The organism is Pseudomonas sp. KBN12P06040, assembly GCF_037574965.1.
In the GTDB taxonomy this organism is placed as follows: domain Bacteria; phylum Pseudomonadota; class Gammaproteobacteria; order Pseudomonadales; family Pseudomonadaceae; genus Pseudomonas; species Pseudomonas aeruginosa.
The window spans coordinates 5,341,116-5,396,893 of record NZ_JBBELS010000001.1; the positions used below are offsets into that span (position 1 = coordinate 5,341,116).

At 66.3% G+C, this 55,778-nt stretch carries 50 protein-coding genes and 1 riboswitch (2 of these 51 cut by a window edge); of the genes, 18 read left to right on the forward strand and 32 right to left on the reverse strand.

The features are described 5' to 3' along the window. Positions 1–772, reverse strand: partial view of a multidrug efflux RND transporter periplasmic adaptor subunit MexC gene (gene mexC / locus VQ067_RS25250; protein WP_317951630.1) — the 5' portion only. It extends 392 nt beyond the left edge of the window; the window shows 772 of its 1,164 coding nt (coding positions 1–772); it begins with the start codon at positions 770–772; its stop codon lies off the left edge, out of view. Between the two features lie 160 nt (positions 773–932). On the opposite strand from mexC, the gene nfxB reads away from it, so the two are divergent. The 3 genes from nfxB (at position 933) to glyA (ending at position 7,363) form a co-directional block, all read left to right on the forward strand. Continuing rightward, positions 933–1,496, forward strand: coding sequence for an efflux pump transcriptional repressor NfxB (gene nfxB, locus VQ067_RS25255; RefSeq protein ID WP_003094842.1), 564 nt, complete (start codon positions 933–935; stop codon positions 1,494–1,496). 243 nt (positions 1,497–1,739) lie between these two features. After that, positions 1,740–5,987 (forward strand): cyclic di-GMP receptor MorA, encoded by a 4,248-nt coding sequence (gene morA, locus VQ067_RS25260; protein WP_003134992.1) that lies wholly within the window; start codon positions 1,740–1,742, stop codon positions 5,985–5,987. 122 nt (positions 5,988–6,109) lie between these two features. After that, entirely contained in the window at positions 6,110–7,363 is a 1,254-nt protein-coding gene (gene glyA / locus VQ067_RS25265) for a serine hydroxymethyltransferase (protein WP_003094846.1), read from the forward strand. 77 nt (positions 7,364–7,440) lie between these two features. Here the strand turns inward: glyA and VQ067_RS25270 are convergent, their stop codons facing one another. The 5 genes from VQ067_RS25270 to VQ067_RS25290 form a co-directional block, all read right to left on the reverse strand. Then, positions 7,441–7,821: a hypothetical protein gene (locus VQ067_RS25270; protein WP_003135006.1), complete on the reverse strand. Its 381-nt coding sequence runs from the start codon at positions 7,819–7,821 to the stop codon at positions 7,441–7,443. Between the two features lie 22 nt (positions 7,822–7,843). Further along, positions 7,844–8,848 (reverse strand): GTPase, encoded by a 1,005-nt coding sequence (gene yjiA, locus VQ067_RS25275; RefSeq protein ID WP_003094852.1) that lies wholly within the window; start codon positions 8,846–8,848, stop codon positions 7,844–7,846. Positions 8,849–8,907: 59 nt separating this feature from the next. Next, positions 8,908–9,111: a YbdD/YjiX family protein gene (locus tag VQ067_RS25280; protein ID WP_003094856.1), complete on the reverse strand. Its 204-nt coding sequence runs from the start codon at positions 9,109–9,111 to the stop codon at positions 8,908–8,910. Between the two features lie 48 nt (positions 9,112–9,159). Next, positions 9,160–11,226: a carbon starvation CstA family protein gene (locus VQ067_RS25285; RefSeq protein WP_003094859.1), complete on the reverse strand. Its 2,067-nt coding sequence runs from the start codon at positions 11,224–11,226 to the stop codon at positions 9,160–9,162. Positions 11,227–11,563: 337 nt separating this feature from the next. After that, on the reverse strand, positions 11,564–12,070 hold the full coding sequence (locus VQ067_RS25290) for a DUF3015 domain-containing protein (RefSeq protein WP_003094862.1): 507 nt from the start codon (positions 12,068–12,070) through the stop codon (positions 11,564–11,566). A 202-nt stretch (positions 12,071–12,272) separates the two neighbouring features. Between VQ067_RS25290 and mapZ the strand changes: the two genes are divergently transcribed. Beyond that, a complete protein-coding gene (gene mapZ / locus VQ067_RS25295; protein ID WP_003094864.1) occupies positions 12,273–12,650 on the forward strand; it encodes a cyclic di-GMP-binding protein MapZ in 378 nt (125 codons plus the stop codon). Between the two features lie 6 nt (positions 12,651–12,656). Here mapZ and radA read toward each other — a convergent pair whose 3' ends face one another. After that, entirely contained in the window at positions 12,657–14,018 is a 1,362-nt protein-coding gene (radA, locus tag VQ067_RS25300; protein WP_003094867.1) for a DNA repair protein RadA, read from the reverse strand. A 109-nt stretch (positions 14,019–14,127) separates the two neighbouring features. Here radA and VQ067_RS25305 point away from each other — a divergent pair, with 109 nt between their 5' ends. Continuing rightward, the gene (locus tag VQ067_RS25305; RefSeq protein ID WP_003094870.1) at positions 14,128–14,562 is read left to right on the forward strand and encodes a CopD family protein; all 435 of its coding nucleotides are present in this window, start codon (positions 14,128–14,130) and stop codon (positions 14,560–14,562) included. A 61-nt stretch (positions 14,563–14,623) separates the two neighbouring features. Here VQ067_RS25305 and VQ067_RS25310 read toward each other — a convergent pair whose 3' ends face one another. The 4 genes from VQ067_RS25310 to VQ067_RS25325 form a co-directional block, all read right to left on the reverse strand. Then, positions 14,624–14,878 (reverse strand): YdcH family protein, encoded by a 255-nt coding sequence (locus VQ067_RS25310; protein WP_003094873.1) that lies wholly within the window; start codon positions 14,876–14,878, stop codon positions 14,624–14,626. Between the two features lie 74 nt (positions 14,879–14,952). Further along, positions 14,953–15,504, reverse strand: a complete 552-nt coding sequence (locus VQ067_RS25315) for an ankyrin repeat domain-containing protein (RefSeq protein ID WP_074241081.1) — start codon at positions 15,502–15,504, stop codon at positions 14,953–14,955. Between the two features lie 53 nt (positions 15,505–15,557). Next, the gene (katB, locus tag VQ067_RS25320; protein WP_003094881.1) at positions 15,558–17,099 is read right to left on the reverse strand and encodes a catalase KatB; all 1,542 of its coding nucleotides are present in this window, start codon (positions 17,097–17,099) and stop codon (positions 15,558–15,560) included. A gap of 106 nt (positions 17,100–17,205) precedes the next feature. Continuing rightward, positions 17,206–17,583: a hypothetical protein gene (locus VQ067_RS25325; RefSeq protein ID WP_169311244.1), complete on the reverse strand. Its 378-nt coding sequence runs from the start codon at positions 17,581–17,583 to the stop codon at positions 17,206–17,208. Between the two features lie 42 nt (positions 17,584–17,625). Between VQ067_RS25325 and mscL the strand changes: the two genes are divergently transcribed. Beyond that, complete coding sequence (mscL, locus tag VQ067_RS25330; RefSeq protein WP_003104883.1) at positions 17,626–18,039, forward strand: large-conductance mechanosensitive channel protein MscL; 414 nt, start codon at positions 17,626–17,628, stop codon at positions 18,037–18,039. 104 nt (positions 18,040–18,143) lie between these two features. Here mscL and VQ067_RS25335 read toward each other — a convergent pair whose 3' ends face one another. Next, positions 18,144–18,920 carry a ferredoxin--NADP reductase gene (locus tag VQ067_RS25335; protein ID WP_003110878.1) on the reverse strand — a complete coding sequence of 259 codons (777 nt, stop codon included), beginning with the start codon at positions 18,918–18,920 and terminating at the stop codon, positions 18,144–18,146. 106 nt (positions 18,921–19,026) lie between these two features. Continuing rightward, positions 19,027–20,025 carry a DctP family TRAP transporter solute-binding subunit gene (locus tag VQ067_RS25340; RefSeq protein WP_003094894.1) on the reverse strand — a complete coding sequence of 333 codons (999 nt, stop codon included), beginning with the start codon at positions 20,023–20,025 and terminating at the stop codon, positions 19,027–19,029. Positions 20,026–20,352: 327 nt separating this feature from the next. On the opposite strand from VQ067_RS25340, the gene VQ067_RS25345 reads away from it, so the two are divergent. Further along, positions 20,353–21,477, forward strand: coding sequence for a methyltransferase (locus VQ067_RS25345; protein ID WP_033991135.1), 1,125 nt, complete (start codon positions 20,353–20,355; stop codon positions 21,475–21,477). Here the strand turns inward: VQ067_RS25345 and VQ067_RS25350 are convergent, their stop codons facing one another. From VQ067_RS25350 to VQ067_RS25370, 5 genes are read right to left on the reverse strand one after another with little or no spacing between them, the layout of a single operon-like run. Further along, the gene (locus tag VQ067_RS25350; RefSeq protein ID WP_019485824.1) at positions 21,478–22,053 is read right to left on the reverse strand and encodes a nucleotidyltransferase family protein; all 576 of its coding nucleotides are present in this window, start codon (positions 22,051–22,053) and stop codon (positions 21,478–21,480) included. Beyond that, positions 22,053–23,024 (reverse strand): XdhC family protein, encoded by a 972-nt coding sequence (locus VQ067_RS25355; RefSeq protein ID WP_033991136.1) that lies wholly within the window; start codon positions 23,022–23,024, stop codon positions 22,053–22,055. The genes VQ067_RS25350 and VQ067_RS25355 overlap by 1 nt, the downstream gene beginning before the upstream one ends. Positions 23,025–23,027: 3 nt before the next feature. Further along, on the reverse strand, positions 23,028–24,275 hold the full coding sequence (locus VQ067_RS25360) for a cytochrome c (protein ID WP_003141588.1): 1,248 nt from the start codon (positions 24,273–24,275) through the stop codon (positions 23,028–23,030). Positions 24,276–24,277: 2 nt separating this feature from the next. Then, entirely contained in the window at positions 24,278–24,817 is a 540-nt protein-coding gene (locus VQ067_RS25365) for a (2Fe-2S)-binding protein (RefSeq protein WP_003094903.1), read from the reverse strand. After that, entirely contained in the window at positions 24,810–27,641 is a 2,832-nt protein-coding gene (locus VQ067_RS25370) for a xanthine dehydrogenase family protein molybdopterin-binding subunit (protein WP_003135031.1), read from the reverse strand. The genes VQ067_RS25365 and VQ067_RS25370 overlap by 8 nt, the downstream gene beginning before the upstream one ends. 310 nt (positions 27,642–27,951) lie before the next feature. On the opposite strand from VQ067_RS25370, the gene VQ067_RS25375 reads away from it, so the two are divergent. Further along, entirely contained in the window at positions 27,952–29,163 is a 1,212-nt protein-coding gene (locus tag VQ067_RS25375) for an MFS transporter (RefSeq protein ID WP_003110884.1), read from the forward strand. Between the two features lie 159 nt (positions 29,164–29,322). Here the strand turns inward: VQ067_RS25375 and VQ067_RS25380 are convergent, their stop codons facing one another. From VQ067_RS25380 to VQ067_RS25390, 3 genes are all read right to left on the reverse strand, one after another. Further along, positions 29,323–29,712: a hypothetical protein gene (locus VQ067_RS25380; protein ID WP_003106768.1), complete on the reverse strand. Its 390-nt coding sequence runs from the start codon at positions 29,710–29,712 to the stop codon at positions 29,323–29,325. A 302-nt stretch (positions 29,713–30,014) separates the two neighbouring features. Then, positions 30,015–31,721, reverse strand: a complete 1,707-nt coding sequence (gene cdrB / locus VQ067_RS25385; protein WP_031686589.1) for a two-partner secretion system transporter CdrB — start codon at positions 31,719–31,721, stop codon at positions 30,015–30,017. A gap of 62 nt (positions 31,722–31,783) precedes the next feature. Next, positions 31,784–36,796, reverse strand: a complete 5,013-nt coding sequence (locus VQ067_RS25390) for an MBG domain-containing protein (protein WP_317951633.1) — start codon at positions 36,794–36,796, stop codon at positions 31,784–31,786. A 320-nt stretch (positions 36,797–37,116) separates the two neighbouring features. On the opposite strand from VQ067_RS25390, the gene VQ067_RS25395 reads away from it, so the two are divergent. The 5 genes from VQ067_RS25395 (at position 37,117) to VQ067_RS25415 (ending at position 42,245) form a co-directional block, all read left to right on the forward strand. Continuing rightward, positions 37,117–38,088 (forward strand): 2-hydroxyacid dehydrogenase, encoded by a 972-nt coding sequence (locus VQ067_RS25395; protein WP_031686592.1) that lies wholly within the window; start codon positions 37,117–37,119, stop codon positions 38,086–38,088. Between the two features lie 109 nt (positions 38,089–38,197). Next, positions 38,198–39,196, forward strand: coding sequence for a class I SAM-dependent methyltransferase (locus tag VQ067_RS25400; protein WP_023092950.1), 999 nt, complete (start codon positions 38,198–38,200; stop codon positions 39,194–39,196). 94 nt (positions 39,197–39,290) lie between these two features. Further along, positions 39,291–40,754 (forward strand): amino acid permease, encoded by a 1,464-nt coding sequence (locus VQ067_RS25405; protein WP_003094922.1) that lies wholly within the window; start codon positions 39,291–39,293, stop codon positions 40,752–40,754. Positions 40,755–40,892: 138 nt separating this feature from the next. Continuing rightward, a riboswitch (yybP-ykoY riboswitch) is annotated at positions 40,893–41,017 on the forward strand. An 89-nt stretch (positions 41,018–41,106) separates the two neighbouring features. Further along, entirely contained in the window at positions 41,107–41,685 is a 579-nt protein-coding gene (locus VQ067_RS25410) for a TMEM165/GDT1 family protein (protein ID WP_003094926.1), read from the forward strand. A 116-nt stretch (positions 41,686–41,801) separates the two neighbouring features. After that, entirely contained in the window at positions 41,802–42,245 is a 444-nt protein-coding gene (locus VQ067_RS25415) for a nuclear transport factor 2 family protein (protein ID WP_003094928.1), read from the forward strand. 9 nt (positions 42,246–42,254) lie between these two features. On the opposite strand, the gene VQ067_RS25420 is transcribed toward VQ067_RS25415, so the two are convergent. Together VQ067_RS25420 and VQ067_RS25425 are read right to left on the reverse strand one after the other, a co-directional pair. Then, positions 42,255–43,280, reverse strand: coding sequence for an NAD-dependent epimerase/dehydratase family protein (locus tag VQ067_RS25420; RefSeq protein ID WP_003121034.1), 1,026 nt, complete (start codon positions 43,278–43,280; stop codon positions 42,255–42,257). 143 nt (positions 43,281–43,423) lie between these two features. After that, positions 43,424–44,245 carry a M48 family metallopeptidase gene (locus VQ067_RS25425; RefSeq protein ID WP_003094932.1) on the reverse strand — a complete coding sequence of 274 codons (822 nt, stop codon included), beginning with the start codon at positions 44,243–44,245 and terminating at the stop codon, positions 43,424–43,426. Positions 44,246–44,407: 162 nt separating this feature from the next. Between VQ067_RS25425 and VQ067_RS25430 the strand changes: the two genes are divergently transcribed. Next, the gene (locus VQ067_RS25430) at positions 44,408–46,546 is read left to right on the forward strand and encodes a methyl-accepting chemotaxis protein (protein WP_003094935.1); all 2,139 of its coding nucleotides are present in this window, start codon (positions 44,408–44,410) and stop codon (positions 46,544–46,546) included. A 2-nt stretch (positions 46,547–46,548) separates the two neighbouring features. Here the strand turns inward: VQ067_RS25430 and VQ067_RS25435 are convergent, their stop codons facing one another. Then, entirely contained in the window at positions 46,549–47,163 is a 615-nt protein-coding gene (locus tag VQ067_RS25435) for an SOS response-associated peptidase (RefSeq protein ID WP_003141612.1), read from the reverse strand. Between the two features lie 425 nt (positions 47,164–47,588). On the opposite strand from VQ067_RS25435, the gene VQ067_RS25440 reads away from it, so the two are divergent. Further along, positions 47,589–48,293 (forward strand): MgtC/SapB family protein, encoded by a 705-nt coding sequence (locus VQ067_RS25440; RefSeq protein ID WP_003094941.1) that lies wholly within the window; start codon positions 47,589–47,591, stop codon positions 48,291–48,293. A 12-nt stretch (positions 48,294–48,305) separates the two neighbouring features. Here the strand turns inward: VQ067_RS25440 and VQ067_RS25445 are convergent, their stop codons facing one another. Together VQ067_RS25445 and VQ067_RS25450 are read right to left on the reverse strand one after the other, a co-directional pair. Then, entirely contained in the window at positions 48,306–48,569 is a 264-nt protein-coding gene (locus VQ067_RS25445) for a putative signal transducing protein (protein WP_003094943.1), read from the reverse strand. After that, on the reverse strand, positions 48,569–48,751 hold the full coding sequence (locus tag VQ067_RS25450) for a CPXCG motif-containing cysteine-rich protein (protein WP_003094945.1): 183 nt from the start codon (positions 48,749–48,751) through the stop codon (positions 48,569–48,571). The genes VQ067_RS25445 and VQ067_RS25450 overlap by 1 nt, the downstream gene beginning before the upstream one ends. 97 nt (positions 48,752–48,848) lie before the next feature. Between VQ067_RS25450 and VQ067_RS25455 the strand changes: the two genes are divergently transcribed. Continuing rightward, positions 48,849–50,009, forward strand: a complete 1,161-nt coding sequence (locus tag VQ067_RS25455; RefSeq protein ID WP_003094947.1) for a 1-acyl-sn-glycerol-3-phosphate acyltransferase — start codon at positions 48,849–48,851, stop codon at positions 50,007–50,009. Between the two features lie 99 nt (positions 50,010–50,108). Here the strand turns inward: VQ067_RS25455 and VQ067_RS25460 are convergent, their stop codons facing one another. Beyond that, complete coding sequence (locus tag VQ067_RS25460) at positions 50,109–50,387, reverse strand: hypothetical protein (RefSeq protein ID WP_023098106.1); 279 nt, start codon at positions 50,385–50,387, stop codon at positions 50,109–50,111. Between the two features lie 283 nt (positions 50,388–50,670). Between VQ067_RS25460 and VQ067_RS25465 the strand changes: the two genes are divergently transcribed. After that, positions 50,671–50,877 carry a hypothetical protein gene (locus VQ067_RS25465; RefSeq protein WP_003094951.1) on the forward strand — a complete coding sequence of 69 codons (207 nt, stop codon included), beginning with the start codon at positions 50,671–50,673 and terminating at the stop codon, positions 50,875–50,877. A 57-nt stretch (positions 50,878–50,934) separates the two neighbouring features. Here VQ067_RS25465 and VQ067_RS25470 read toward each other — a convergent pair whose 3' ends face one another. Beyond that, positions 50,935–51,522: a YajG family lipoprotein gene (locus VQ067_RS25470; RefSeq protein WP_003094953.1), complete on the reverse strand. Its 588-nt coding sequence runs from the start codon at positions 51,520–51,522 to the stop codon at positions 50,935–50,937. A gap of 841 nt (positions 51,523–52,363) precedes the next feature. Here VQ067_RS25470 and mqo point away from each other — a divergent pair. After that, positions 52,364–53,887: a malate dehydrogenase (quinone) gene (mqo, locus tag VQ067_RS25475; RefSeq protein WP_003099345.1), complete on the forward strand. Its 1,524-nt coding sequence runs from the start codon at positions 52,364–52,366 to the stop codon at positions 53,885–53,887. A gap of 49 nt (positions 53,888–53,936) precedes the next feature. On the opposite strand, the gene VQ067_RS25480 is transcribed toward mqo, so the two are convergent. The 4 genes from VQ067_RS25480 to VQ067_RS25495 all read right to left on the reverse strand — a co-directional run. Next, entirely contained in the window at positions 53,937–54,350 is a 414-nt protein-coding gene (locus tag VQ067_RS25480; protein WP_003094957.1) for a VOC family protein, read from the reverse strand. A 256-nt stretch (positions 54,351–54,606) separates the two neighbouring features. Then, positions 54,607–54,897, reverse strand: a complete 291-nt coding sequence (locus VQ067_RS25485; RefSeq protein WP_003094960.1) for a PA4642 family protein — start codon at positions 54,895–54,897, stop codon at positions 54,607–54,609. 82 nt (positions 54,898–54,979) lie between these two features. Continuing rightward, positions 54,980–55,465 (reverse strand): hypothetical protein, encoded by a 486-nt coding sequence (locus tag VQ067_RS25490; protein ID WP_003094962.1) that lies wholly within the window; start codon positions 55,463–55,465, stop codon positions 54,980–54,982. 62 nt (positions 55,466–55,527) lie between these two features. Further along, on the reverse strand, positions 55,528–55,778 hold the 3' portion of the coding sequence (locus VQ067_RS25495; RefSeq protein WP_003094965.1) for a WbuC family cupin fold metalloprotein. The gene runs 223 nt beyond the window's last position; only the last 251 of its 474 coding nucleotides appear in the window; its start codon lies beyond the right edge, outside the window — the gene reads right to left on this strand; it ends in the stop codon at positions 55,528–55,530.

Consider the following 55,778-nt stretch of genomic DNA (forward strand, 5'->3'; position numbering starts at 1 on the left):
ACTGCAACGCGCCCTGGCGCTGGTAGGGCGTCCCTTCGACGCGCAGGGTCAGCGCCTGGCTGTCGCCTGCGGCCAAGGTGCCTTTCTTCAGGGCGTCGCGCAGGCGCAGGGCCTCGGCCGCGGTCTGGGTGAAATCCGCATAGATCGGATCGAGCTGCTGGATACGCGCCATCAGCGTCGCCTCGCCCTGCCCGACCAGCGCGCCCTCGGTCACCAGCGCGCGGCCGATGCGCCCGGAGATCGGCGCAGTGACCGAGGCGTAGCCGAGGTTCAGGCGCGCGGTCTCCAGGTCGGCCTGGGCCGAGCGGGTCGCCGCCTCGGCGCTGCGCAGGTCGGCGGTGGCGGTATCGAAGTCCTGCTGGCTGACCGCCTGGATCTTCACCAGCGGCTCGTAGCGACGCACCCGCGCCTGCGCCTCGAACAGCACCGCGCGGTTCCGCGCCAGCTCACCCTCGGCGCGCGACACCGCAGCCTTCAGCGGTGCCGGATCGATCTGGAACAGCAGGTCGCCAGCCTTGACGTCGGCGCCCTCCTCGAAGCGCTTCCGCACGACGATGCCGGCCACCCGCGCGCGCACCTCGGCGACCCGCACCGGTTCGATCCGCCCAGGCAGTTCCGAACTCAGCGCCAGGGGCTCGGCCTGCACCGTCAGGACCTCCACCGGCAACACCATTTCGGCGGCCTCCTGTCGCTCTTCCGCCGGCCCACAACCCGCCAACGCGATGGCCATAGCCAACGCCCCGATCCTTCCTATTGCACGCAAATCAGCCATGACCCACCCGACCGTTGATTGAAAACGGATCGAATGGTACTTTTTCGAGCTAATTGAGTCAATATTGTCTCAAATGATCTTTTGAAAGCTAATTCCTTTGGACGCGAGGCCAGTTTTCTGCACAATGCGCACAATCAGAAAAACCAACCGGGACCCATCGATGACCCTGATTTCCCATGACGAGCGACTCATCAAGGCGCTGGCAGTCGCTATCGTCGACCGCCCGCGAGCGACGCTGAAGGAACTGGCCGAGGCGGCCGGCGTAAGCAAGGCCACCCTGCACCGCTTCTGCGGCACGCGGGACAACCTGGTGCAGATGCTCGAGGACCACGGAGAGACCGTACTGAACCAGATCATCCAGGCCTGCGACCTGGAGCATGCCGAGCCTCTGGAGGCGTTGCAGCGCCTGATCAAGGAACACCTCACCCACCGCGAGCTGCTGGTATTCCTGGTATTCCAGTACCGCCCGGACTTCCTCGACCCGCACGGCGAAGGCGCACGCTGGCAGTCCTACCTGGAAGCGCTGGACGCCTTCTTCCTGCGCGGACAGCAGAAAGGCGTGTTTCGCATCGACATCACGGCAGCCGTGTTCACCGAACTGTTCATCACCCTGGTCTACGGCATGGTCGATGCGGAACGCCGCGGACGGGCGGCCAGCTCCAATTCCGCGCATACCCTGGAGCAGATGTTCCTCCACGGCGCTTCCAATCCGGCGCGCTCCTGACCCTTGCGCCCGCGGCGGCGCCCCTCTCGTCGCCGCATGGCACGGACCGATCCGCGTGCCGTCGACTTCGGCCGCCCGGAGGCCTGCTCGACACTCGGGAAGATCAGTCGTCACCGGTCCTGCGACAAAGTGCCTCGACAGCCGGAAAGGACCGTGACGCTCGTCGGCGATACTGGCACTTGGCCTTGCTTCCGGGCATCCTAACTGTCTACCGAATCACACCTCCCCCAGGAATTCCGGTCAGTGTCGACCCCCTCGCTAACCCCGTCGCCGCCTCCCGCCGGCGACCCACTGACCGTACCCGACCGACCGGCAGCCAAGGCTGGCCTGCTGTTGCTGGTCCTGTTGATGCTCGGCCTGCTGCTCTGGCAGATGAGCCAGGAGCTGCGCCAGCAGGAACGCTTCGAACACGAGCGAGCCGCGGCCCAGCTCGATCGTCTCAACGACCGCCTGTCCCTGACCCTCGAACTCAAGGCGCGCACCGCCCTCGCCCTGCTCCCGGGCGTGCCCCCCAGCGAGCGTGGCGAGATCCAGAACAGGCTGTTGCCACGCATCAGCGATGCGCTGCCACAGGTCCGCCAGTTGCAATGGGTGGACAGCGCCCCGCAGACGGGCAGCCCGTCGCCGGAAACGACGCTGCCCGAGCAGTTGCGCCAGCACGCCGGCTCCGGCCTCTACCACTATTGCCTCGACCCGCGCGACGGCGAATCCCTCTACCTGACCCTGCGCGAACCCGGCAGCCGCCGCGACAGTGGCTTCTGGCTGTTGCACCTGGCCAGCGACAGCCTCGCCCAGTGGAGTCCCGACCTCCCCACCGGCAACCTGCTCTGGCGCCTGGAAGACCAATACGCCGGGCGGGTGCTCTGGCATACCCCAGGGAGCACGGCGCTGCTCGACGACATGCAGACCCTCGGCGTGGAACCGCTGCGCAACAGCGACTGGCAGCTTCGCGGGCTCTACGACAGCACGCGAGTGCGGCTCGGCCTGCTGCCGGGAATCGGCGGCGAGCTGGCGATCTTCCTCCTACTGGTCGGCGTCACCGTGTACATGCTGCTGCGCCTGCACCGCGAGCAGCAAGGCCTGCGCGCCATGACCCTGGCCTCGCAGCGCAGCCTGCGCCAGGCGGCCACGGCACTGGCGGCGATCGACGAGCGGGTGCTGGTGACCCGCGCCGACGGCCGCCTCAGCTACCTCAATCCCCAGGCCGAACGCCTCTTCGGCATCAGTTCGGCCCAGGCCCGCCAGCATCACCTGCTGGGCCTGCTGCCGGACCTCGAGCCAGGCTGGCTGACGGACGCCGGTGGCGACGGCGAGACCCGTAGCGAGTTGCTGCCGCTGCGGGTACGCGGCGAGCCGCGGACGTTCACCCTCAGCCGCCATCCGCTGGCCAGCTATCCGGCGCTCGCCGACCAGGCCTGGACCCTCCGCGAGCAGATCCTCCAGGGCGGGCAGGTCTGGGTGTTGCGCGACGTCACCGAGGAACAGCACGCCCTCGGCGTCCTGGAGGAAACCCGGCGGCGCTACCAGGACATCTTCGAAGGGGTCGGCGTGGCCCTCTGCGTGCTCGACCTCTCCGCCCTGCGCCAGGCTCTGGTGGAACAAGGCCTGGACAGCTGCGCCGCACTGCGCGCCTGGCTCGCCGGCGAACCCGGGCGGCAGCAGGCGCTGCTGGAGCGGATCCGCATCACCGAGATCAACGATGTCAGTCGCCGCCTGCTGCAGATCGAGTCCACCGAACAGGCCTGGCAGCGCTTGCTCGACCACGGCCCGCTACAACCGGACAGCCTGCGCCTGCAGGTGATCGAGGCGCTCATCGAACGCCGGCCGGTACTCGAACTGGAAGCCACGCTGCGCTGCGGCAAGAGCACGCCGCGGCACCTGTGGTTGCAACTGCGCCTGCCGGAAAACCCCGGCGAATGGCATGCGGTGACCCTCAGCCTGTCCGACGTCACCAGTCGCAAGGAAGTCGAACTGTCGCTGATCGAGCGCGAGAAGTTCTGGTCGGACGCGGTCCAGGCGGTGCCCGATACCCTCTACATCCACGACCTGCACGCGCGCCGGGTGATCTTCAGCAACCATCACCTGGGCCAGCAACTGGGCTACAACCAGGAAGAACTGGCGCGGATGGGCGAGAACTTCTGGGAAACCCTGCTGCACCCCGACGACCAGGAATACTACTGGCGCATCCGCAACCTGCAGCACGTGGTCGGCGACGGCCTGCTGCTCGACAGCCAGCTGCGCTGGCGCCACCGCGACGGCCGCTGGCACTGGTTCGACATCCGCGAGCAGGCCTTCAGCCGCGACCGCAGCGGTCGCGTGGCGCGCCTGATCGGCGTGGCCAAGGACATCACCTTCACCGTCGAGGCGAACAACGCGCTGCGCGAGAACGGCCGACGCTACCGCATGCTGGCGGAAAACATCAGCGACGTGATCTTCTCCACCGACGCCGAACTCAACGCCAGCTACGTCAGCCCCTCGGTACAGCACGTGTTCGGCTACAGCCCGGAATGGGCGCTGCTCAACGGCCTCCACCAGACCGCCACCAACCCGCGCCAGCTCGGCCGCCTGAACGGCCTGCTGCGCCGCGTGCGACACGCCATCGGCGACCGCCAGAAGCTCGCCGAACTGCGGGAAAACCCTGGCCAGCATCTGTTCGCCCTCGACTGCCTGCGCGCCGACGGACGCAAGATTCCCATCGAACTGCGGATCGTCCTGATGTGGGACGAACACGACCGCTTCGAAGGCCTGCTCGGCATCGCCCGCGACATCAGCCAGCAGCGCCGCGCCGAACGCGAGCTGCGGATGGCGGCGACGGTATTCGAACACTCCACGGCGGCGATCATGGTCACCGACCCGGCCGGCTACATCGTGCAGGTCAACGATTCCTTCTCGCGCCTGACCGGCTACAGCCCGGCCGACGTGCTCGACCAGCAGCCGCGCCTGCTCACCGCCGACCGCCAGGAAGCCAACCAGCTCAAGCACGTGCTCGCCAGCCTGCAGCACAGCGGCAGCTGGGAAGGCGAGATCCTGCAGAAGCGCAAGACCGGCGAGCTCTATCCATCCTGGGTCGGCATCACCGCGGTGCGCGACGAGGAAGGCGACCTGGTCAGCTTCGTCTGCTTCTTCAGCGACATCAGCGAGCGCAAGGCCAGCGAGCGGCGCATCCACCGCCTGGCCTACTACGACGCTCTCACCCACCTGCCCAACCGCACGCTGTTCCAGGACCGTCTGCATACCGCCCTGCAACAGGCCGAGCGCAACGGCCAATGGGTGGTGCTGATGTTCCTCGACCTCGACCGCTTCAAGCCGATCAACGACTCCCTCGGCCACGCCGCCGGCGACCGCATGCTGCAGGAAGTGGCGACCCGCCTGAGCGCCTGCGTCAGCCAGGACGATACCGTGGCGCGCATGGGCGGCGACGAATTCACCCTGCTGCTGCCTTCCCAGGGCGACCGCGAGATCGCCCTGAAACGGGCGATCCAGGTCGCCGAGCTGATCCTCGGCCGTCTGGCCCGGCCGTTCACCCTGGAAGGCCGTGAATTCTTCGTCACCGCCAGCATCGGTGTGGCCTTGTCGCCCCAGGACGGCGCCGAACTGAGCCTGCTGATGAAGAACGCCGACACGGCGATGTACCACGCCAAGGAGATGGGCAAGAACAACTTCCAGTTCTACCAGGCCGAGATGAACGCCCGCGCCCTGGAGCGCCTGGAACTGGAAAGCGACCTGCGCCGCGCCCTGGAACTGGGCGAGTTCGTCCTCCACTACCAGCCGCAGTTCACCGGCGACGGCCGCCGCCTGACCGGGGCCGAGGCCCTGCTGCGCTGGCAGCATCCGCGCCGCGGACTGGTTCCGCCGAGCGAGTTCATTCCGGTGCTGGAGGAGATCGGCCTGGTGGCCCAGGTCGGCGACTGGCTGCTGGCGGAAGCCTGCAAGCAGTTACGCAGCTGGCACAAGGCCAAGGTGCGGGTGCCGAAGGTCTCGGTGAACCTCTCGGCGCGGCAATTCGCCGATGGCCAGTTGGGCGAGCGGATCGCCGCGATCCTCTACGAGACAGGCATCCCGCCGGCCTGCCTGGAGCTGGAACTGACCGAAAGCATCCTGATGAGCGACGTCGCCGAGGCCATGCAGATCCTCTCCGGGCTCAAGCGCCTCGGCCTGGCCATCGCGGTGGACGACTTCGGCACCGGCTACTCCTCGCTGAACTACCTCAAGCAGTTCCCCATCGACGTGCTGAAGATCGACCGCAGCTTCGTCGACGGCCTGCCCCACGGCGAACAGGACGCACAGATCGCCCGGGCGATCATTGCCATGGCCCACAGCCTGAACCTGATGGTGATCGCCGAGGGCGTGGAGAGCCAGGCCCAGTTGGACTTCCTTCGCGAGCACGGCTGCGACGAGGTGCAAGGCTACCTGTTCGGCCGGCCGATGCCCGCCGAGCAGTTCGGCATGCTCTACGCCAGCGACGTGCTGTTCATGTTCAACGAGGGCTGAGCCGCCGTGCGGCGCGCTTGAGCGCCGCTTGTCCGCGACATGATGGCCTTTCATGTGCCAGCACCCGCCGCATGGGTTAGAATGCGCGCCTTTTCCCAGCACCGATCCTTATGAGGACCGCCATGTTCAGCCGTGATTTGACCCTCGCCCGCTACGATGCCGAACTCTTTGCCGCGATGGAGCAGGAAGCCCAGCGCCAGGAAGAGCACATCGAGCTGATCGCCTCCGAGAACTACACCAGCCCGGCGGTGATGGAAGCCCAGGGTTCGGTGCTGACCAACAAGTACGCCGAAGGTTATCCGCACAAGCGCTACTACGGCGGCTGCGAGTACGTCGATATCGTCGAGCAACTGGCCATCGACCGCGCCAAGCAACTGTTCGGCGCCGATTACGCCAACGTCCAGCCGCACGCCGGCTCCCAGGCCAACGCCGCGGTCTACCTGGCCCTGCTGTCGGCCGGCGACACCATCCTCGGCATGAGCCTGGCCCATGGCGGCCACCTGACCCACGGCGCCAGCGTCTCCTCCTCCGGCAAGCTGTACAACGCTGTGCAGTACGGCATCGACGCCAATGGCCTGATCGACTACGACGAAGTCGAGCGCCTGGCCGTGGAGCACAAGCCGAAGATGATCGTCGCCGGCTTCTCCGCCTATTCCCAGGTCCTCGATTTCGCCCGCTTCCGCGCCATCGCCGACAAGGTCGGCGCCTACCTGTTCGTCGACATGGCCCACGTCGCCGGCCTGGTCGCCGCTGGCGTCTACCCGAACCCGGTGCCGTTCGCCGACGTGGTCACCACCACCACCCACAAGACCCTGCGCGGTCCGCGCGGTGGCCTGATCCTGGCGCGCGCCAACGAGGAGATCGAGAAGAAGCTCAACTCCGCGGTATTCCCCGGGGCCCAGGGCGGTCCGCTGGAGCACGTGATCGCGGCCAAGGCGGTGTGCTTCAAGGAAGCCCTGCAGCCGGAGTTCAAGACCTACCAGCAGCAGGTCCTGAAGAACGCCCAGAGCATGGCCCAGGTCTTCCTCGACCGCGGTTTCGACGTGGTTTCCGGCGGCACCCAGAACCACCTGTTCCTGCTCTCCCTGATCAAGCAGGACATCACCGGCAAAGACGCCGACGCCGCCCTCGGCCGCGCGTTCATCACCGTGAACAAGAACTCGGTCCCGAACGACCCGCGCTCGCCGTTCGTCACCTCCGGCCTGCGCATCGGTACCCCGGCCGTGACCACCCGCGGCTTCAAGGAAGCCGAGTGCCGCGAGCTGGCCGGCTGGATCTGCGACATCCTCGAGAACATGGGCGACGAGTCCGTGGTCGACGGCGTACGCGAGAAGGTCAAGGCGATCTGCGCCAAGTTCCCGGTCTACGGCAACTAAGCGACAAGGCAAGACGAAAGAGCCCGGCAAATGCCGGGCTTTTTCATTTCCTCCGAGGAAGGAGGCGCCGGGTAGCGTTATCGCCGGTCCTCGACATGGATCACCGCCAAAGCCTCGGCATCCTCGCCCCGCCGGGAGCGGCCGTGCATGCCGACGAGCAGCTCGCCGGCGTCCTCCTCCAGTTCCTCGCGAGGGACGAAGGTAAGGATGTCCGGGTGATGCCCGGTCACCACCCAGCCCCGGCCGTTGTCCAGGGTAATCACGCCGAAGTCGCCCGCCGGCGTGCCGACCTGTACCGCTCCCCACTCGGCCAGCAATGCCCGCGCCTGGGCCGCGAGGTCCGGCTCCGGCTGCGTGAGGATCACGCAAGTGCCCTGGGCGAACAGCACCCAGGATTTGTCCGCGCCACGGATGCAGTCCCGCCAGGCGCCGATCAATGCCTCCCTGTCCATTTCCACGCTCCTTTGGCGTCGATGCGCCTCAGCGGCCTTCGACGATGCGTTCGAAGCCCTCGCGGATACTGTCCTCCGGCAGGTTGTCGCCGATGAACACGATCACGCTCTCGCGCGCCTCGTCGTCCCGCCACTCGCTATCCCAGTCGAAGCCGTAGAGTCGCAGCACGCCCTGGAACACCAGGCGACGCGGCTCGTCGGCGATGTTCAGCACGCCCTTGTAGCGCAGCAGGGAATTGCCATGCCACTGCAACAGGTCGTCCATGAACTCGCTCAGTCTTTCGAGATCGAGCGGCGTGTCGCTGCGCAGTACCAGGGTGCCGATGCGATCGCGGCTGTCCTTGGCTGCCACCGCTCGCAGCGGGCGCAGGCCGATGCCAGGACCGAGGTCGGCGTTGAGGTTGAAGCCACGTACGTCGAGCAGGTGCGCCAGGTCGATGCGGCCGTGCTCGACCACATGCACCAGCGCCCTCCGGTTGATCCGTTGCAGGCGCTGGCCCAGGGCCTCGAAGGTGGCGGCGTCGACCAGGTCGGTCTTGCTCACCAGGATGCGGTCGGCAAAGCCGACCTGGGCCTGGGCGATGGTTTCCTGCAGGTGACGCTCGGCGTTGGCGGCGTCCACCAGGGTGATGATGCCGTCCAGCACGTAGCGCTGGCAGAGTTCCTCGTCGGCGAAGAAGGTCTGCGCCACCGGCGCCGGATCGGCCAGGCCGGTGCACTCGATCACCAGGCGGTCGAAGTCGATCTCGCCGTTGTCGCGGCGCTCCAGCAGGAGGAACAGGGCCTTTTCCAGGTCGGTGTTGATCGAGCAGCAGACGCAGCCGTTGGACAGCGTCATCACCTGCACCGGCTCGACGCCGAGCAACTGGCCGTCGATCGGCGTCTCGCTGTACTCGTTCTCGATCACCGCGATCTTCATGCCGTGCTCGGCCTGCAGCAGGTACTTGAGCAGGGTGGTCTTGCCGGCGCCGAGGAAGCCGGTGAGCACGGTAACGGGGATCGGGGCGTGGTTGTCGTTGGCTACTTCGGACATGCGCAACTTCCAGAAAAGACGCGGGCCACGTCAGACGTGGCCCGCGGAAGGATGGGGATTCAGCAGCAGCGGATCGGCCGACCCTTGCCGCCACCGTAGCGCGCCTCCTGGCGCTCGCGGAAGAACTCCTCGTAGGTCATCACCGGCTTGTCCGGGTGCTTGTTGCGCATGTGCTCGACATAGGTGTCGTAGTCGGGCATGCCGACCAGCATCCGGGCGGCCTGGCCCAGGTATTTGCCCATGCGGCTGAGGTCGTTGAACATGGCGAGTTCCTCGTTAAGGCTCCCCGGCGAACCGGGGAGCGCGGCCGGTCAGGCGTCGGGAATGGGCTCGAACGGGGTTTCCTTGTCGGTCCGCTCGCTCTTGCCCCAGGCCGCGATGCCGACCTTGATGGCGTAGAACAGTACGCTGAACACCACCAGCAGGAACAGCACGGTCAGACCGGCGTTGATGTAGGCGTTCAGCACCACGTGCTGCATCTGGCCGATATCCTTGGCCGGCGCCAGCACCTGGCCAGCATCCAGCGCGGTGGCGTACTTCTCGCCAAGGGCGACGAAGCCGACCGCCGGGTTGCTGTCGAAGATCTTGATCAGGCCCGCGGTGGTGGTGCAGATCAGCAGCCAGGCCGCCGGCAGGATGGTGACCCAGACATACTGCTGGCGCTTCATCTTGATCAGGACCACGGTGGCGAGCATCAGCGCGATGCCGGCGAGCATCTGGTTGGAAATGCCGAACAGCGGCCACAGGGTATTGATCCCGCCGAGCGGGTCGACCACGCCCTGGTACAGCAGCCAGCCCCACAGCGCCACGCAGCCGCCGGTGCCGATGATGTTGGCGGTCCACGACTCGGTCTTCTTCAGCGCCGGCACGAAGTTGCCCAGCAGGTCCTGCAGCATGAAGCGCCCGGCACGGGTGCCGGCGTCCACCGCGGTGAGGATGAACAAGGCCTCGAAGAGGATCGCGAAGTGGTACCAGAAGGCCATGGTGTTCTCGCCCGGCAGCACCTGGTGGAGGATGTGCGCGATCCCCACCGCCAGGGTCGGCGCGCCGCCGGCACGGGCCAGGATGGTGGTCTCGCCGATGTCCTGGGCGGTCTGGGTGAGTTGCTCCGGCGTGATGGCGAAGCCCCAGCTGCTGACGGTCGCGGCCACCGCGTTGACGTCGGCGCCGACCACCGCCGGCGGGCTGTTCATGGCGAAGTAGATGCCCGGCTCGATCACCGAGGCGGCGACCATCGCCATGATCGCCACGAAGGACTCCATCAGCATGCCGCCGTAGCCGATGTAGCGGGCGTCGGGCTCTCGGTTGAGCAGCTTCGGCGTGGTCCCCGAGGAGATCAGCGCGTGGAAGCCGGACACCGCGCCGCAGGCGATGGTGATGAACAGGAACGGGAACAGGCTGCCTTTCCAGACCGGGCCGGTGCCGTCGGTGAACTGGGTCAGGGCCGGCATCTTCAGTTCCGGCATGACGATCAGGATGCCGATCGCCAGGCCGATGATGGTGCCGATCTTGAGGAAGGTCGACAGGTAGTCGCGCGGCGCCAGCAGCAGCCACACCGGCAGTACCGAGGCGACGGCGCCGTAGCCGATCAGCATCCAGGTGATCTGGATTCCACTGAAGGTGAAATGCGGCGCCCATTCCGGACTGGCCGCGACCTGCCCGCCGAGCCAGATCGAACCGAGCAGGAGGAACACCCCGATGATCGAGATCTCGCCGATCCGGCCGGGGCGGATGAAGCGCATGTAGACGCCCATGAACAGCGCGATGGGAATGGTCGCGAGGACGGTGAACATGCCCCAGGGGCTGTCGGCCAGAGCCTTCACCACGATCAGCGCGAGCACCGCGAGGATGATGATCATGATCAGGAAGGCGCCGAACAGCGCGATGGTCCCGGCCACCTGGCCCATTTCCTCGCGCACCAGCTCGCCCAGCGAGCGGCCGTTGCGGCGGCTGGAGATGAACAGGACCATGAAGTCCTGCACCGCGCCGGCGAGGACTACGCCGGCGATCAGCCAGAGGGTGCCGGGCAGGTAGCCCATCTGCGCGGCAAGGACCGGACCGACCAGCGGACCGGCGCCGGCGATGGCGGCGAAGTGGTGGCCGAAGAGGATGTGCTTGTTGGTCGGGACGTAGTCCAGGCCATCGTTGTTGAGTACCGCGGGAGTGGCGCGGTTGGGGTCCAGTTGCATCACCTTGCTGGCGATGAACAGGCTGTAGTAACGGTAGGCGACCAGGTAGATGGCCACCGCCGCCACCACGATCCACAAGGCGTTGATCGCTTCGCCACGACGCAGGGCGACGACGCCCAGGGCCGCGGCGCCCACGATCGCCACCACCAGCCAGGCGAGGTGACGTAGCAGGCTATTGTTATTGTTCATAGTGTTTGGCTTCCGACAGATGGAGGGCGCAGTTCTGCAGCGAAAATTCTAGCCGCGAACCGACCAGGGGTCATACGACCTTAGTCTAGAGCGGTTACCGCACGATGGCGGTAGGCGCAATGTCGCAGGAATCCGCCGGAAAAGTCCATGGCCGACAAGGGCCGGCCAGGCGAAAACACTTCGGCGCGGCCTTGCCCTCTCCGTAGGAAGCGCCCTGGGAAAACGCCGTATGCCCAAGCCGTTCGTCTGCCGTGGCAACGGAGGCGGCAACCTCCGGCGGGCAGGCCGCGCACACGAAAAAGCCCGCCGTAGCGGGCTCTTTCCTGGGCCTGAAATCTCAGGCCGGTTGCTTGGCGTAGCGCGCCAGGGTGCCGTCGCGACTCATCACCGCCAGGGTGTTGCTCAGGACCTGCTCGCCCGTCGCATCCTTGCTCGCGAAGATCTCGCCGAAATGCTGCTGGGTGACCTGGGCGAAGTGCGCCCGGTCCTTGGCTTCCACGCCGAGCAGCACGGCATAGGCGTCGAGCGCTTCGCCCTGGCCCTTGGCCATGTCCTCGGCGATGTTGTCGAGCATCCCGTTCATGGCGAAGATCGAGCGGCCGCCGTAGCCCAGGCGTGCATTGGTGTTGCAACCGTTGGTCCCGGAGGTCATGCCGAAGGTGGCGTTGCCCGAGGTACCGTTGGTGGTGGTGGCCAGCAGGTGCGGGAACAGGCCGCGCTGGCCCTCGAACACCATGTTGCCCCAACCACAGCCATTACCGCCTGCCGCGTCGGCGTGTGCCGTCATGCTGCCCAGGCTCAGCAGCCCCAGAACCAACCCCTTGCTCAAAAGTCGCTTGTCCATGTCTGCGCTCCGCAGTTGTATTTTGGAGAAAAACGCTTTAGCAGCTTTGGCGAGACTTGACGAACTGTCAAACTCGGACACATGCCGCCGATCCAGCCGCACAGGCGAGGACGGACGGCACCGCCGATCGAATTCCGCCACTTCCCCGCCGGCATGGCTTGGCTATAGTGGTATCCAGCAGCGCGCACCGAGGGATCGCGACATGAGTGACCAGCACGACGAACGTCGACGTTTCCACCGGATCGCCTTCGACGCCGACAGCGAGATCCTCCAGGGCGAACGGCGCTGGGAGGTCTTGCTCCACGACGTCTCCCTGCACGGCATCCTGGTCGGCCAGCCGCAGGACTGGAACGGCGACCCGCAACGGCCCTTCGAGGCCCGCCTGTACCTGGGCCTGGATGTACTGATCCGCATGGAGATCAGCCTGGCCTGGGCTCGCGACGGCCTGCTCGGCTTCGAATGCCAGCACATCGACCTCGACTCCATCAGCCACCTGCGCCGCCTGGTGGAACTGAACCTGGGCGACGAGGAGCTCCTCGAGCGCGAGCTGGCCCTGCTGGTCAGCGCCCACGACGACTGAGGCGGATCACTCGAAGAGGGCGTCCAGGGCCTGCTCGAGGCGCGTCACGGCGATCACCTGCAATCCCGCCGGCGCCTCCTTCGGCGCGTTGCCGAGGGGTACGATGGCACGCTTGAAACCATGCTTGCCGGCTTCCTTCAGGCGCTCCTGGCCGCTCGGCACCGGACGCACCTCGCCGGACAGCCCGACCTCGCCGAACACCAGCAGGTCGTGCGGCAGCGGGCGGTTGCGCAGGCTGGACATCACCGCCGCCATCAACGCCAGGTCGGAGGCGGTTTCCAGCACCTTGACCCCACCCACCACGTTGAGGAACACGTCCTGGTCGTAGGTCGGGATACCGCCGTGCCGGTGCAGCACCGCCAGCAACATCGCCAGGCGGTTCTGGTCGAGGCCCAGGGTCACCCGCCGCGGATTCGCCAGGTGACTGGTGTCGACCAGCGCCTGGACCTCCACCAGCATCGGCCGCGAGCCTTCCCAGGTGGCCATCACCACGCTGCCGGGCACCGCTTCCTGGGCCCGCGTGAGGAAGATCGCCGAAGGGTTGCTCACTTCCTTCAGGCCTTTGTCGGTCATGCCGAACACTCCCAGTTCGTTGACCGCGCCGAAGCGGTTCTTCACTGCCCGCAGCAGGCGCAGGCGGCCGTCTGACTCGCCTTCGAAATACAGTACGGTGTCGACCATGTGTTCGAGCACCCGCGGGCCGGCCAGGGCGCCTTCCTTGGTCACGTGGCCGACCAGGAAGATCGCCGTGCCGCTCTGCTTGGCATAGCGCACCAGCATCGCGGCGCTCTCGCGGACCTGGGCGACGCCGCCCGGCGCCGATTGCAACTGCTCGGTGAAGATGGTCTGGATCGAGTCGATCACCATCACCCGCGGCTGCTCCTGGCGCGCGGTGGCGATGATGGTCTCGATGCTGGTCTCGGTCATCACCTTGAGCTTGTCTTCCGGCAACGACAGGCGCCGCGCGCGCATCGCCACCTGCTGCTGGGATTCCTCGCCGGTGACGTACAGCGCCGGGACGCGGCTGGCCAGGTTGCAAAGGGTCTGCAGGAGAATGGTCGACTTGCCGATGCCGGGATCGCCGCCGATCAGCACCACCGACCCGTCCACCAGGCCGCCGCCGAGAACCCGATCCAGTTCGGTGGAACCGGTCGTGAAGCGCGGCATCTCCTCGACGCTGACCTCCGCCAGGGTCTTCAGGTTGGCCTGCTGGCCGGCCCAGCCGCCGCGCCCGGAGCCGCTCGGCGCGGCCTCGACGACGGTCTCCACCAGGGTGTTCCAGGCCCCGCAGTCCGCGCACTGGCCGGCCCATTTCGGGAAGGTCGCGCCACACTCGGTGCAGCCGTACATGCGCTTGGCCTTGGCCATGGGAACTCCTCTCGCGGGCAAAGCGCAGATGATAGCCGCTGGCTTGATTCCGATCAGCCTCGATCGACCGCGCTTCGCGCGACACTGATGGCCGGACAAGGAGACTTCCATGCGCACACTGCTGTTCCTGCACCTGCTGGGTGCCGCGATCTGGGTCGGCGGCCACCTGGTCCTGGCCCTCGGCATCCTCCCCGGCGCCCTGCGCCGCCGCGATCCCCAGGCGATCCGCGCCTTCGAGCAGGTCTACGAGCGGATCGGCATCCCCGCCCTGCTGCTGCAGGTGGTCAGCGGCCTGTGGCTGGCCAGCCTGTGGCTGCCGTTCGACCACTGGTTCGGCGCCACGCCGGTGGCCCGTGCCCTGCAGCTCAAGCTGCTGCTCCTGGCGGCGACCGCCGCCCTGGGCGTGCATGCGCGCCTGCGCCTGATCCCGAACCTGAACGCCGAGAGCCTGCCGAAGCTGGGCTGGCACATCGCCGCGATCACCCTGGTGGGCCTGTGTTTCGTCGCGGTCGGACAGAGTTTCCGTTTCGGCGGCGCCTTCTGAGCATGCCCACATGAAAAAGGGCGCCGGAGGCGCCCTTTTTCATACCGTTGTCGTGAATGAATCAATGGCCTTTTCCGTTGGCCTTCCTCAGCCTCTCGGCGATTTCGTCCTTGAGTTGCACCCGTTGCTGCTTCAACCCCTGCAGCGCCAGGTCGTCGAGGGGTTCGCGACCGCCCTCGACCTCGTAGATGCGCTTGTCGAGGCTCTCATAGTCCGTCGCCAGGCGAGTGAAGTGGGCGTCGTTGCCATGAAGTTGCTTCAGTTCGGCATGAAAATCCGGAAACTCCCGGGAAAGCGGATGTTGCTCGAGCGGCATGACGGACCTCCTCTGACGTTGTATACGACACCTCCAGACTAGCCCAGCAGGCCTCCTCCGAACATTGCCCCCGATCACTTCGCCGCCGCAGTGCCGTTCAGTTCGCCGCGTCGCAGGCTTTCCACGCTGTTGCCCAGCGCATCGCGGGCGCCAAGGTCGGCACCGCGCGCCAACAGCGCCTGGAGCAGCTCCTCGCGCTTGAACAGCGCCGCGTACATGGCCGCGGTCTGCCCTGCGCCGTTGCGCTGGTCGGGGCTGCATTGCGCGCCGATCAGGCGCCGGGCGATGCGGACCTCGCCCTTGAAGATGGCGCCCATCAGGGCGGTGTTGCCGCGCGCATCCTGGACGCAGGGGTCGGCACCGGCCTCCAGCAATTGTTCCACCGCTCCGCCATGGCCGTGGTAGGCGGCCAGGATCAGCGCGGTATAGCCCTTGGCATCCTGCACATCGAGGTCGAAGCCGGCCTCGACGAATTCCTTCAGCATGGCCTGGTCACCGCGTCGGGCGGCATCGAAGAAGTAGTCGCGCAACCGCGCTTCGACCTCGACCCCATGCACCTCGCCAGCCTGCGCGGCCAGCGCCGCGAGCAGCAAGCCTGCCAGAATCCAACCTCGCATCGTCGTCATCTCCCGCCAAACCGATAGAGGAAGGGCGGCCTGGATGGCCGCCCCGGTTGCGATCAATCCTGGAGCTTCGCCGCCAGTTGCCGGACGCGCTGCAGATCGGCCCCAGCCACCTTGGCCAGGCCCGTACCGTAGTCGCTGTCAGCCTTGTAGAAGTAGGAAAGCATGATGTACTTGCTCTCGTCGTCGGTGATCGCCAACGCCCCGCCGAGACTGGCGATCAGGTCGGCCTGGTCCTTCTTGCCGTAGGAGCGGAACAGCTCGCCGGTCTGCTTGAAGTTCTGCTCGCGCTGGATCTTCGCCTGCTGGGTGGTGCCGCTCAGCGGGGTCCGCACGTAGCGGGCGCTGGCCTGCTCCTCGCGCGGATCGAGCCGGCTCGGCTGGTAGTTCACCCCGCTGGTACTGTGTCCGGCGTTCAGCGCGCCGTCCTGGTTGACGGTATTGACCTCGCTGCGCGGGCGGTTGACCGGCAGGCCCAGGCCGTTGGCGCCGACCCGGTACATCTGGGTGTCGGCGTAGGCGAACAGCCGTCCCTGGAGCAGGCGATCCTCGGAAGGCTCGATGCCCGGCACCAGGTTCGACGGCGCCATGGCGACCTGTTCGGTTTCCTGGAAGAAGTTGTCGACGTTGCGGTTCAGCACCATCTGGCCGATCTTGCGCTCGGGAATGCCCGGCCAGATCTTGGTCGCGTCCAGCGGATCGAAGTCGAATTTCGCCAGGTCCTCGGGCTTGAGCACCTGGATGTACAGGTCCCATTTCGGGAAGTCGCCCTTCCGGATCGCGCTCACCAGGTCATTGGTCATGTGGCTGTAGTCGCGACCCTGGACTTCCGCCACCTGTTTCGGATCGAGGTTCTTCTGGCCCTGCAGGCTCTTCCAGTGGAACTTCACGTAGTGCACTTCGCCCCTGGCGTTGACCAGCTTGTAGGCATGCACGCTGTTGCCGTCCATTTCCCGGTAGCTGGCCGGGGTGCCCTCGTTGGAATACAGCAGGGTCAGGGTGCGGGTCGCCTCCGGCACGTGGGAGAAGAAATCGAAGCGTCGCGAGTCGTCGTCGAGGTTGCTGCGCGGGTCCGGCTTGAAGGCATGGACCATGTCCGGGAACTTGATCGCATCGCGGATGAAGAAGGTCGGGAAGTTGTTGCCCACCAGGTCCCAATTGCCGTCTGCGGTATAGAATTTGGTGGCGAAACCGCGCGGATCGCGCAGGGTCTCCGGGGAGTGGTTGCCGTGCACCACCGCGGAGAAACGCACGAATACCGGGGTCTTCTCGCCCTTGCGGAAGACCTTGGCCATGCTCAGGTCGCTGATATCGGCGCTGGCGACGAACTCGCCATGGGCGCCGGTGCCGCGGGCATGCACCACGCGTTCGGGAATGCGCTCGCGGTCGAAACGTTGCAACTTCTGCAGCAGTTGCACGTCCTGCAGCAGCACCGAACCGTTGGGCCCGGCGGTCTGCGAGTTCTGGTTGTCGCCCACTGGCGCACCGTTGTCACGGGTCAGGGTCGCGGCCTGCACGGACAGCGACAGGAGGCTGGCGGTCAGGCTTGCCGCCACCAGCAGGCGGCCGGGACGGAAGGCGTTCAGGGAAGGGTTCATGGAAGAGCTCCTAATGGCTTGTCAGGCGTCTTGTTGCGCCCGACCAAGGTAAGGAGCGCCGCCGGCGACGCTAAATTGAAAAACCTCACCGCGCCGATTAGGAATATCAATGCGCCCATGAATCGTAAAAAGAAATAAAAAAGACCGCCAGCCGAAGAAAGCCCGCGCTGATGCACCAGGCACTCCCAGTCCGCTCGCCGGTAAACGAGTTCACCTTCTTATTTGCCTGCGAAGTTAGGTCGGAGAACCTCGCCACTCCAACTTCAACTTCCGGCATCTGCATGGCGCAGTTCCAAGTTGCCGAAGTTGCTTTGTCTTCTTTCTTGGCGAATTCCTGAAAATCGACATGAGTGTAATGTTTTTCCTCTAAACTTCGTTTCTCCCCACAAGACCCGACGCAAACGTATGCCTTGCGAATTTTCGCGTTGCCGGGGGGAACCAAAACACCAATCTTCCAGCCTGAGCAACTTGCCGAAGGCTGCATTAGACTGCCTTTACCTATTAGCGAAATACAGGGAGTGAACCCATGGGTCTTCTGAGTGAATTCAAAGCCTTTGCCGTCAAGGGCAATGTCGTGGATATGGCTGTCGGTATCATCATCGGCGCGGCCTTCGGCAAGATCGTCTCGTCCTTCGTGGGCGATGTGATCATGCCGCCGATCGGACTGCTGATCGGCGGAGTCGACTTCTCCGACCTGGCGATAACGTTGAAGGCCGCCGAAGGCGACGTGCCGGCGGTGGTGCTGGCCTATGGCAAGTTCATTCAGACCGTACTCGACTTCGTCATCGTGGCCTTCGCCATCTTCATGGGGGTCAAGGCGATCAACCGCCTCAAGCGCGAAGAAGCCGTCGCGCCGTCCGAACCGCCAGTGCCGAGTGCCGAGGAAACCCTGCTGACCGAGATCCGCGACCTGCTGAAAGCCCAGCAGAACAAGTCATGATCGCGTCGGCGGAACAATGAAAAAGGGCCCGAACGGGCCCTTTTTCATTGCCGGACAACAGGCCGGGCGGCGGCGCTATCCGCCGCTACTGCGCGGGCACACACCTACCAGTAGTTCTCCACCGCCACCTGCCCCGGGCGCCGGGTCAGACTGAGGTTCATGCCGCGAGCCTTCAGCACGGCGCGGGTGTCCTCGATCATCTGCGGGTTGCCGCAGAGCATCACCCGCGAATGCTCCGGGGTCAGTTCCAGGTCGGCGGCACGCTCTAGATCGCCGTTCTCGATCAGCGTGGTGATACGTCCGTTCAGGCAACCGGGTACCTGCTCGCGGGTCACCACCGGGATGAACTGCAGCTTGTGGGCATGCTCGGCCAGGTATTCGCGCTCGGCGAGGCCGGCGATCAGCTCGCGGTAGGCCAGCTCCTTGCTCTCGCGCACGCTGTAGACCAGCTTGATGCTTTCGAAGCGCTCCCAGACCTCGAAGTCCTGCAGGATCGAGACGAACGGCGCCACACCGGTACCGGTGGCCAGCAGCCAAAGGTCACGACCATCCACGAAGCGGTCGAGGGTGAGGAAGCCGAAGGCCTGGCGATCGACCAGCAACTGGTCGCCCTCGCGCAGGCGGCTGAGTTCGCTGGTGAACTCGCCGTCCGGGACGACGATGGAAAAGAAGTCGAGGAATTCGTCATGAGGCGCCGAAACCATCGAGTAGGCGCGCCAGACGATACTGCCGCTGGGCTTGTACACGCCGAGCCGGGCGAATTGCCCGGCGCGGAACCGGAATCCCGCGTCGCGGCTGGTACGCAGGGTGAACAGGTTGGGAGTCAGAGGCTGCACGTCGAGCAGCGTCTGGCGGGTGAATTTCTCTTCGCTGGCGGTCATGGTCCGCTCCGGATACCGATACTCCCCTAGTGTCCCGCAAAGCACCCGGCAGAAACACCCGCAAGGCTTGTGGCTATCCCCGCTGACGGGGATAGCCAGCGGCCGATCAGCGCTTGCGGTTGACCACCTGGGCCGCGCGCAGCACGTCGCTGCCGATCTGCGCCTCGTAGTTCTTCCACAGCGGCTTCATGGCGTTGCGCCAAGCCTCGTGCTCTTCCGCGCTGAGGCTGACCAGGCGGCTCTTGCCGGCGGCCAGCAGGTGCTCGCGCTCCTTCTGGTTGAGCGCTTCGGCTTCCTTGTTCACCACCAGGGTGACCTCGTCGACGATGCTCTCCAGTTCGGTGCGGGTCTGGTAGGGGATGCTGGTCCAGAATGCCGAGCTGGTGATCAGCATGTAGCTGAGCGCACCGTGATTGGTCTCGGTGATGTACGGCTGCACGCTGTCGATCTTCTGTCCGGCGAGGTTCGACCAGGTGTTCTCGGTGCCCTGCACGCTGCCGGCCTGCATAGCCTTGAGGGTCTCGGCGTAGGACAACTGCTTGGCGGTGGCGCCGAGCATGGCGAACTGCGCTTCCAGCACCGACGACGGCTGGATACGGAAGACCAGGCCCTTGGCATCGTCCGGCCGGTGCAGCTCGCGAGTGGCGGAAAGCTGCTTCATGCCGTTGTTCCAGTAGGCCAGGCCATAGATACCGTGCTTGGCCATGGAGCGCAGCAGTTCGCGGCTCTTGTCGCGCTTCTGGAAACGCTTCAGGGCCTCCAGGTCATCGAACAGGAACGGCAGGTCGAATACCTGGAGTTGCTTGGTATAGGGCTCGAACTTGGACAGTGAGGTGGCCAGCATCTGCACCTTGTTGGCGCGCAGGGCCTCGATCTCGTCGGCGTCGCCGAACAGCGTCGAGTTGGGGTAGACCTCAACCTTGACCTTGCCCGGCAGACGCTCCTCGGCAAGCTTCTTGAACAACAGCGCCCCCTTGCCCTTGGGCGTGTCGTCGGAGACCACATGGGAGAACTTGATCACGATCGGGCCGGCGTCCTCGGCATGGGCGACGGCGGAAACGGCGAACAGTGCGGCGAGCGCCACACCGACAAACGGCTTGAACATCGATGTACCTGTGCGATGGCAACGACGAGCCCCGCGACGGCTCGCACGGGTCTCGTTCGGAAAACGGGTTGGGAGACGGTCGCCGCTCGAAGTGGCGAAGGCGCCCGTCCAGGCGCTACCGGGTCATGACAGGCGCTATCGAAGCCCTAGCCCGGTTATTATTGGCGTGCCCGGCTGGATGACTCGTCGGTAAGGAAACGACTAACCAGAGCCGGGTAAAGAATTTTTCGGCATATCCGTGTGCCGCACAAGCTGGAGAACTCCAACCAGCTCTCAGTTTCGACAGATTGTTAATTGACGAGCGGGATTCGCCCCGCCGGGAACCCGATGCCTCTATTCGCCACCCCCTTCGCCCAGCTCGATTTGGTCCGCCAGCCCGAGCAGGACGGCGAGCCCCTCCAGGCGTTCGACGCCGCCGACGAATACCTGCTCAACCAGTTGCACGAACGGGGCGTGACGGCGCAATGCCGGGTGCTGGTCCTCAACGACGCCTTCGGCGCCCTCGCCGCGAGCCTGGCGCCGCACGTCCAGGTCACCAGCAGCGGCGATTCGCACCTGGGCTTCCTTGCCCTGCGCAAGAACCTCGCGCGCAACGGCCTCGACCTGGGCTCGGTGCGCTTCGTCCCGGCCAGCGAAACCGCCGTGGGGCCCTTCGATCACGTGTTGGTCAAGGTGCCGAAGACCCTCGCGTTGCTGGAGGAGCAACTGATCCGCCTGCACGGCCAACTGGCACCGGGCGCGCAGGTCGTCGCCGCGGGGATGGTCAAGCACTTGCCACGCGCCGCCGGCGACCTGCTGGAACGCTACATCGGCCCGATGCACGCTTCGCTGGCGGTGAAGAAGGCCCGCCTGCTGATCGCCGAGGCAGCGGAGCGCCCGCAACCGCGCTCGCCCTATCCGACCCGCTATCACCTGGAGCAGCCGCCGCTGACGCTGCTCAACCACGCCAACGTATTCTGCCGAGAAGGTCTCGACATCGGCACCCGCGCCTTCCTCCCGCACCTGCCGCGCAGCCTCGGCGCGCTACGCGCCGCCGACCTGGGCTGCGGCAACGGGGTGCTCGGCATCGCCTACGCGCTGCTCAACCCGCAGTCCGAGCTGACCCTGGTGGATGAGTCGTACATGGCCGTGCAGTCGGCACGGGAAAACTGGCGAGCGGCGCTGGGCGAGCGGCCGGCGACGTTCCGCGCCGACGATGGCCTGGCCGGCCAGGCGGCGGGCTCGCTGGACCTGGTCCTGTGCAACCCGCCGTTCCACCAGCAGCAGGTGGTCGGCGACTTCCTCGCCTGGCGCATGTTTCTCCAGGCTCGCGATGCCCTGGCGGCGGGCGGCGAACTGTGGATCGTCGGCAACCGCCACCTGGGCTACCACGCCAAGCTCAAGCGGCTGTTCCGCGGGGTCGAGCAGGTCGCGGCGAATCCGAAGTTCGTGATCCTGAAAGCGGGAAAATAGTCAGCCGAGCGCCGCCGGGGTGTCCACGTCGCGGAGTACGCCCGGATCGTCGCACGGTACCTCGCGCCAGGCCGGACGATGGGCCTGCAGCACACGGCGCGCGCCCTGGTCGCCGTCCAGTTGCGCAAGCGCGTCCCAGAAAGCGCGGCCGAACAGCACCGGATGGCCGCGCTGGCCGTCGTACAGGGGAAACACGATGGCTTCGGGAGTGGCCATCGCGGCCAGACGCTCGAGGGTATCGGCGGCGATCCAGGGCATGTCGCCGAGCAGGACGGCGATGGCCCGGGCCGGGCTGTTCCTCGCCGCCGCGACGCCGGCGGCCAGGCTGTGGCCCATGCCCGACGAGGCGTCGAGGCTGTGGACAAGCCGCTGTTGCGCCGGCAGGCCCAGGCTCGCCGGGGTCTCTCCGGCACGCACCACCACCCGCACCTCGGCGAACGCCTCGCGCGCCCGCGCCACGCTGGCCGCCAGCAGGGTCGTGCCATCAGCCAGCCGCGCCAGGCGCTTGTCGCTGCCGAAGCGGCGCCCCTGCCCGGCCGCCAGGACCAGGCACAGCACCTCGTCGGCGGCGACCATCAGAGCCGCTCGCGGGGAATGCCGTTGCGGATGCGAAGAATGTCCGCCAGCACCGCCAGGGCGATTTCCGCCGGCGTCTTGCTCCCCAGGTTGAGGCCGATCGGCGCGTGGATCCGCGCCAGTTCGGCATCGCCCAGGCCGCCGATGCGCCGCAGGCGCTCGAAGCGTTTCTCCGAGGTCGCCCGCGATCCCATCACGCCGATATAGAAGGCTTCGGTACGCACCGCCTCGAGCATCGCCAGGTCGTCGATCTTCGGATCGTGGGTCAACGCCACCACCGCCGTATCGGCGTGGCAACCGCCGTCGGCGATGAACAGCGAGGGCAGCTCGCGACGGATCTCGATGCCCTCCAGCACCACGCCGCGCAAGGCTTCTTCGCGCGGGTCGCAGAGGATCACCTCGAAGCCCAGGCCCTTGCCGAACTCGGCGCAGGCATGGGCGACGCTGGAATAGCCGGCCAGCAACAGGCGCTGGGCGGCACCGACGCGCAGGCGCACGCGCTCACCGTCGCGTTCCGCCCGTGGGCCGTGGCTGGAATCGTCGCGCAGGCTGCGCGCGCCGCTGCCCAGCTCGACCTCGCGGAGCAGGCGGCGCTGGCCGAGCAACGCCGACTCCAGCTCGCGCAGATGGGCCTGGACGTCGCAGTCCGGCGCCAGGTTTTCCACCAGTACGTCGAGGATGCCGCCGCAGGGCAGGCGCACGTTCGAGTTCGGGTCGTCACCCTCGCCGTAGCGCACGATCACTGAGGGCTCGGGGAAACCGCCGGCGGCGACCCGTTCGAGGAAATCATCCTCGACGCAGCCGCCGGACAGCGAGCCGATCCAGTGGCCGTTGGCGTTCACCGCCAGCAGCGATCCCGGCGCACGGGGCGCCGAGCCGTAGGTCGTGAGCACGGTACAGAACCACACCCGTTCGCCGCCCACGGACCACTTCAGCGCCTGGCGGACCACCTGTAGATCGAGGTGTTGCACGATTCACTTCACCTTGACGGTATGCACCGAAGCGCTCTCCGTCTTCAATTGCGCGACCTGTTGGGGACCGAGGTCACCGGGCAATCCGCCCCAGGTCTGGCGCAGGTAGTTGAGCAGGTCCGTGAGTTGCTCGTCGTCGAGTTTCCCGGCGAAACCGGGCATCGGTTGCATGCGTTCGAAGCCGGTGAACTGCTGTTCGACGATGCCGTCTTCGATCACTCGCAACAGATTACGCGGGTCTTGCAGGCGCAGGGTAGTGTTGCCGTTCATCGCCACCGCGATATGCGGCTTGCCCTCGCCTTCCCCGCCGTGGCAGCCGGCGCAGACGTTGAGGTACTGCTGGCGACCGCGCTTGCCGCTGTCGTTCAGCTGCGCCTCGGGTAGCGCCTGGACCACCTTGGCCGGCGGCGGCTGGTCGCCGAGCAGGTAGGTGGCCATGGCCGCCAGGTCGCCGTCGTCGAGGTGCTGGGTGCTGTGGTGCACCACCGGGAACATCTCGTTGAACATGCTGCCCTGGGCGCTCATGCCGTGCTTGAGGAAGCTCGCCAGGTCCGGCTGGGTCCAACCGCGCGCGGCAAGGTCGCCGGGCAGCAGGCTGGGCGCCAGGTAGCCGTTGAGCAGGCCGCCGCTCAGGCGCTTGTCCTGCTCCAGGGCGCCGGCCAGGTTGCGCGGGGTATGGCACTCGCCGCAGTGGCCGAGCACCTCGACCATGTACTGCCCGCGTTTCCAGGCCTCGCTGCGCCCTTCCTCCGGCTGCAAGCGCACGCTCTTGCCGTAGAGCAGGTTCCAGCCGGCCAGGCCCATGCGCACGTTGAACGGGAAGCTCAGGCTGGTCTGCGGCGCCGGCCGGGCGATCGGTTCCTGGGCCATCAGGTAGGCGTAGATGGCGTCGGCATCCTCGCGCTCGATCAGGTGATAGGAGGTGTAGGGCATCGCCGGATAGAGGTAGGCGCCGTCCTTGCGCTTGCCCTCGGTAAGAGCGGCGAAGAACTCGTCGGCGCTGTAGGCGCCGATGCCGTGTTCCTTGTCCGGGGTGATGTTGGTGCCGTAGATGGTGCCGAACGGCGACTGGATCGGCAGTCCGCCGGCGAACGGCGCGCCGCCCTCGGCGGTATGGCAGGCCATGCAGTCGGCGGCGCGGGCGAGGTATTCGCCGCGCTTGACCAGCGCCGCGTCGGCGCCGGCGGCGGAGGCCAGGAACGGCGACAGCGCGGCCAGCGCCAGGGCGAGGCCGGAAAGGGTGCGCTTCATCCTCAAGCCTCCTTGACCAGGCCGAGTTCGTCGAGCACGTCGCGGGTGGCGCTGTAGTAGCGCACGTAGCCGGTGCAACGGCAGATGTGATGGCCGAGGCTGTCCTCGATCGCCTGCTCCAGCTCGCTGCGCTTGATCGGCTGGCGCTGGGCTTTTTCCACCAGCACGGTGGCGGCGTTGACGAAGCCCGGCGCGCAATAGCTGCACTGGAAGGCGAACTGGTCGACGAACTTCTGCTGGATCGGGTTCAGCTCGCGGATGTCGCCGTTCTCGTCGCGCTGGGCATGGCCCTCGATGGTGCGAACCTTCTTGCCGTCGAAGTAGTGCGCGCCGGTGATGCAGGTGCGTACTTCCTCGCTGGTGCCGTCCGGATTGTCGACGATCACCACGCAGGCATGGCAGATGCCCTGGCCACAGCCCAGGCGCGAGCCGGTGAGGTTCTGGTATTCGTGCAGGTAGTCGATCATCGGCAGGTCTTCGGCGACCTCCACCGGACCGACGGCTTGACCGTTGAGGGTCATCTGGAGCTTGCGGTTAGCCATGGAGGGCCTCCTTGATGCGGGCGGGAGTGATGGGCAGGTCGCGGACGCGCTTGCCGGTGGCGTGCGCCACGGCGTTGGCGATGGCGCCGACCACCGGGATCATCACCACCTCGGCGATGCCCTTGGCCGGATCGGTCGGTGACAGCGGCGGGAGGATCTCCGCCGTCTGGTTCCACACCGCCACGTCCTTCGCCCGCGGCAATCGGTAGCGGTTGAAGTTCCAGTCCCCTTCCGCGGGGCCGCCCTCGTAGAGCGGCATTTCCTCCAGCAGCGCATGGCCGATACCCATGGCGATGCCGCCCTCCAGCTGGCCCTTGACCAGCTCTGGCACCAGCACCCGGCCGCACTCGATCCAGGAATGGTGATCGAGCACCTGCACCTCGCCGCTGCCCTTGTTCACCTTCAGCTCGACCAGGGTCGCCACCGGGCTGTAGTAGGTGACCATCGCGTTGTTCAGCTGGGTCGCCGGATAAGCCGGATTCTGCCGGTCGAGCAGGTGGAAGCCGGCGCTGTTCATCATCGCCTTCTTCACTCCCGGCGCGCCGTCGCCGTACTTCACCGCCATGGCGTCGAGCGGCAGGCGTTCGCGCACGCCATCGATGACGAAGTCCGCCTCGGCCCAGCTCCAGCGGTTGAAGCCGTGGACGCTGACGCCGGTGACCAGGCCCATCTCGTGGGCCTTCTTCGCCAGCTCGGCGAAGGGAATCGGCGCCAGGCCGTTGCCGGTCAACTGGCCGTCGACCCATACCGCGTTTTCGCGGCGCACCACATAGGGATTGGCCTGGCCGCCGAACGGACCGCTGCGCCACAGCGCCAGGGCCGCCGGCCACAGGCCGTGGTTGAACAGTACGCGCGCGGCTTCGCGGGTGGCGTGGCTGAAATAGAACGCCGAGTTGGTCGCCGACGACGGCGAGGCCAGCTTGCCGACCCAGCGCGGATCGCGTAGCGCGGCGTCCTGCTCGGCCTGGCTCATCAGGTAGGGATTGCCCTTGGTGGTGAGCCGCAGCTCGGGCCATTCGGTCTCGGCGGTCTTCACCTCGTCCGCCGGACGGCCGAGGAAGTCGCCGACCACGAAGGCCTGCGAGGTGGACATCCCGGTACCGATCTCGGTGCCGATGTGGCGCAGGCTGATGCGCCCGTCGGCGCTGAACTCGATGCTCGCCATCGGCGCCTCGGCGCCGGTGCCGAAGTCCTTCTGGCAAATGGCGAAGCCGACCCCATACCAGTTGTCCGGGTCCTCCGCGTCGAAGCGCTTCTTGCGTGCGTCGCGGTCCTTCCAGACCTCGTGGGCAGCGGCCTTGTCGAGGATCTCGTGCAGGCGCAGGGCACCGGCCGGGACCGCGCCCTGGGTGTTCTTCATGCCCGAGCGCAGGGCGTTGCGACGACGCAGGTCGATGGCGTCGACGCCCAGCCGGCCAGCGATCTCGTCGACCATCATCTCGGTCGCGGCCATGGTCTGCAGGGTACCGTAGCCGCGCATCGAGCCGGCCTCCACGCCGCGCGAATGATAGGCGGTGACCGCCAGGTCGTTCTGCGGCATGTAGTAGATCGACTGCGCGGCGGTGGCGCCCACCGCCGCCACCGAGGCGCTGTAGTTGGCGCGCCCGCCGCCGTCGGCGCTCATGTCGGCGCGGAAGATGCGGAAGCCGAGGTCGTTCCTGTCTACCGCCAGTTGGTAGCGGATGTCGAACGGGTGGCGCTTGATGCCGCTCTGGAACTGCTCGTAGCGGTCGTTGGCCAGGCGCACCGGCACACCCTCGCCATACAGCGCGGCGAGCGCGGCATAGAAGACGAAGATGTTGTTGTCCTTGGAGCCGTAGCCGACGGTATAGCCCGGATGGATGTTGAGCTTCTCCAGGGCGAAGCGCGACGGCTTGATCATGTGCACGCTTTCGTAGGCGACTTCGAACGGGCACTGGGTGGCGACCACGAAGTGCAAGGTCTTGCTCGCCGCGTCGTACCAGCCGTTGCCGTTGTCCGGCTCCAATGCCGCCGGCTCGATCGATGGGGTCTTGTAGCGCTCGTCGAAGACCAGCCAGTCCTGCGGCGGGTTTTCCAGTTGCTCGGCCATGCGCTTGGCATGGAACAGCCCCTGCTCGGTGAGGTCGCCGTGCAGCTTCGGCTCGCGGGTCCATACCGGTTTGCGGTTGAGGATGGTGGGGAACAGCATCGAGTCCTTCAGGCTGGAGAACTCGTCGTCCTCGTAGGGCGTCTTGCCGCCGACCCGGACGAAGCGATAGCTGCCGTAGGGATCGCCCTGGTACAGCGGGGCCTGGGCGCCATAGCGGATCGCCTTGTCGTTGAACTTGAGCTTGAGCTTGGCCCGGCGGAAGCGCTCGAAGTCGTTCCAGATCAGGATCGCCACCGGATGGCCGATGAACATCGGCACCTTGCCCGGCGGCAGGAGCGGATCGGGCGAATGCGCCTCGGGGAAGACGATGCCGTCCTTCTCCAGGTCGGCGGCGGTGACGATACGGTCCGGCTGCAACTCGGCGCCCAGCCAGGAAAGGTCGTGGCCTTCGTAGATGCGGTCGGCGCGAACAGTCTTCAGCAACATGGCGTGGCCTTGCTGCTGCGGCCAGCCGGGCATGTCCCTGGCGCGGATATCGCGGGCGAACACCTTGTTGCCGCAGACCTTGGACAAGGCGTCGTTACGGAAACGGACCTGGCCGTTGCCCGCCATCCAGCGCTGGGCGGAAACGGTCACCTGGTTCTCGAACAAGGCAGCGAACGCCTGGCTGCCGAGCGGCGCCAGGGTGACACCCACGCCGGCGATCAACCCGCCCTGGAGAAAGGCGCGCCGGGATATATCACGGTTGGACATGCAAGTTCCTCTGGGTGGTACGGTTCCCACCCATGTCGTTATTCAGGCTTGAACAGCTCGCCCGGACGGACGAGGTGGAGCACGCAGGCGGAAAAACCTGACTCAGGAGTTAATTTTAGCGACAAGTCGCACCCGAGGAAAAGTCCCGTCTACCGCTGGAAGGCCCCATGGACACTCGACTTTGGTCGTCCGCCAGGTCGGCTCCAACCTTTTCGTGCGCTTCTCCGAATCTTCGATTTCGGCAATGGCAACAGCCAAGAGGTAACCGCATGTTACTCTCCGCCCTCCTCTCGAAACGCCCGACCCCAGCATGTCCAGCCAACCCAGCTCCCTGCTCCGCCATCGTCCCTTCCTCGCCTTCTGGCTGGCCCGCGTCTGCACCGCCAGCGGCTTCCAGATGCTCACCGTGGCCATCGGCTGGCACATCTACGAACTGACCGGCAATGTCCTCGACCTGGGCCTGGTAGGCCTGGTCGAATTCCTCCCGCGGGTACTGTTCATGCTCCACACCGGGCACGTTGCCGACCGCTACGACCGACGCAGGATCGCCGCCCTCTGCCAGACCGGCCAGGCCCTGGTGGCGGTGGCGCTGGTGCTCGGCGCGGCTTCGGGAGAGATCACCCGCAACATGATCTTCGTCCTCGCCTTCGCCCTCGGTACCGCCCGCGCCTTCGAAATGCCGACCACCCAGGCGCTGCTGCCGAACCTGGTACCGGCCGGACTGTTCCCGCGCGCGGTGGCCGCTTCGGCTTCGGCGATGCAGGCGGCGACCATTGCCGCCCCGGCCCTCGGCGGCCTGCTCTATGCGTTCGGTGCCTCCTGGGTCTACGTGCCGACCGCGACTCTCTACGTCCTCGCCTGCGTCCTGACGCTCAGCCTGCCGGTACGCAACCAGCCGCTCACCCAGGGCAAGGCCACCCTCGACTCGCTGCTCGCCGGCATCCGTTTCATCCGCAGCCGACCGGACATCTTCGGGGCAATCTCCCTCGACCTGTTCGCCGTGCTCCTCGGCGGCGCCACCGCCCTGCTCCCGGTGTTCGCCAAGGACATCCTGCTCACCGGGCCCTGGGGCCTCGGCCTGCTGCGCTCGGCTCCAGCGGTGGGCGCCCTGGCGATGTCGTTCTGGCTGGCGCACTTCAGCATCGAACGCAACGTCGGGCGGATCATGTTCCTCTCCGTGGGCATCTTCGGCCTGGCAACCATCGCCTTCGGCCTGTCGAAATCGTTCTGGCTGTCCCTCGGCGTGCTGGTGGTACTCGGCGCCGCGGACATGGTCAGCATGGTCATCCGCGGCGCCTTCGTGCAGCTCGAGACCCCCGACGAGATGCGCGGCCGGGTCAGCGCGGTGAACGGCCTGTTCATCGGCGCCTCGAACCAGCTCGGCGAGTTCGAGTCCGGGCTCACCGCACACTGGTTCGGCACGGTACCGGCAGTGGTCCTCGGCGGGATCGGCACCCTGGTGGTCACCGGAGCATGGATGAAGCTGTTCCCTAGCCTGGCGCAACGCGACCGCCTGCACTGAGGCCAATGCCGTCGCGCGTCGCTGCCCCGACAGCGGCGTATCGGCGATAACGCCTGGGGCGTTATCCGTCCTCCCCATGGAACACCGCACTTTCTCGGCAATAAGAAAGCCCGGCATCGAGCCGGGCTTTTCTCGCACCTTGCGGCGTGATCCGCGGTGTCAGGCGGGGCGCCGCATCTCCCGATGCAGGCGGTCGACGGTGCGCTCGCTACCGTTGTCGGCCAGGCGCAGATCGACGCGCCCCATGTCCTTGTGCAGACGGTCGACGGTCTGTTCGCTGCCGTTCTCGGCCAGGCGCGCCTCGCGGCTGGTCATGTCGCGGTGCAAGCGATCGATGGTCTGCTCGCTGCCGCTTTCGGCGACCCGGCGTTCTTCCTGGACGCGCGGCGCCTGGGTCTTGCGCAGGCGCTCGAGGGTACGGTCGGAACCATCGGAGGCGATCAGTTGTTGGGCACCGCGCAGGGCGATGGATTCGACCCGCGGTGCGGCGAAGGCGGCATTGGCGGTCAGGGTAGCAAGGGCGATGGCGAGGATCAGCGGGCGTTTCATGGCAGTGGCTCCAGGTATTCGTTACGTGGGGCCATTCTCTGTTCGGGAAACTCGATTGGAAAACGAAGCGCGCCAATAGTATTCATCGACGTTTGAAATAGTGCGAATAACCGCTCTAGCACAGCAGTTACAGCAAGAATACGCCTCTCCGACCGGCCTCGACACGGATTGACGGCATCGATATGAAGAATCGAAGAAATCGAAAGTTTGAGAAAAACACTCGGAATTGAGCACGGACCTCCCTCTCCGCAGAACCGGAGAGGGGCTCCGTCAGCAGCCTCCGGAACGGAGGCCGGCAGGGTTCAGAAGCGCGCCACCACGTTGAACAGGACCCGCGTCTCGCGCTTCCCATCGCGCTGGTCGGCTGGCTCGCCGATGACCTGGCGGGCAATCTCCGGGTTGAACGACAACTGGTCGGTGAGGTTGAAGCGCACCCCGGCACCGATCGAGCCGAGCTTCTGCTGCTCGTCATCGTCCACGTCGAGGTTGTAGGTCTTGCCCCAGTCGTAGAAAGCGTAGGCCTGGTAGCTGCGCAGCCAGCTGTAGCCCACCGCCTGGCCATAGCGCGGTTCGAGCTTCAGGGCGAAGCCACGGTCACCGGTGATGTTGCCCGGGGCGAAGCCGCGACCGATCCCGCTGCCGCCAACGCCGAAGCGCTCGCTCGGCAGCAACGGGTCGAAGCTGTACTGCCATTGCAACTCGCCATACACCGACCAGGGTCCGCCGAGCCCTTGCAGACGCCCGATGTTGCCGTTGAGATAGACGAAACGTCCGTCGGCCACTTCGCGGGAACGACGTTCATCGTCCTTCTTGGTCGCGCCCCACATGTCCAGGCCGATGTTGTTGCGCACCTCCGCCAGGTTGATGCCCATCCAGCGGTCGACCCAGTCATAGGTCAGGCGTTGCTGGAACACCCGCACATGGTCACGACCGGGGTTCGAGGCGTCGCTGGCGAAGTCGCGCAGGCGGGTCTCGGTATCCTTCCACTGCAACGCCAGGCCGCCGCTCAGGTTCTGCGAGCGCGAGCGGATGAAGGGATGGTTGTAGGAAATGCTGCCTTCGGTGCTCTTGCTGACGCTGTCGAAGGGGAATACCGAGTCCGGGATGTCCGGGTTGACCTTCGAATAGGAACCCATGATCTGCAGGGTATCGCCGGCGAACATGCCGCCCAGCGGCAACGTGCCGCGCAACTGGATGTAGCGGGTGGCATCGCTGAACGGCGAGATCGCACCGAGCACGTCGATCTGCTCGTAGAAGCCCAGGCGGGAGAACTCGGTGGCGCCGAAGGCCAGGGTGGTCGGGTCGGTGTAGTGCGAACCGCGGTTGTCGAGGCTGACGAAGCCTTCGTATCGCTGCTGCTGCAAGGCCACGTCGAGGTTCGACGAGCCCAGCGCCTGACCCGGGCTGAGCACGCTCTGCACGTTGACCCCCGGCAGGTCGCCGACCAGCAGCAGGCCGCGCTCCAGGGTATCGGCATCCAGCGGACGTTTTTCGGTCAGCGGTGCGAGCAGTTCCTCCACCCGCACCCGCGGCCCATCGACGGCTCCCTTGATCTGCACGTGTTCGAGGTAACCCTCGATCACCTGCAGGCGTACCTTGCCGCCCTCGATGCTCTGCTCCGGCACCACTACCTGGGTCAACAGGTAGCCGTCCTGGCGGTACTTGGCGGTGAGGCGGTTGGCCAGGTCGACCAGTTCGGCCAGGGACACCTGCTTGCCGAGCATATGCTGGTAATAGGACTCGAGCACCGCCTTGTCATAGCGGGTGTTGCCTTCGATGCGTATCTCGCGCAGTTCGAAGCGGATCTGTTCGCTGCCTTGCGGCGCGACCTGCTTGGGCACCACCAGCGGCGCCTCGGGCTTGGCCTGCGGCTCGCTGCGGGGCTTGAAGCGTTCATCGAGCTGGGATGGCTGTACAGTCCCTGGCAACTCCACGGCGGCGGCGGAAGCTGCCAGCATCCCGCAGCCACAGAGCGTCACCCAGCGAAGCGTCCATTGCGAAGGTTTCATCATTCACCTCGGGCAGATGACGCACTACCGCCCGGAGACGATAGTGCGCATTGCGAAAAGGGTTAGAAATTCAGAGGCTTGTTGAAGCAGCTCCAGTAGTCGGCCAGGTAGCTCTGGTTCGAGCAACCCGCCCCACTCTCGGCCTCTGCCCTGAGCGGACGATCGGTGAACTGCCCCACCCGCTTGGCGCTGGCGTCCTCCGCCGGACCCGCGGCGGTAGCCGGCAGCAGGTTAGGATCGCTGACGTCCATGCCCAGAGCGTAGGCGCGCAGGAACGGGTTTTCGAGGAACGGGTTTTCCAGCGTGGTGGTGCGGTAGACCGCATCCCCGGGGGTATCCGGATCGCGCCCCTTCTGCAGTTCGCGCAAGTCGGAGAGCGCTGCCAGTTGCCCCAGGTCGCCCGGCGTGACCGGCAGCGGCAGGATGCTCAGCAGGTTGCCCTGGTAGTTGAGCTGGTAGTTGCCGCTGGTGAGGGCAAGCCCACCCTGGAGGATGTCGTACTGGCCTACGGCTTCGCCGCCCACCCGACCGAGCCCGCCGGCGAGCACCTGACCGGCGCTATCGCCATTCTTCAGGCCGGAAACCTGATAGGTCAGCGCCGGGTCGGCGGTGCCGACCTGCTTGCTCTTGGCATCGGCGAATACGTTGAGCAGCGCCTTGGTGATGGTCAGGTCATTACCCTGGTAGGCCAGGTCATAGTTGCCACTGGTCAGCACCAGGCCGCCCTGGTTGATGCCATACACACCCACGTTCTCGCCTGCGTCGCGGTTCAGCCCGCCGGTCAGGATCGAGCCGGCGCTGTCACCGTTCTTCAGGCCGCTGACCTGGTAGGTCAGGCTCGGGTCGGCGTCGCCGTAGACCTTGGTCTTGGCGTCGGCGATCACATTCAGCAGCGCCTTGGTGATGGTCAGGTTATTGCCCTGGTAGCTCAGGTCGTAGTTACCGCTGTTCAATGCCAGGTCGCCCTGGTTGATGCCGTACACGCCGACATTCTCGCCAGCCACGCGGCTCAGGCTGCCACCGTTGAGCACCGCGCCAGCGGTATCACCGTTCTTCAGGCCGCTGACCTGATAGGTCAGGCTCGGGTCAGCGTCGCCATAGACCTTGGTCTTGGCATCGGCGATCACATTGAGCAGTGCCTTGGTGATGGTCAGGTTATTGCCCTGGTAGCTCAGGTCGTAGTTACCGCTGTTCAATGCCAGGTCGCCCTGGTTGATGCCATACACACCCACGTTCTCGCCTGTGGCGCGGTTCAACCCACCGGTCAGGATCGAACCGGCGGTATCACCGTTCTTCAGGCCGCTGACCTGGTAGGTCAGGCTCGGGTCGGCATCGCCATAGACCTTGGTCTTGGCGTCGGCGATCACATTCAGCAGCGCCTTGGTGATGGTCAGGTTGTTGCCCTGGTAAGCCAGGTCATAGTTACCGCTGACCAGACCCAGGCCACCCTGCTGAATCGCATAGTTGCCTACGTTTTCGCCGGAGACACGAACCAGGCCGCCGCCATTGAGCACCGCGCCAGCGGTATCGCCGTTCTTCAGGCCACTGACTTGGTAGGTCAGGCTCGGATCGGCATCGCCATAGACCTTGGTCTTGGCATCGGCGATCACATTGAGCAGCGCCTTGGTGATGGTCAGGTTATTGCCCTGGTAGCTCAGGTCGTAGTTCGCGCTGACCAGGCCCAGTCCACCCTGGTTGATGCCGTACACGCCGACATTCTCGCCAGCCACGCGGCTCAGGCTGCCGCCGTTGAGCACGGCACCGGCGGTGTCGCCATTCTTCAGGCCGCTGACCTGGTAGGTCAGGCTCGGGTCGGCATCGCCATAGACCTTGGTCTTGGCATCGGCGATCACATTCAGCAGTGCCTTGGTGATGGTCAGGTTATTGCCCTGGTAGTTCAGGGTGTAATTGCTGCTGACCAGGCCCAGTCCACCCTGGTTGATGCCGTACACGCCGACGTTCTCGCCAGCCACGCGGCTCAGGCTGCCGCCGTTGAGGACCGCACCGGCGGTATCGCCGCGCTTGAGACCGGAGACCTGATAGGTCAGCGCCGGATCGAGGTCGCCATAGACCTTGGTCTTGGCATCGGCGATCACGTTCAGTTGCGCCGGAGTGATGCGCAGGTCGTTGCCGACGTAGCTGAGGGTGTAATTGGCCGTGTTGAGGCCCAGCCCGCCCTGAAGTATCCCGTAGTTGCCGACGTTCTCCCCGGCCACCCGGCCGAGGTTGCCGCTCAGCACGCCGGCGGCGGTATCGCTGTTCTTCAGGCCACTGACCTGGTAGGTGAGGGTCGGATCGGCGTCGCCATAGACCTTGGTCTTGGCGTCGGCGCTGACGATCAATTGCGCCGGCGTGACGGTCAGCTTGCCGTCCTGGCGCACCAGTTGGTAACGCTGGCTGAAATACTCGCTGCCATTGGCGTTACCGGTGATCGCGTACTGCCCGACGTTCGACGCCTGGGTCGCCGTGGTGCTGGCGGTCGCCTGGTAGAGGTCGTTGAACTGGCTGTTGACGTAGGCGTCGATGGCGTTGATGCCGGACATCGTGGCCGTCAGAGTCGGATTCACATCACCGTAGACGCGGGTAGCGTCATTGGCGGTCAGGGTGGCGGTCTGCTGGCGGGAAAGGATGTCGCCGGCAGTGGTGGTGGTCTTGAACATCTCCACCTGGGCGCGCTCGGCGAAGCTGTTGAACGCTCCCTCGCGCATGAACAGGTCCAGGCGAGTATCGACGCGGCTGGTCTTGCCGCCGAGGCCGAAGATCAGTTCCTCGGTCAGGCCGGTGCCGACGTCGTACTGCAGTTCGTCGGTCACGCCGATCACGCCGCCGAAGCCCTTGACGCCCCAACTGGTGCCCCAGTTTCCGGTCCAGGTGGTGACGCTGCCGTTGCCGGCGGCGACGGTGAACCCGCTGGGCGCACCGCCGTTCGGGGTGGCGGTGACGTTGCTGCCGTTGACCTGGTAGCGCAGGTTGGTCACCAGGTAGTCCGACGAGTCGTTGGTCGGGAAACTGGCGGAACCGCTGACCCGCCGATAGGGCAGCGCGGTGAACACCAGGCGGTCGAACTCGCTGTTGCCGTCGGCGGTCAGCGTGTAGTTGCCGGTGGTGCCGACGCTGTTGGCCTCGAGAATCCGCGTGCCGACGCTGGAGACGATGTTCTGCACGGTGCCGGTCATGCTCTGGTTGATGAACGGATCGAACACCGTGCCGCTCGTGGTCACGCCGGTGGCGTTGCTCTGCCGGTACTTGAGCGTACCGTTGAAGGTCTGCAGCGCCAGGTTGCCGGCGTAGTTGTCCCAGGAAGTCAGGTCGATGCTACCGGCGCGGCCGGCGAGGTTGGCGGCGATCAGCGCGGTACCGGCCTGCTGGCTGATCTTGCCGGCGGTGCTGGTCTGCATCCACAGGGTGCCGCTGCCCAAGTCGACGATGCCGCTGGTCTGCGGCGTGCCGCCGCTGAGGAAGTTGATGTTGCCGCCGGCGCGGATTGCCAGGCTGCCGTTGCGGAACAGGATCGGCGCAGAGATATCCACCGCACCGGCAGGTCCGGTGGCGATCAGCTCCAGGCCGCGACTGGCGCCGCCCAGGTTGCTGGTGATCAGCGGCGCTTCCACCGACAGCCGGTCGCTGGCGCTGAGGGTCACCTTGCCGCCTGCCAGCGCCCCGGTAACCACCGAGGCATTCACCGTCGCGTCGCCGCTGGCGCCGTTGGCGCCCCCCACCGAACCGGAGGTGCCGCCGGAGGCGACGATGCGCAGGGTGGTCGGGTCGAGCAGCCAGGTGCCACCGTTGCCGTAGGGTGCGGCGACGCTGACGTAGGCGCTGTCGGCGATGCTCAGGTTGACCTTGCCGGAGGTCTCCACCAGGCCGCCGTTGCCGCCCTGGGCGCCGCCGCGCGCGAGGATCCGCCCGTCCATGCGGGTATTGCCGTCGGACCAGACCACCGCCAGGCCGCCATTGCCCTTGCCGGTAGCCGAGACGTCGATGCTGGCGCCCTTGGCCAGCGTAGCGTTCTTCGCCCGTGGCAGCTCGCCGCGGCCCTGGAAGTCGCCGCCGATGCGCACGCTGCCGCCCTGTGCGGCGCCGCGGGCGTCGATGCTGGCGGTGCTCGCCAGGGCCACCTGCTGGCCGCTGACCAGCACGTCGCCGCCGTTCTTCGGACCGCTGACGTCGATCTTGCCGGCGATCTGGATGTCCCCGGACTTGCTTACCAGCGCCACGCTGCCCTCGCGCACCTCGGTGCCGCGAGCGAGGATCACGCCGGACAGGTTGACCGCGTTGTCGACCACCCGGGAAGCCTGCTCGGCGGTGATCAGCACGCTACCGCCGTCGGCCTGGATCGCGCCGCCGTTGCTGACCAGCGCCTGGGCATCCTGCGGCTTGCGGGTAACCGGGTCGGTCACGGCGATCGACACCAGGCCATCGCCGTAGAGGTCGATGGTCGCGGCATTGCCGGCGGCCATCGCCACGGTGCCGAGGCGGGCGTTGATCACGCCGTTGTTGGCCACGGACGGCGCGACGAAGGCCGCCAGGCCTTTCTCCGCGACGCTGATGCTGCCGTCGTTGACGATCCGCGCGTCGGGGTTTCCGGGCTGGTCGAAGATCAGCTTGCCCTGGCGGAAGTGTTCGTCGCTGATGTTCGCCGTGGTGGTGATCAGGGAGCCCACGTCGACCTTGGCCGAGCCGCTGAAGACCACGCCGTTGGAGTTGTAGATGATCACCTGGCCGGGCGCGGAGATGCGCCCGGCGATCACGCTTTCCTGGCCTGCGGTGACCCGGTTCAGGGTCGACGAGGTCACACCGGGCTGGTTGAAGCGCACCGCCTCGTCGGCGGAGACGTCGAAGCCCTTCCAGTTGATGATCGCGCGCTGGGTGCTCTGGTCGATCAGCGTGGTCTTGCCCTGCTGGCTGATCTTGATCTCGTTGGGGTTGAACTGGGCACCGGTAGGTGCCGCCATGGCCGCGTTGATGCTGGCGATGGCGAACATGAGGGTGCTGCTGGCGGCAAGGACGAAACGCCCTTCCCTACCAGCTTTCGAAGAGGTGCGCTTGCCGCGCTGGCTATCCGGACGGACCATGAAAATCTCCCTATCTGCGTGGCGCACGTCAGTTTTCCAGCACTGCATTTCGTCATTTAAATGACGAAAATCTGAGAAGCAATTCACATTGCGCCTTGTGTGCCAAAAAAATGCCTTTCAGATCAAAAATTGTCCACTTGAAAGGGCGACCGTTCGTCGGAGTGACTCAAAAATGACACTACCGAGGTTAAATATGTAATACCGTCAAAAAACCGACAATACTTTCGGGATAATCACTGTCAAGAAAACCGGAAGACCTCCCCGGCACGCGGGTTTGCTAGGCTAGGCAGCCCCCGTCCGCTGCCGCCAAGGAACCTTCCATGAGCCATGCCCTGCGCGCCGTTTTCCTCGACCATGCCTCCCTCGACCTCGGCGACCTGGACATGCGCCCCCTGCGCGCCGCCTTCGACGAGCTGCAACTGCATGCCGCCAGCCAACCGCAGGAAGTCGCCGCGCGGCTGAACGGTGCGCGGGTCGCGATCAGCAACAAGGCGCCGATCGACGCGCAATGCATCGCCGCCTGCCCAGAGCTGGAACTGATCCTGGTCAGCGCTACCGGCACCAACAACATCGATCTCGCTGCCGCTCGCGAGCGCGGTATCGTCGTCGCCAACTGCCATGGCTACGGCACGCCCTCGGTAGCCCAGCACACCCTCGCGCTGCTACTGGCCCTGGCTACGCGCCTGCCGGACTACCAGCAGGCGGTACGCAGCGGCCGCTGGCAGCAATCCAGCCAGTTCTGCCTGCTGGACTTCCCCATCGTCGAACTGGAAGGCAAGACCCTCGGCCTGCTCGGCCATGGCGAACTGGGCGGGGCGGTGGCGCGGCTGGCGGAGGCGTTCGGCATGCGCGTGCTGCTCGGTCAGTTGCCAGGACGGCCCGCCCGGGCGGACCGCCTGCCGCTTGGCGAACTCCTGCCACGGGTCGACGCCCTGACCCTGCACTGCCCGCTGACCGAGGACACCCGCGGGATGCTCGGCGCCGCCGAACTGGCGCTGATGAAGCCTGGCGCCTTCCTGGTCAATACCGCCCGTGGCGGCCTGGTCGACGAACAGGCGCTGGCCGACGCCCTGCGCGGCGGCCACCTGGGCGGCGCCGCCACCGACGTGCTCAGCGTCGAGCCGCCGAGAAACGGCAATCCGCTGCTGGCCCCCGACATCCCGCGCCTGATCGTCACCCCCCATAACGCCTGGGGCAGTCGCGAAGCGCGGCAGCGCATCGTCGGCCAACTGGCGGAAAACGCAGAGGCATGGAAGGCCGGGCGCGCCCTGCGGGTTGTCAACGCCGGCTGAGACGGCGCTGCGGGCACCGCGCACGGATGAACGGCGATCCTCGCCGACAATCCATGCGGGTATGCCAGGCCCAAGCCTGTTAAGATTTCCCATTTTTTCCGGAGCCCGCATGGACCCTCGCAGTGAAGTGCTGCTGCGCCAGCGCCACCTCTTCGCGACCCCGCTGCTGCTGGCCGGCCTGCCCGCCGACGACCTGCTCGCCGAGCTACCGCAGGCCCAGGGCTGGAGCTGGCACGCCGGCGAGCAGGCGCAGCTGGACGCCCGCTTCCCCGGCCGTAGCCGTTTCGACACGCGCGCGCCGATCGGCGCCTGGACTTCGGCCGTTCTGTTCCTGCCCAAGTCCCGCGAACTGACCGACTACCTGCTGGCCAGCCTGGCCGCCCGCCTGCCCGGCGGCGAACTCTTCCTGGTCGGCGAAAAGCGCGGCGGGATCGAGCGCGCGAGCAAGCAGTTGGCCGCCTACGGCAAGCCCCGCAAACTGGATAGCGCGCGGCATTGCCAGCTCTGGCAGGTGCGTATCGAACAGGCGCCGGCCGAGCCCGACCTGCACGCCCTGGCCCAGCGCTACAGCCTGCCGCTGGCCGATGGCGAGCTGCAGGTGGTGAGCCTGCCGGGGGTGTTCAGCCATGGCCGCCTGGATCGCGGCAGCGCGCTGCTGCTGGGGCAACTGCAAGCCCTGCCCGGCGGCCATCTGCTGGACTTCGGCTGCGGTGCCGGCGTACTCGGGGCGGCTCTCAAGCGTCGCTACCCCGCCAGTCGCCTGAGCCTGCTCGACGTCGACGCCTTCGCTGTCGAGAGCAGCCGACTGACCCTCGCCGCCAACGGCCTGGACGGCGAAGTGATCGCCGCCGACGGCATCGACGGCGCGCCGCGCGAACTCGCCGCGATCGTCAGCAATCCGCCCTTCCACCAGGGCGTGCACACCGACTACCAGGCCTCCGAGCGCCTGCTGCAACGCGCCGCCGAGCACCTGGCGCCGGGCGGCGAACTGCGCCTGGTCGCCAACAGCTTCCTGAAGTACCCGCCGTTGATCGAACGCCACCTCGGCCCCTGCCGGACACTCGCCGAAGGCGACGGTTTCCGCATCTACTCCGCCCGTCGCTCCTGATTTCTGCCTGGAACCCTGTGAATGAAGCTTTTCCTCTCCCTGCCCGCACGCCCGCAGCCAGCCCCTTCCGTGACCATCCGCCGGGAGGCCGCCGATGACTGACCTGAACGCCAGCCAGGGCCAGCAACTGCGGCGGGTGCTCAAGCCGCGCCACCTGAACATGATCGCCATCGGCGGCTCCATCGGCACCGGGCTGTTCGTCGCCTCCGGGGCCACCGTGGCCACCGCCGGGCCCGGCGGTGCGCTGCTTTCCTACGCCCTGATCGGGCTGATGGTGTACTTCCTCATGACCAGTCTCGGCGAGATGGCCGCCTACATGCCCGTTTCCGGCTCGTTCTGCACCTATGGCAGCCGGTTCGTCGAAGATGGCTTCGGTTTCGCCCTCGGCTGGAACTACTGGTACAACTGGGCGGTGACCATTGCCGCGGAACTGGTGGCGGCGCAACTGGTGATGAGTTTCTGGTTCCCCGAGGTGCCGGGCATCTACTGGAGCGCGATCTTCCTGGGCATCATGTTCGGCCTCAACGTGATTTCCGCGCGTGGCTTCGGCGAGAGCGAATTCTGGTTCGCCCTGATCAAGGTAGTCACGGTGGTGATCTTCATCGGTGTCGGCCTGGCGACCATCTTCGGCATCATGCATGGCGTGGAGTCGCCCGGCTTCAGCAACTTCACCATGGGCGACGCGCCCTTCGTCGGCGGCTTCCAGGCGATGGTCGGGGTGGCGATGATCGCCGGCTTCTCGTTCCAGGGCACCGAGTTGATCGGCATCGCCGCCGGTGAATCGGAAAATCCGCGGAAGAACATCCCGATCGCCATTCGCCAGGTGTTCTGGCGCATCCTGATGTTCTACATCCTGGCGATCTTCGTGATCGGCATGCTGATTCCCTACACCGACCCGAACCTGCTGAAGAACGATGCCAGCGACATCAGCGTGTCGCCCTTCACCCTGCTCTTCGAGCGCGCCGGCTTCGCCGCGGCGGCCGGGGTGATGAACGCGGTGATCCTCTCGGCGATCCTCTCCGCCGGCAACTCCGGCATGTACGCCTCGACCCGGATGCTCTACAACCTCGCCCTCGAGGGCAAGGCACCGCGCCTGTTCTCCCGTGTCTCGCGCAGCGGCGTGCCACGCAATGCGCTGTACGCCACTACCCTGGTCGGCGCCCTGTGCTTCCTCACTTCGGCCTTCGGCGACAGCACCGTCTACACATGGCTGCTGAACACCTCGGGCATGTGCGGCTTCATCGCCTGGCTGGGCATCGCCATCTCCCACTATCGCTTCCGCAAGGGCTACCTGGCCCAGGGCGGCCGCCTGGAAGACCTGCCCTACCGGGCCAAGCTGTTCCCCTTCGGCCCGCTGTTCGCCTTCGCCCTGTGCATGGTCATCACCCTCGGGCAGAACTACCAGGCGCTGGTGGGCGAACGCATCGACTGGATCGGCCTCCTCGCCACCTACATCAGCCTGCCGCTGTTCCTGGCGATCTGGCTGGGATACCGCTGGAAGAAGCGCGCGCGCTTCGTTCGCTACCACGAAATGGACGTCAGCCCGACCAATACCTGATTCACCCTGCCGCCCAGCGATTCCTCGCGGATCGCTGCGGATGCCGGCACGTTTCCTTGCGATCAGGCTCCCTCGCCGCCCTCCCGGACGAAAGTTTCCGTCCCGGGCTTGCCCAAGCCGCCCGGCTTGGGCAGAATGCGCCCCGTCCTAGGGGAGTAGTCTCCCGCGAGCGCCGCACCGGCCTCGCCCGGCACGCGTCAACACACTTGGTCCGCAGACCATGGCGCGCGCGACCCAAGCCTGCCCAGACAGGCCAAGGGTTTGACAAGACCTATGACACGCACGATCTGACCCGGGGCGGGCAGATGGCGCGTGTCATGGTGATTGGTCGACCCGCCCCTTAGGAAGCCTGATGGAATCGCTGTTCGTCCCCACCCTGATCGTTGCCCTCGCGGAAATCGGCGACAAGACCCAGTTGCTGGCACTCCTGCTCGCGGCGCGTTTCCGCAAGCCGTGGCCGATCATCGCCGGCATCGTTGCCGCCACCCTGGCCAACCATTTCGCTGCCGGCGCGGTGGGCGCCTGGGTCGCCAGCTTCTTCTCGGAAGCTACCCTCAGCTGGATCCTCGCCGCCTCCTTCATCGCCGTCGCCCTGTGGACGCTGGTACCGGACAAGCTCGACGACGAAGAGTCCGGACTGAAGAAATACGGCCCCTTCCTCACCACCCTGATCGCGTTCTTCCTCGCCGAGATGGGCGACAAGACCCAGGTCGCCACGGTCATGCTGGCCGCCCAGTATCCGCATTTCTGGCTGGTGGTGATCGGCACCACCCTGGGCATGCTGATCGCCAACGTACCGGTGGTACTGATCGGCAACCTGGCCGCCGATAAGCTGCCGCTGACCCTGATCCGCCGCCTGGCCGCGGCCGCCTTCGCCGCACTTGGTCTGTATGCCGCCTGGCACGCCGCGCAATTGACCGGCTGGCTCTGAAGGACTGCGCCGCCGGGCCCGGGATGGCTGGGCGGCCAATGCAAAATGCATAGGAACGGCTACAGTTCAGGCAGGCACCGGATGCCTGCCCCACCACTCGCCCACGAGAGCCGGAGATGCCCTCACACGACCTGAAACGACTCGCCCGCCATCACATCGAGCTGTCCTGGAACAAGGGCCGCATGGCGTTGGTGGAGCAGTTGCACAGCAAGGATTTCCTCTACAAAAGCTCGTTCATCGGCCATCCCCTGGATACCGCCGGCTATATCCGCCTGCTGCAGGACATCCGCACGGCGATGCCGGACCTGGAGGTCGTGGTCGAAGACTGCATCGGCGAGGAACGCAAGGTGTTCACCTGGAGCACGCTGATCGGCACCATCGTCCGGCCGACCCTGGGCTATCCGGCCAGCGACAAGGTGCTGAGCATTTCCGCGATGGGCTTCTGGGTGTTCAACCCGCAGGGCCAGTTGCAGGAGCTGTGCACCATGTTCGACATGGAGAGCTTTCGCGCCCAGCTGGGACTGCAGACCCGACCCTTCGCGGAAAAAGCGCTGCCCTAGCCAACCGTCCTAGGCATTGAAATAGCCGTTGTCGCGGAACCAGTCGATGGCGCGCAGCAGGGTGTCGTCGAGGGCGGTGGTGGAGAAGAAGCCGAGTTCCTCGCGGGCCTTGCGTCCATCGAGGAACTGCCCACCAGCCATCACCTCGATGGCGGTTTCGTCGAGCAGCGGCAACTGGCCGCTGACCCGGTAGCGCAAGCGGCCCAGGGTGGCCAGCGCGCGAGCCATGGCCATCGACATCGGCTGCGGCGCAGGCTGGCCGAGCAGCTCGGCGATGCGCCGGGTCAGGTCGGCCATTTCCAGGTTGTGCCCGGTCAGCAGGTAGCGCTCGCCGATACGCCCGCGCTCAAGGGCCATCAGCAGGCCGCGCCCGGCTTCGGCGGCATCGATGACGTTACGCTGGCCGGCGACGTAGTGGGTCATCTCGCCATTGCCGATGGCGGTGATCACGCGTCCGGTGGTCGGGCCGATGTCCAGTTCGCCGAGTACCATGCCGGGGATCCCGATCACCACCGGCAGGCCGTTGCGCGCCTGCTCCCGGGCCTGCTCGTCGAGCGCCCATTTGCACAGCACGTAGGAACTCTTGCCGCTCGGCAGGCTGTCGTAGAACAACCCCTCGTGCCCCGGTAGTCCCTGGGGATGCCGGGGCATGGCATATGCCGAACCGACGTAGAGGATGCGCGGCACCCTGGCCTGCAGGCAGGCGGCATAGAACGGGTTGGTCTGGCCCAGCGCGCTGGCCACTTCCTCCTGCCAGCGGCGCGGCCGCGAAGGATAGTAGCCGGCGCTGAAGATCACCCCGTCGAGGCCGCGCAGGGCGCGTTCCAGGCCGGCGTGGTCGAGCATCTCGGCGACCCGGCACTCGGGCTCCAGATAGGCGAGACGCTGGATCTGCGAAGAAGGACGGTGGATCAGCACCAGATCGTGACCGGCGGCCCTGATGGCGCGCGCGGCGTGATGTCCCAGCAGGCCGGTGGCTCCGAGTACGGCGTATTTCACATGAGCTCCAGGGCGTGAGAGTGGCTGTTCGTCCACGGGTCCCGCAAGCGGGTCGGCCAGCAGTCTAGGCCGAACGCCGGCGAGATACCAAACAGCAGGTTACGGAAATACACAACAGGCGTTTCCGATGGTAAGCCTGTCGGCGCGCCGGCCGCCCCCCGCGACCGCGCGCCCTGGCCTCACTTGCCGCGCCTGGCCTGCTGGTACAGCGGCATCACCTTGGGAATCGCGGCCTGGAGATTGGCCATCCGCGAACTGTCGGAGGGGTGGGTGCTGGTGAACTCGGGCTGGCTGGCACCGCCGCTGGCCTTGCCCATCTTCTGCCAGAGGGTGATCGCCGCTTCCGGGTTGTAGCCGGCGCGGGCGGCCAGCTCGAGACCGATCAGGTCGGCTTCGTTCTCGTTGGCACGACTGTTGGGCAGGGTCATCAGGTAGTCGACGCCGGTATTGGCCAGTTGCAGGCTTTCCTGGCCGAGGCCGGCCAGGGCGCCGATCTGGCTGGCCACCTGCACGCCGTAGGCCTTGGACATGGCCTCGCGCCCATGCTCGCGCAGGGCGTGAGCGATCTCGTGGCCCATCACCGCGGCGATCTCGTCGTCGGTGAGCTTCAGCTTGTCGATCAGCCCGGTGTAGAAAATGATCTTGCCGCCGGGACCGCAGTTGGCGTTGAGTTCGTCGCTCTTCACCACGTTGACTTCCCAATTCCAGCTGGTGGCGTCCGGGCGGAAGGCGGCGGTCTGCGGGATCAGCCGCTGGGCGATCGCCTTGACTCGCCGCGCGTCGGCACTGCTGGTATCGAGCACGCCGGCGCTTTTCGCCTCGCCGAGAGTCTTCTGGTACGACTGGGCGTACATCTGGTCGACTTCCTGGCTGGACAACATGCTGAACATGTATTGCTTGCGGTCGACGCCGACGGCGCCGCCGCTGGTGGTGTTCACTGCCTGGCAACCGGCGAGCAGCAGCGCGCCGGCGAGGGTGGCGAATCGGAAGGGATGAGCCATGGTCCTTTGTTCTCCTCTGAAGGCCGAGCGCATGGTAGGCCGCGCCTCGAGCGCCGGCAACAGCCGTTGGCGAGGAAATCTCCATCGGCCGATTAAGGATTTGCCGCCCTCTTGCCGATAACCTCGCCAGAGACAATTCCAACAAGGGTCGGAAGTCCCATCATGAAGCTCAAGTCGATCCAGTTTTCTGTCGCCGCCCTCGCCGGCGCCAGCGTTCTAAGCGTCGTCGTGGTGTTGGTGCTGTATGCCCTGTTCGCCGGCGCGCGAACCCAGGAACTGGTGCAGCAACGCACCCAGGGCCTGCTGGAGAAGGTCATCAACGAGCGCCTGGTGGCCCTGGCCCGCGCCCAGGTCAGCCAGATCCAGCGCGAGCTGGAGTATCCGCTGACGGTGGTCCACGGCCTGGCCAACAGCACCCGCCTGCTCGGCGAGCCGGGCGCCGACGGCATGCCGCAGCTGAACGCCAGCCGCGACGAAATCTCCGCGCTGCTGCGTAGCACCGTGCAGAACAACCCCAAGCTGCTCGACACCTTCATGGCCTGGGAAGCCAATGCCTTCGATACCGACGCCGCCTTCGCCGGGCAACCCGGCAAGGGCTACGGCCCGGATGGTCGCTACCTGCCCTGGTGGTATCGCGGCGCCGACGGCAAGCCGATCGTCGAGGCCATGACCGACAGTATCGATAGCGAAAAGCTGCTGCCCACCGGGGTGCGCGAGAACGAATTCTACGCCTGTCCGAAAGAGAACAAGCGTCCCTGCATCATCGACCCGGCCCCCTACGAAATGGGCGGCAAGACCGTGATGATGTCGTCCTTCAACGTGCCGATCATGGTCGGCGACCAGTTCCGCGGCGCAGTCGGCGCCGACCTCTCGCTGGCCTTCATCCAGGACCTGCTCAAGCGCGCCGACCAGCAGCTCTACGATGGCGCCGGGGAAATGGCGCTGATCGCCAGCAACGGCCGCCTGGTGGCCTACACCCGCGACGACAGCAAGCTCGGCGAGCCCGCCGGCAGCGTCCTCGACGGCAACGAAGTGGACAACCTGAAGAACCTCACGATCGACCAGCCGCTCTACGACATCGACGCCGAGCACGGTCACATCGAGCTGTTCCTGCCTTTCACCATCGCCGACAGCGGCGTGCGCTGGACCCTCATGCTGCAGATTCCCCAGGCGGCGGTATTCGGCGAACTGCAGCAACTCCAGGGCGAGCTGAGCGACCAGCGCCAGCAGGATATCCTCGGCATGAGCCTGGCCGGTCTGGTGGTAGCGGCCCTCGGCCTGCTGGTGGTCTGGCTGGTCGGCTACGGCATCGCCCGGCCGCTGCGCCAACTGGTCGGCATGCTCGACGACATCGCCCAGGGCGAAGGCGACCTCACCCGCCGCCTGAGCAGCGAGCGCGCCGACGAGCTGGGCTCCATCGCCAAGGGCTTCAACACCTTCCTCGGCAAGCTGCAGAACATGATCGGCCAGGTGGTGCAATCGGTGCAGAAGGTCAGCGACTCCTCGGAGCACACCGCCGACATCGCCATCCGCACCAACCAGGGCGTGCAGCAGCAACTGGCGGAGATCGAACTGGTGGCCACCGCGGTCCACGAGATGACCGCCACCGCCCAGGACGTGGCGCGCAACGCCACCCACGCCGCCGAGGCAGCCAACCACGCGGACCAGGCCGCGCACCAGGGCAAGCAGATCGTCGAAAGCAGCTCGGCGGCGATCCAGGCCCTGGCCAGCGAGATCGGCCGCGCGGTCGGAGTGGTGCAGAACCTGGCCAAGGACAGCGAAAACATCAACGCGATCCTGGTGGCGATCCGCGGTATCGCCGAGCAGACCAACCTGCTCGCCCTCAACGCCGCCATCGAGGCCGCCCGCGCCGGCGAGCAGGGTCGCGGTTTCGCGGTGGTGGCCGACGAGGTACGCAACCTGGCGCAAAAGACCCAGCAGGCCACCGAAGAAATCCAGAGCATGATCCAGCAGTTGCAGCAGGGCACCCGCGACGTGGTGAAGGTCATGCAGGACAGCCAGGAGCGCACCGACGACAGCGTGCGCCATGCGCGCCAGGCGGCCGAAGCGCTGGAGTCGATCACCCAGGCGGTATCGGTGATCAACGACATGAACACCCAGATCGCCAGCGCCGCCGAGGAGCAGAGCGCGGTGGCCGAGGACATCAACCGCAACGTCGCCAACATCGGCCAGGTCGCCAACCAGGTGGCCGGCGGCGCCGACGAGGCCTCGCAGGCCAGCGCCGAGCTGACCCGCCTGGCCGAGCAGCAGCGGCGCCTGGTGAATCAGTTCAGGGTCTAGCGTCAGGCCGGGGTCAGGCACTCCGGCCCGTCGGTTTCAGGCTTGTTGACGAAGCCGGCCAGGGCCACGCTGCGCAGGTTCGGCTGGGGCTTGGCGAGCAGGCTGATCAGCGCCGGCAGCGGCGTGTCCGGAGCCAGCCAGGCATCCTGCTCGGCCTCGTCAAGCAGCAGCGGCCGGCGGAACTCGGCGGCCGCCTGGGATACCTGGGCCACGCTGAGCCAGGTCTGTCCCTGCACCGGATAGGCCTCCCAGATGCCGGCGAAGAACAACAGGCGCTCGCCGGTGGAAACCCAGTACGGACGCTTGCGCACCCCGCGCCATTCATAGAAGCCGTTGGCCGGCAGCAGGCAGCGGCGCTGCTGGAACGCCTCGCGGAACATCGGTTGCTCGGCGAGGGTTTCCGCCCGCGCGTGGCTGGGCGTACGCGACAGGTCGGTGAGCCAGGCCGGGGTCAGCCCCCAGCGCGCCAGGTCGGCGCGGCGCGCACCGGCGTCCTCGCGAACCATCAGCACCTGGTTCGCCGGAGAAATGTTCCAGTGCGCCCGCCAATCCGCCGGAAAGCCCGGCAGGGCCGCCAGCGACGGATTCCAGCGGAACAGGGCGTAACGACCACTCATGCTTGGCACTGCCTGGTGAGGGAAAGCCGCACAGTGTAACCCGAAGCGCCACACTGGCCTTGCCGAACGCAAGCTGAATGAAACCCAATCTTAACTTGACGCGCCTATCCTCCAGGCTTAAGGTGCCGCCCGCATTCTGTAACCCACACAGGAGTCCTGCATTGGACAACAGCCCTAGTCGATTGCGACAGGTCCATCCGGCGAGCTAGTCCAGCAGAACCCTCTGCCACTGCCTCGCCGAACATGGCGGACAGTGGCGATCCGCATCCCGACCGGGATGACGCATCCCCATTTTCCCTTCGTGTCCCTTCCCTCGCGCCATCCGCGCAGCGGGAAGCCGCGGTCCTGCGCAATCCATCGTCCTTTATCCGCGCGGACCGACGGCCCGCGCCAGCTCCGGCCGTCGGCCGGCAACGAGGTGAAACATGGATTGGAAAGTATTTCTCCTGCGCGTCGCGGTCGCGCTGGTCCTGGGCGCCCTGATCGGCGCCGAACGCCAACTGCGCCAACGCCTCACCGGCCTGCGCACCAACGCGCTGGTCAGCACTGGCGCCTGCCTGTTCGTGCTGATGACCCAGGGCGTGCCCGGCCTGGCCGGCGACGCTTCGCGGATCGCCGCCTACGTGGTCTCCGGGATCGGCTTCCTCGGCGGCGGCGTGATCATGCGCGACGGCCTCAACGTGCGCGGCCTGAACACCGCAGCCACCCTCTGGTGCACCGCCGCCATCGGCGTGCTGTGCAGCATGGGCCTGCTGCTGGAGGCCACGCTCGGCAGCCTGGTGGTGCTCTGCGCCAACATCCTGTTGCGCGACATCGCCCAACGCCTGAACCGCCAGGACGTGTTGCCGGCCAGCGAGGCCGAGCAACGCTACGAAGTGCAGATCGTCTGCCGCGCCGAGGACGAGATCCAGGTTCGCAGCCTGATGCTGCACAGCCTCGGCAGCAGCGACCTGCGCCTGCAATCGCTGCACAGCGAGGATCTGGACAACCCGGCCAAGCTGGAAGTCCGCGCCGAACTGCTCGGCACCCCCGAAGCTCCGGCGCAGCTGGAACGCCTGGTCAGCCGGGTCAGCCTGGAGAAGGGCGTCAGCTCGGTGCGCTGGCAGGTCTTCGAACTGGCGGCCGACTGAGCGGCGGCCGCCTCAACACAACAGGCTGCCGGGGCCGCAGGGCTCCGGCGGCTCCTCGGCCAGCGGGGCGGCGGCGTTGTAGGCGAGGATCAGTTCCCGCGCCCGCTCCGTCTGCTCGTCCGCCACCAACAACGCCAGCAGTCCGCCAGGCGGCAGTTCGCCGATGGCGCCGACCAGGTGGCGGCCGCTGACATGGGCGGCGATCCCTTCGCTGGCGAGCATTCCCACCAGCATCTCGGCTTCCAGCAGGTCGGCCGGCTCATATACGCGCTGCATCAGTCATCCTCCCGGCGGACGTTCAGTGACCAGTCCTGCCCATCGGTGCGCAGGTCGAACAGGATCGGCCGGCAGCACACCGGGCAGTCCTCGTAGTACTGCTGGTCGCCGGCGCTCAGGTCGAGCAGCGCCTCGGCCGGTTCCCCGCAGTAAGGGCAGCTATAGGCCTGGCTTTCGAGCATCGCTGCACCCCCCTATGAGTTCCGTTTATAATCGCGCGGTTCAATTTTCGGCCACCCCCTGGGCGGCCTTCGCAGCATCCATATGGAACCAGAAAGCATGATGGGCGAGTTCGAAGCCATCCGACCCTACAGTGACGCCGAAGTCCCCGCGGTATTGCAACGCCTCCTGAGCGACGACGCCTTCCTCGGCGCCCTGGTCCGCTACCGCTTCCCGCGCCTGGCCGGTCCCCTCGGTTGGCTGCTCAAACCTCTTATAGCCCATCGCCTGGCCCGCGAGGTCACCGGCATCCGCAGCGTCGCCACGCTACAGGACAAGTTCGAGCCCTACGTCGACCACACCATCGAGAAGGCCACCGATGGCGTCACCTACTCCGGGGTCAATCGCCTCAAGCCAGGCTGCGCCTACCTGTTCATCGCCAACCACCGCGATATCGTGATGGACCCGGCCTTCGTCAACTACGCCGTGTACCACGCCGGCCTGCCGACCCCGCGCATCGCCATCGGCGACAACCTGCTGCAGAAATCCTTCGTCAGCGACCTGATGCGCCTGAACAAAAGCTTCATCGTGCACCGTTCGCTGAGCGGCCGGCGCGAGAAGCTCGCCGCCTACCAGACGCTCTCCGCCTACATCAACCACTCGATCCGCGAGGACCGCCAGTCGGTGTGGATCGCACAGGCCGAAGGGCGGGCCAAGGACGGCGACGACCGTACCGACTCGGCGATCCTCAAGATGTTCCACATGAGCCGCAAGGACGAACCCTTCGCCGAAATGGTGCGCGCCCTGCATTTCATCCCGGTGTCGATCAGCTACGAATACGACCCCTGCGACCTGGCCAAGGCCCGCGAGTTGCACACCCGCGCCAGCACCGGCGAATACCGCAAGGCGCCGGGCGAGGACGATGCCAGCATCGCCCTGGGCATCACCGGCTACAAGGGCCGCGTGCACATCAACTTCGGCGCCGAACTGGAGGGCGAGTTCAGCGACGCCAAGCAGTTGGCCGCCGAACTGGACCGGCAGATCCTCGGCAACTACCGTCTGTTCCCGGTGCACTACCTGGCCTACGAGATGAGCGAGAACCGCGACCCGGACCTCGCCGTCCCCACGGCCGAGAGCCTGTTCGGCAGCGAAGAACTGGAGAAGGCGCGCAAGGAATGGAACCGCCGCCTGGAGCAATGCCCGGCCGAGCAGCGCCCCTGGCTGGTGCTGCAATACGCCAACCCGGTACTCAACCAATACCGGATCAGGCAGCAATCCTGAAGACGAAAGCCCGGCGCCGCCGGGCTTCTCCATCGGGCAACGGCTTCGAACCCGCAGACGGTTATCCGCGTGCGGTTCGGCTCGCCGAGGCAGGCCCTCTCAGAACCGCGTGCTGGCCCAGCTGACCAGCAGCGCCAGGCCCAGGCAGGCGGCGCCGAATCGGTAGAAGAACAGGTTGATCCGCAGGGTCGCCTCGTCCATCGGCAATGCCTCCTCCCCCGCCTCGCCCTCCGCGGCCCAGCGCGCCAGGGCGCGACGCTCGCGTGCGCGGGTGGCCAGCAGCAGCCAGGCGCCGGCGACACAGAAGAACAGCGCAAGGCCGTTCACGGCCTGCGCGGGATGGGCGAGGAACAGCGCCCACAAGGCTTGCAAGGACATCGATAACCTCCGCAACAGGACAACACGCCGGGGCTACCGAGTAACGCCTTGGGTGAGCTGATGACAGGACGGACCGTCGGGGACGGCGGGGAAGGACTGGTCGAATTCTATCCAGAATGCATGAGCGACGGCCAGCGACGACCGGGTTGTCGCGACGAAGCGCAGCGGTTAGCAGCAATCCGTCTAAAAAAGGCGCGGCCTCGCCAGCGTGACCGGCTAGTCTGAAAGTGCTTTGCCGGTCACAGAACCCCACCCAGGCAAACGACAACACAGGAGAGTCGTCATGCTGGAAACCGCACCCCACGAACATAACTATCTGATCGACCACCTGGACGAGATCGAGGCCGTGATCGTCGATCTTTCCTTCAATGTCCAGGACGACCGCTGGCTGGTGTACTGCACCGCCTGCGGCCATGAACACCTCGACCTGCCTGAGACCGACGAACGCATCAGCATCGGCGAGCCGGACCCGTTCCACCAGGCCGCCTGAGTTTCCCGAGCGCATGAAAAAGCCCGGCATCCGCCGGGCTTTCTCGTTACCGCCGGCTCATTGCTGGCCGAGAGTCTGAGCGATGGTCGGGTCCTTGAACACGCGGGTCAGGGCGTCGCTGAGCACCTCGCTGACCAGCTTGCTGTTGGTCGCCTGGTTCGGCGCCATACCGAAGCGCTGGTTCAGCGAGGCGCCGTAGCGACCGGTGTAACGCCGGCTGCTGTTCTGCACGTCGGCGCGGAAGGTCGCGGTGATATCAGCCTGGGTGACGTAGACGCCGTCCTTCGGCGACTGGTACTTCAGCTCGGCCAGGGTCAGGGTCAGTTGCGGCGCGTTGTAGGCGTTGGCCGAAGGCGTGTAGCCGAGCAGGCGCACGGCCGTCTCGGCCTGGGCCTGGAGCTTGGGCACCACGTCCTCGCTACGGACGGTCAGGGTGCTGGTATCGGCGTAGAGGCCGCCGCGGGTGCCCAGGGACGGGCCGGGACGGCCATCGACCACCTTGACCACCACCGGCTGGCCATGGCCGACGGCGGTCAACGGTCCTTTAAGGACCGGTTGCGGGTCCAGTTGTTGCGGGCTCAGGGCGCAGCCGCCGAGAACCAGGGCGCTTGCGGTCATCAGGCTGAGCAACAGGCGATGCAGCATGCTCATCTCTCCATGGGTTGGGCACGAATGGCCGGCAGTATAACGGCGCCGCGAAGGCACCGCAGCATTGCCTTGGACGTTCGCCACGGGGCGCGGTTCCTCGCCTGTGGCAGGTGGCGCAGGGCACGCATGCCCGGCGTTTGGCAGATACGGCGCGGCGGATTGTCCCAGGGTGCTTTCGCCGGCGGGCACTTCGTGACCGGGAATGGGAAAAAAGTCTAAGGAGCGGGGTATTTTTTGATTTTCACCGTTATAATCGCCCCCCGATTATAAGGACGCCTCCTGATCGGGTTCCGGCCCCCGCGCCATCCCCCCACAGAGAGCCGCCAGTAGAGCGCTGCCCCATGAGGCAGACGCCCTGAAACGCCTGTAGCGAGTTTTTCGGCAAGGAATGCCGCATGACCCCGCACGATTCTGCGAAGGCATGCCCGCGACAGACGAGCCCTTCCGGCCCATGTCTCCAAAAGAGCGTGGATCGAAGGTATTTCACTACTTCACGAGAGTGTGGCGAGCAATGAAGAGTTTTGCGTCGGTAAGTGCGCCATTAGCGCTTGAAACAGCCCCCCGCAGACGCGACCGCAGCGGATACCTCATGACCAGAGCCTGACGGCCCGTTCCGTCGCGAATGTGCTTGCACGACCGGATGCCCGCATGGGCCAGCCAGGCTGCCAGATCGCCAGCCCCGCGCCCGGCATCCATAGGCGATGACGCCCGGCGTCCCGCCGTTGTTGCGAAGAATCGGACATGACGGCTCCCTCCGCCGCTGCCTGCCGGCCCGTACCGGCCTCGGCCCCGCCCCGTCTGTCGTCAATTTGGTGCTGAAGATTTTGGAGAAGCGTTAATGGCGCAAAACGATCACGAAACAGTCGACATGCTGCTGGTAGGCGCCGGCATCATGAGCGCGACCCTGGCGGTCCTGCTCAAGGAACTCGACCCCAACCTGAAGATGGAAGTCGTCGAACTCCAGGAGTCCGGCGCGATCGAAAGCTCCAACCCGTGGAACAACGCGGGCACCGGCCACGCCGGCCTGTGCGAGCTGAACTACACCCCGCAGTCGGCCGACGGCAGCATCGACATCAAGAAAGCCGTGGGCATCAACACCATGTTCGAGGTGTCGAAGCAGTTCTGGTCGCACCTGGTCGCCAAGGGCACCTTCGGCTCGCCGAAGACCTTCATCAACCCGGTACCGCACCTGAGCTTCGTGCGCGGCAGCGAAGGCATCGCCTACCTGAAGAAGCGCTTCGAATCGCTGACCAAGCACCACGCTTTCGAGACCATGGTCTACTCCGAGGACAAGGCCACCCTCGCCGAGTGGATGCCGCTGATGATGCCGGGTCGTCCGGCCGACGAAGCGATCGCCGCGACCCGCGTCGAGGGCGGTACCGACGTCAACTTCGGCGCCCTGACCAACCAACTCCTGCAACACCTGGCGCAACAGCCGGGCGCGCAGATCCGCTACAACCAGAAGGTCACCCACCTGCGCCGCGCCGATAACGGCTGGCGGGTCACCGTCAAGGACACCCGCAACGGCGGCGACCGCGAGATCCAGGCACGCTTCGTCTTCCTCGGCGCCGGCGGCGGTGCCCTGCCGCTCCTGCAACTTTCCGGCATCCCGGAAGGCAAGGGCTTCGGTGGTTTCCCGGTGAGCGGCCAGTGGCTGCGCTGCGACAACCCGGAAATCGTCAAGCAGCACCAGGCCAAGGTCTACAGCCAGGCCGAGGTCGGCTCGCCGCCGATGTCCGTGCCGCACCTGGACACCCGTGTGGTGGACGGCAAGAAATCCCTGCTGTTCGGCCCCTATGCCGGTTTCTCCACCAAGTTCCTGCGCCATGGCTCGTTCCTCGACCTGCCGCTGTCGGTACGCCCGGGCAACATCCTGCCGATGCTCTCGGTGGCCCGCGACAACATGGACCTGACCCGCTACCTGATCGGCCAGGTCATGCAGTCGCCGGAACAGCGCCTGGAAGCCCTGCGCAAGTTCTACCCCGAAGCCAGGGCCGAGGACTGGCGCCTGGAAGTCGCCGGCCAGCGCGTGCAGATCATCAAGAAAGATCCGAAGAAAGGCGGCATCCTGCAGTTCGGCACCGAGCTGGTGGCCGCCCACGACGGCTCCATCGCCGCCCTGCTGGGCGCCTCGCCGGGCGCCTCGGTGACCGTCTCGATCATGCTCGGCCTGATCGAGCGCTGCTTCCCGGAGCAGGCCCGCTCGCCGGAGTGGAGCGCCAAGCTGAAGGAAATCTTCCCGGCTCGCGAGAAAGAGCTGGAAAGCGACGCCGAGCTGTACCGCAGCGTCAGCAGCCGTTGCAGCGAGGTGCTGGAACTGACCGCGAAGAACGACGTGCAGGCCCCGGTCAACGCCGAGTGAGCCGCGCTACGGAACAAGCCGCCTTCGGGCGGCTTTTTCATTTGTGGAGTCAGGCGCCGGCCTCGCAATTGATCATCCAGGACACCCCGAAACGGTCCACCAGGGTACCGAAACAGGGCGACCAGAAGGTCTTGCCCAACTCCAGCTCGACCCGCCCGCCGTCCTCCAGCAAGGCGTCATAGCAGCGCCGCGCCTGCTGCGGGTCACGGGTATTCAGTGAAAGGGAAATCCCGGAGATCGGCTGCAACGCCGGCCCGTGCCCGTCCGAGGCCATGATCTGGCTGTCGCCGATCTGCAGGTTGGCGTGCATCACCTTGTCGCACCAGCCTTCCGGCACCACCACCGGACCGGGCGCCTCGTCGAAACGGAACAGGAAACTCACCCTGGCACCGATGGCGTGTTCATAGAAACGCAGGGCCTCTTCGCAACGGCCGTTGAAGCAGACGTAGGGCTGGACGTACATGGGAACCTCGGCAGGCTGTTTTTCCTGTGAGTGTAGAAAAGCAGCAGCCTCTCGCAGAGCGAATAAAGCAGTCCTGGCCATTCGCCCCCCCCTGTCTCCCTGGCGCTCCGCAATGCGAGAAGGCCCGTATGCCTATCGTCCCTTGCCACCGCCAGCCGTCATTCGGGTGCTGGCGTTCGCCGACGGGTGGGATTCTTCGGCGGGCCGCGCAACGAAAAAGCCCGCCGAAGGGCGGGCTTTTCACCGCATGGCCGGCTCAGGCGCCCTTGGCCGCCTGCAGCGCTTCGATGTAGGGCGCGGCCTGGCGCTGGTCGGCGACCAGGGCGACGAAGTCGTTGCCCTTGGCGTCGCGCGCATCGAGATCGTAGCCGGCCTCGCGGAAGAAGGTGAGGAAGCGCTCAAAGTCGTCGATGCGCAGGCCGCGATAGGCCTTGATCAGCTTGTGCAGCGAGGGGGGCGTGTCGTCGGCCGGCTCGACGCCGAGGAACAGCTTGATCGACTCGTCACTGATCTCTTCGCCAATGATCTGTTTCTTGTCTTTGCGCATCGCTTTCTCTCAACGGCTCTGGGGCCGGGCTCGCCCGGCGCGGGATAAGGCCAGGCAGTTTACTCCCGGCGCGCGGCGAGGCTCAACGCGCGCGTACCGCGCCGGTGTGCAGGTCGGCCCAGACATGGCCGTTGGGATAGGCGAGGAACTGGCAATAGACCGTCTGGTTGCGCAGCAGGTCGAGCAACGCCGGGTACTGCGCCAGCGGGTAGTTGAGCGTGAGGGTGCGGGTCCCGGCATCGTAGACCGGCTTCTTCAGGCTCTTGCCTTCGCTGTCGAACTGGATCAGCACCTGGGCCAGGGTCGCGCCCTTGCTCAGCGGCTTGCCCTTCAGGCGCAGCAGGGTCGGCGTGGTGATCGGGATCGGCTGCTGGTTGGACTGCCGCTGGTTGCCCAGCACCACGCTGTACTCGGTGATCTGGATCAGTTGCTGCTGCTCCGGCGCCTCCTGGCGCAACTGGCCGTCGTCGGGCGGCAGGAAGCGCGCGTGCATCGGGGGATTCTCGGCGGCCAGGCCGGCCAGACTGACGAACAGGAGCAGGGAGCCGCACAGGCTACGGGCGAACATCGGGACCTCCGGACAGGGCGAGCCGGCACTCTAGCATGGCTGCCGACCCGCCGCCGAAGCGCTCAGGCGAACTGGGCGCGCATCCAGTCCCGGTAGGCCGGCGCATCGGCGCTGCCTTCGGCAGGCGCCCAACTGGCGAACTCGCCTTCGCCGAGCGGGCGGTAAGGCCCGGCCTTGCATTCGAACAGGATGCTGTCCGGCTCCAGCACCACCAGGGCATGGAACACCCCGGGCGGCAGGTCGACACCGGGGCAGTCCCCAGCGGCGCTCAACTCGCGCTTGTCGAGGAGTTCCCCGTCCTCGGCGAAGACCA

What these genes read in the sequence shown, in the direction of transcription:
- nfxB (WP_003094842.1), top strand. Translation starts at nt 933, where the DNA reads ATGACCCTGATTTCCCATGACGAGCGACTCATCAAGGCGCTGGCAGTC.
- glyA (WP_003094846.1), top strand. Translation starts at nt 6,110, where the DNA reads ATGTTCAGCCGTGATTTGACCCTCGCCCGCTACGATGCCGAACTCTTT.
- yjiA (WP_003094852.1), bottom strand. Translation starts at nt 8,848, where the DNA reads ATGTCCGAAGTAGCCAACGACAACCACGCCCCGATCCCCGTTACCGTG.
- VQ067_RS25280 (WP_003094856.1), bottom strand. Translation starts at nt 9,111, where the DNA reads ATGTTCAACGACCTCAGCCGCATGGGCAAATACCTGGGCCAGGCCGCC.
- VQ067_RS25285 (WP_003094859.1), bottom strand. Translation starts at nt 11,226, where the DNA reads ATGAACAATAACAATAGCCTGCTACGTCACCTCGCCTGGCTGGTGGTG.
- VQ067_RS25290 (WP_003094862.1), bottom strand. Translation starts at nt 12,070, where the DNA reads ATGGACAAGCGACTTTTGAGCAAGGGGTTGGTTCTGGGGCTGCTGAGC.
- mapZ (WP_003094864.1), top strand. Translation starts at nt 12,273, where the DNA reads ATGAGTGACCAGCACGACGAACGTCGACGTTTCCACCGGATCGCCTTC.
- radA (WP_003094867.1), bottom strand. Translation starts at nt 14,018, where the DNA reads ATGGCCAAGGCCAAGCGCATGTACGGCTGCACCGAGTGTGGCGCGACC.
- VQ067_RS25305 (WP_003094870.1), top strand. Translation starts at nt 14,128, where the DNA reads ATGCGCACACTGCTGTTCCTGCACCTGCTGGGTGCCGCGATCTGGGTC.
- VQ067_RS25310 (WP_003094873.1), bottom strand. Translation starts at nt 14,878, where the DNA reads ATGCCGCTCGAGCAACATCCGCTTTCCCGGGAGTTTCCGGATTTTCAT.
- VQ067_RS25315 (WP_074241081.1), bottom strand. Translation starts at nt 15,504, where the DNA reads ATGACGACGATGCGAGGTTGGATTCTGGCAGGCTTGCTGCTCGCGGCG.
- katB (WP_003094881.1), bottom strand. Translation starts at nt 17,099, where the DNA reads ATGAACCCTTCCCTGAACGCCTTCCGTCCCGGCCGCCTGCTGGTGGCG.
- VQ067_RS25325 (WP_169311244.1), bottom strand. Translation starts at nt 17,583, where the DNA reads ATGCAGCCTTCGGCAAGTTGCTCAGGCTGGAAGATTGGTGTTTTGGTT.
- mscL (WP_003104883.1), top strand. Translation starts at nt 17,626, where the DNA reads ATGGGTCTTCTGAGTGAATTCAAAGCCTTTGCCGTCAAGGGCAATGTC.
- VQ067_RS25335 (WP_003110878.1), bottom strand. Translation starts at nt 18,920, where the DNA reads ATGACCGCCAGCGAAGAGAAATTCACCCGCCAGACGCTGCTCGACGTG.
- VQ067_RS25340 (WP_003094894.1), bottom strand. Translation starts at nt 20,025, where the DNA reads ATGTTCAAGCCGTTTGTCGGTGTGGCGCTCGCCGCACTGTTCGCCGTT.
- VQ067_RS25345 (WP_033991135.1), top strand. Translation starts at nt 20,353, where the DNA reads ATGCCTCTATTCGCCACCCCCTTCGCCCAGCTCGATTTGGTCCGCCAG.
- VQ067_RS25350 (WP_019485824.1), bottom strand. Translation starts at nt 22,053, where the DNA reads ATGGTCGCCGCCGACGAGGTGCTGTGCCTGGTCCTGGCGGCCGGGCAG.
- VQ067_RS25360 (WP_003141588.1), bottom strand. Translation starts at nt 24,275, where the DNA reads ATGAAGCGCACCCTTTCCGGCCTCGCCCTGGCGCTGGCCGCGCTGTCG.
- VQ067_RS25365 (WP_003094903.1), bottom strand. Translation starts at nt 24,817, where the DNA reads ATGGCTAACCGCAAGCTCCAGATGACCCTCAACGGTCAAGCCGTCGGT.
- VQ067_RS25370 (WP_003135031.1), bottom strand. Translation starts at nt 27,641, where the DNA reads ATGTCCAACCGTGATATATCCCGGCGCGCCTTTCTCCAGGGCGGGTTG.
- VQ067_RS25375 (WP_003110884.1), top strand. Translation starts at nt 27,952, where the DNA reads ATGTCCAGCCAACCCAGCTCCCTGCTCCGCCATCGTCCCTTCCTCGCC.
- VQ067_RS25380 (WP_003106768.1), bottom strand. Translation starts at nt 29,712, where the DNA reads ATGAAACGCCCGCTGATCCTCGCCATCGCCCTTGCTACCCTGACCGCC.
- cdrB (WP_031686589.1), bottom strand. Translation starts at nt 31,721, where the DNA reads ATGAAACCTTCGCAATGGACGCTTCGCTGGGTGACGCTCTGTGGCTGC.
- VQ067_RS25390 (WP_317951633.1), bottom strand. Translation starts at nt 36,796, where the DNA reads ATGGTCCGTCCGGATAGCCAGCGCGGCAAGCGCACCTCTTCGAAAGCT.
- VQ067_RS25395 (WP_031686592.1), top strand. Translation starts at nt 37,117, where the DNA reads ATGAGCCATGCCCTGCGCGCCGTTTTCCTCGACCATGCCTCCCTCGAC.
- VQ067_RS25400 (WP_023092950.1), top strand. Translation starts at nt 38,198, where the DNA reads ATGGACCCTCGCAGTGAAGTGCTGCTGCGCCAGCGCCACCTCTTCGCG.
- VQ067_RS25405 (WP_003094922.1), top strand. Translation starts at nt 39,291, where the DNA reads ATGACTGACCTGAACGCCAGCCAGGGCCAGCAACTGCGGCGGGTGCTC.
- VQ067_RS25410 (WP_003094926.1), top strand. Translation starts at nt 41,107, where the DNA reads ATGGAATCGCTGTTCGTCCCCACCCTGATCGTTGCCCTCGCGGAAATC.
- VQ067_RS25415 (WP_003094928.1), top strand. Translation starts at nt 41,802, where the DNA reads ATGCCCTCACACGACCTGAAACGACTCGCCCGCCATCACATCGAGCTG.
- VQ067_RS25425 (WP_003094932.1), bottom strand. Translation starts at nt 44,245, where the DNA reads ATGGCTCATCCCTTCCGATTCGCCACCCTCGCCGGCGCGCTGCTGCTC.
- VQ067_RS25430 (WP_003094935.1), top strand. Translation starts at nt 44,408, where the DNA reads ATGAAGCTCAAGTCGATCCAGTTTTCTGTCGCCGCCCTCGCCGGCGCC.
- VQ067_RS25435 (WP_003141612.1), bottom strand. Translation starts at nt 47,163, where the DNA reads ATGAGTGGTCGTTACGCCCTGTTCCGCTGGAATCCGTCGCTGGCGGCC.
- VQ067_RS25440 (WP_003094941.1), top strand. Translation starts at nt 47,589, where the DNA reads ATGGATTGGAAAGTATTTCTCCTGCGCGTCGCGGTCGCGCTGGTCCTG.
- VQ067_RS25445 (WP_003094943.1), bottom strand. Translation starts at nt 48,569, where the DNA reads ATGCAGCGCGTATATGAGCCGGCCGACCTGCTGGAAGCCGAGATGCTG.
- VQ067_RS25450 (WP_003094945.1), bottom strand. Translation starts at nt 48,751, where the DNA reads ATGCTCGAAAGCCAGGCCTATAGCTGCCCTTACTGCGGGGAACCGGCC.
- VQ067_RS25455 (WP_003094947.1), top strand. Translation starts at nt 48,849, where the DNA reads ATGATGGGCGAGTTCGAAGCCATCCGACCCTACAGTGACGCCGAAGTC.
- VQ067_RS25460 (WP_023098106.1), bottom strand. Translation starts at nt 50,387, where the DNA reads ATGTCCTTGCAAGCCTTGTGGGCGCTGTTCCTCGCCCATCCCGCGCAG.
- VQ067_RS25465 (WP_003094951.1), top strand. Translation starts at nt 50,671, where the DNA reads ATGCTGGAAACCGCACCCCACGAACATAACTATCTGATCGACCACCTG.
- VQ067_RS25470 (WP_003094953.1), bottom strand. Translation starts at nt 51,522, where the DNA reads ATGCTGCATCGCCTGTTGCTCAGCCTGATGACCGCAAGCGCCCTGGTT.
- mqo (WP_003099345.1), top strand. Translation starts at nt 52,364, where the DNA reads ATGGCGCAAAACGATCACGAAACAGTCGACATGCTGCTGGTAGGCGCC.
- VQ067_RS25480 (WP_003094957.1), bottom strand. Translation starts at nt 54,350, where the DNA reads ATGTACGTCCAGCCCTACGTCTGCTTCAACGGCCGTTGCGAAGAGGCC.
- VQ067_RS25485 (WP_003094960.1), bottom strand. Translation starts at nt 54,897, where the DNA reads ATGCGCAAAGACAAGAAACAGATCATTGGCGAAGAGATCAGTGACGAG.
- VQ067_RS25490 (WP_003094962.1), bottom strand. Translation starts at nt 55,465, where the DNA reads ATGTTCGCCCGTAGCCTGTGCGGCTCCCTGCTCCTGTTCGTCAGTCTG.